Annotated in this window: 45 protein-coding genes and 1 tRNA gene; 19 read left to right on the top strand and 27 right to left on the bottom strand. The window is 68.7% G+C overall.

The features are described 5' to 3' along the window. The 5 genes from AB0F51_RS21640 to AB0F51_RS21620 form a co-directional block, all read right to left on the bottom strand. Nucleotides 1-3,158, bottom strand: a 3,158-nt coding sequence (locus tag AB0F51_RS21640; RefSeq protein ID WP_360282530.1) for an AMP-binding protein, incomplete at its 3' end; no start/stop codon positions are given. Nucleotides 3,159-3,606: 448 nt separating this feature from the next. Beyond that, complete coding sequence (locus tag AB0F51_RS21635) at nt 3,607-4,419, bottom strand: SGNH/GDSL hydrolase family protein (RefSeq protein ID WP_360282528.1); 813 nt, start codon at nt 4,417-4,419, stop codon at nt 3,607-3,609. A 92-nt stretch (nt 4,420-4,511) separates the two neighbouring features. Continuing rightward, nucleotides 4,512-4,583, bottom strand: a tRNA-Val gene (locus AB0F51_RS21630). A gap of 33 nt (nt 4,584-4,616) precedes the next feature. Further along, on the bottom strand, nt 4,617-5,093 hold the full coding sequence (locus tag AB0F51_RS21625) for a peroxiredoxin (RefSeq protein ID WP_360282526.1): 477 nt from the start codon (nt 5,091-5,093) through the stop codon (nt 4,617-4,619). Between the two features lie 7 nt (nt 5,094-5,100). Beyond that, nucleotides 5,101-5,547, bottom strand: a complete 447-nt coding sequence (locus AB0F51_RS21620) for a DUF3052 domain-containing protein (RefSeq protein ID WP_360282524.1) — start codon at nt 5,545-5,547, stop codon at nt 5,101-5,103. 300 nt (nt 5,548-5,847) lie between these two features. On the opposite strand from AB0F51_RS21620, the gene aceE reads away from it, so the two are divergent. The 5 genes from aceE to AB0F51_RS21595 all read left to right on the top strand — a co-directional run bounded on the left by aceE (nt 5,848) and on the right by AB0F51_RS21595 (nt 12,488). Next, the gene (gene aceE / locus AB0F51_RS21615) at nt 5,848-8,577 is read left to right on the top strand and encodes a pyruvate dehydrogenase (acetyl-transferring), homodimeric type (RefSeq protein WP_360282560.1); all 2,730 of its coding nucleotides are present in this window, start codon (nt 5,848-5,850) and stop codon (nt 8,575-8,577) included. Between the two features lie 139 nt (nt 8,578-8,716). Further along, nucleotides 8,717-9,016: a hypothetical protein gene (locus AB0F51_RS21610; protein WP_360282522.1), complete on the top strand. Its 300-nt coding sequence runs from the start codon at nt 8,717-8,719 to the stop codon at nt 9,014-9,016. Then, nucleotides 9,013-10,116 carry an NAD(P)-binding domain-containing protein gene (locus AB0F51_RS21605; RefSeq protein WP_360282520.1) on the top strand — a complete coding sequence of 368 codons (1,104 nt, stop codon included), beginning with the start codon at nt 9,013-9,015 and terminating at the stop codon, nt 10,114-10,116. The genes AB0F51_RS21610 and AB0F51_RS21605 overlap by 4 nt, the downstream gene beginning before the upstream one ends. Before the next feature lie 68 nt (nt 10,117-10,184). Continuing rightward, complete coding sequence (locus tag AB0F51_RS21600; protein ID WP_360282518.1) at nt 10,185-11,804, top strand: LuxR C-terminal-related transcriptional regulator; 1,620 nt, start codon at nt 10,185-10,187, stop codon at nt 11,802-11,804. 132 nt (nt 11,805-11,936) lie between these two features. After that, nucleotides 11,937-12,488, top strand: coding sequence for a hypothetical protein (locus AB0F51_RS21595; RefSeq protein ID WP_360282516.1), 552 nt, complete (start codon nt 11,937-11,939; stop codon nt 12,486-12,488). Here the strand turns inward: AB0F51_RS21595 and AB0F51_RS21590 are convergent. From AB0F51_RS21590 to AB0F51_RS21580, 3 genes are read right to left on the bottom strand one after another with little or no spacing between them, the layout of a single operon-like run. Further along, nucleotides 12,416-13,429 carry a pirin family protein gene (locus tag AB0F51_RS21590; protein ID WP_360282514.1) on the bottom strand — a complete coding sequence of 338 codons (1,014 nt, stop codon included), beginning with the start codon at nt 13,427-13,429 and terminating at the stop codon, nt 12,416-12,418. The genes AB0F51_RS21595 and AB0F51_RS21590 overlap by 73 nt on opposite strands. Beyond that, nucleotides 13,426-14,475 carry a PHP domain-containing protein gene (locus AB0F51_RS21585; RefSeq protein WP_360282512.1) on the bottom strand — a complete coding sequence of 350 codons (1,050 nt, stop codon included), beginning with the start codon at nt 14,473-14,475 and terminating at the stop codon, nt 13,426-13,428. Before AB0F51_RS21585 ends, AB0F51_RS21590 begins: the two co-directional genes overlap by 4 nt. A 39-nt stretch (nt 14,476-14,514) precedes the next feature. Further along, the gene (locus AB0F51_RS21580) at nt 14,515-15,069 is read right to left on the bottom strand and encodes a WHG domain-containing protein (protein ID WP_360282510.1); all 555 of its coding nucleotides are present in this window, start codon (nt 15,067-15,069) and stop codon (nt 14,515-14,517) included. A 61-nt stretch (nt 15,070-15,130) separates the two neighbouring features. On the opposite strand from AB0F51_RS21580, the gene AB0F51_RS21575 reads away from it, so the two are divergent. The 9 genes from AB0F51_RS21575 (at nt 15,131) to AB0F51_RS21535 (ending at nt 24,659) form a co-directional block, all read left to right on the top strand. Further along, nucleotides 15,131-16,267, top strand: a complete 1,137-nt coding sequence (locus tag AB0F51_RS21575; RefSeq protein WP_360282508.1) for an SGNH/GDSL hydrolase family protein — start codon at nt 15,131-15,133, stop codon at nt 16,265-16,267. 10 nt (nt 16,268-16,277) lie between these two features. After that, a complete protein-coding gene (locus tag AB0F51_RS21570; RefSeq protein WP_360282506.1) occupies nt 16,278-17,207 on the top strand; it encodes a LysR family transcriptional regulator in 930 nt (309 codons plus the stop codon). After that, nucleotides 17,176-18,390 (top strand): helix-turn-helix domain-containing protein, encoded by a 1,215-nt coding sequence (locus AB0F51_RS21565; RefSeq protein WP_360282504.1) that lies wholly within the window; start codon nt 17,176-17,178, stop codon nt 18,388-18,390. Before AB0F51_RS21570 ends, AB0F51_RS21565 begins: the two co-directional genes overlap by 32 nt. Before the next feature lie 78 nt (nt 18,391-18,468). Next, the gene (locus AB0F51_RS21560) at nt 18,469-19,659 is read left to right on the top strand and encodes an acyltransferase domain-containing protein (RefSeq protein ID WP_360282502.1); all 1,191 of its coding nucleotides are present in this window, start codon (nt 18,469-18,471) and stop codon (nt 19,657-19,659) included. A gap of 1 nt (nt 19,660) precedes the next feature. Then, nucleotides 19,661-20,659, top strand: coding sequence for a beta-ketoacyl-ACP synthase III (locus AB0F51_RS21555; RefSeq protein WP_360282500.1), 999 nt, complete (start codon nt 19,661-19,663; stop codon nt 20,657-20,659). 86 nt (nt 20,660-20,745) lie between these two features. After that, nucleotides 20,746-20,994 (top strand): acyl carrier protein, encoded by a 249-nt coding sequence (locus tag AB0F51_RS21550; protein ID WP_270131318.1) that lies wholly within the window; start codon nt 20,746-20,748, stop codon nt 20,992-20,994. A 148-nt stretch (nt 20,995-21,142) separates the two neighbouring features. Continuing rightward, a complete protein-coding gene (locus AB0F51_RS21545; protein ID WP_360282497.1) occupies nt 21,143-22,378 on the top strand; it encodes a beta-ketoacyl-ACP synthase II in 1,236 nt (411 codons plus the stop codon). 45 nt (nt 22,379-22,423) lie between these two features. Then, on the top strand, nt 22,424-23,848 hold the full coding sequence (locus AB0F51_RS21540; protein ID WP_360282495.1) for a carboxyl transferase domain-containing protein: 1,425 nt from the start codon (nt 22,424-22,426) through the stop codon (nt 23,846-23,848). A 424-nt stretch (nt 23,849-24,272) separates the two neighbouring features. Next, nucleotides 24,273-24,659 carry a hypothetical protein gene (locus AB0F51_RS21535; protein ID WP_360282493.1) on the top strand — a complete coding sequence of 129 codons (387 nt, stop codon included), beginning with the start codon at nt 24,273-24,275 and terminating at the stop codon, nt 24,657-24,659. 211 nt (nt 24,660-24,870) lie between these two features. Here the strand turns inward: AB0F51_RS21535 and AB0F51_RS21530 are convergent, their stop codons facing one another. The 3 genes from AB0F51_RS21530 to AB0F51_RS21520 form a co-directional block, all read right to left on the bottom strand. Continuing rightward, nucleotides 24,871-25,368, bottom strand: coding sequence for a DUF3145 domain-containing protein (locus AB0F51_RS21530; protein ID WP_132193951.1), 498 nt, complete (start codon nt 25,366-25,368; stop codon nt 24,871-24,873). Nucleotides 25,369-25,534: 166 nt separating this feature from the next. After that, entirely contained in the window at nt 25,535-26,596 is a 1,062-nt protein-coding gene (locus tag AB0F51_RS21525; RefSeq protein WP_360282491.1) for a LacI family DNA-binding transcriptional regulator, read from the bottom strand. Between the two features lie 16 nt (nt 26,597-26,612). Continuing rightward, nucleotides 26,613-26,843 (bottom strand): hypothetical protein, encoded by a 231-nt coding sequence (locus AB0F51_RS21520; RefSeq protein ID WP_360282489.1) that lies wholly within the window; start codon nt 26,841-26,843, stop codon nt 26,613-26,615. Nucleotides 26,844-27,149: 306 nt separating this feature from the next. On the opposite strand from AB0F51_RS21520, the gene AB0F51_RS21515 reads away from it, so the two are divergent. Further along, complete coding sequence (locus AB0F51_RS21515; protein WP_360282487.1) at nt 27,150-29,354, top strand: glycoside hydrolase family 9 protein; 2,205 nt, start codon at nt 27,150-27,152, stop codon at nt 29,352-29,354. A gap of 34 nt (nt 29,355-29,388) precedes the next feature. On the opposite strand, the gene AB0F51_RS21510 is transcribed toward AB0F51_RS21515, so the two are convergent. Genes AB0F51_RS21510 through AB0F51_RS21500 form a run of 3 tightly spaced genes read right to left on the bottom strand, consistent with a single transcriptional unit; the run spans nt 29,389 to nt 32,369 of the window. Further along, entirely contained in the window at nt 29,389-30,342 is a 954-nt protein-coding gene (locus AB0F51_RS21510; protein ID WP_360282485.1) for a VWA domain-containing protein, read from the bottom strand. Further along, on the bottom strand, nt 30,342-31,301 hold the full coding sequence (locus tag AB0F51_RS21505) for a DUF58 domain-containing protein (RefSeq protein WP_360282558.1): 960 nt from the start codon (nt 31,299-31,301) through the stop codon (nt 30,342-30,344). The genes AB0F51_RS21510 and AB0F51_RS21505 overlap by 1 nt, the downstream gene beginning before the upstream one ends. A gap of 33 nt (nt 31,302-31,334) precedes the next feature. Then, nucleotides 31,335-32,369, bottom strand: coding sequence for a MoxR family ATPase (locus AB0F51_RS21500; RefSeq protein ID WP_360282483.1), 1,035 nt, complete (start codon nt 32,367-32,369; stop codon nt 31,335-31,337). Between the two features lie 207 nt (nt 32,370-32,576). On the opposite strand from AB0F51_RS21500, the gene AB0F51_RS21495 reads away from it, so the two are divergent. Beyond that, nucleotides 32,577-33,437 (top strand): hypothetical protein, encoded by an 861-nt coding sequence (locus tag AB0F51_RS21495; protein WP_360282481.1) that lies wholly within the window; start codon nt 32,577-32,579, stop codon nt 33,435-33,437. Between the two features lie 78 nt (nt 33,438-33,515). On the opposite strand, the gene AB0F51_RS21490 is transcribed toward AB0F51_RS21495, so the two are convergent. The 5 genes from AB0F51_RS21490 to AB0F51_RS21470 all read right to left on the bottom strand — a co-directional run bounded on the left by AB0F51_RS21490 (nt 33,516) and on the right by AB0F51_RS21470 (nt 40,445). Next, nucleotides 33,516-35,795, bottom strand: coding sequence for a right-handed parallel beta-helix repeat-containing protein (locus AB0F51_RS21490; protein WP_360282479.1), 2,280 nt, complete (start codon nt 35,793-35,795; stop codon nt 33,516-33,518). 68 nt (nt 35,796-35,863) lie between these two features. Further along, nucleotides 35,864-36,754: an aldo/keto reductase gene (locus AB0F51_RS21485; protein WP_360282477.1), complete on the bottom strand. Its 891-nt coding sequence runs from the start codon at nt 36,752-36,754 to the stop codon at nt 35,864-35,866. Between the two features lie 76 nt (nt 36,755-36,830). Further along, nucleotides 36,831-37,934, bottom strand: a complete 1,104-nt coding sequence (locus tag AB0F51_RS21480) for a lactonase family protein (RefSeq protein ID WP_360282475.1) — start codon at nt 37,932-37,934, stop codon at nt 36,831-36,833. A 75-nt stretch (nt 37,935-38,009) separates the two neighbouring features. After that, complete coding sequence (locus AB0F51_RS21475; protein WP_360282473.1) at nt 38,010-38,921, bottom strand: oxidoreductase; 912 nt, start codon at nt 38,919-38,921, stop codon at nt 38,010-38,012. Between the two features lie 39 nt (nt 38,922-38,960). Then, entirely contained in the window at nt 38,961-40,445 is a 1,485-nt protein-coding gene (locus AB0F51_RS21470) for a M36 family metallopeptidase (RefSeq protein WP_360282471.1), read from the bottom strand. Between the two features lie 214 nt (nt 40,446-40,659). On the opposite strand from AB0F51_RS21470, the gene AB0F51_RS21465 reads away from it, so the two are divergent. Next, nucleotides 40,660-41,748 (top strand): winged helix DNA-binding domain-containing protein, encoded by a 1,089-nt coding sequence (locus AB0F51_RS21465; RefSeq protein ID WP_360282469.1) that lies wholly within the window; start codon nt 40,660-40,662, stop codon nt 41,746-41,748. 112 nt (nt 41,749-41,860) lie between these two features. Here AB0F51_RS21465 and AB0F51_RS21460 read toward each other — a convergent pair whose 3' ends face one another. From AB0F51_RS21460 to AB0F51_RS21425, 8 genes are all read right to left on the bottom strand, one after another. Continuing rightward, complete coding sequence (locus AB0F51_RS21460) at nt 41,861-42,694, bottom strand: M48 family metalloprotease (RefSeq protein WP_360282467.1); 834 nt, start codon at nt 42,692-42,694, stop codon at nt 41,861-41,863. A 335-nt stretch (nt 42,695-43,029) separates the two neighbouring features. After that, a complete protein-coding gene (locus tag AB0F51_RS21455; RefSeq protein ID WP_360282465.1) occupies nt 43,030-43,674 on the bottom strand; it encodes a hypothetical protein in 645 nt (214 codons plus the stop codon). Nucleotides 43,675-44,187: 513 nt separating this feature from the next. Further along, entirely contained in the window at nt 44,188-45,108 is a 921-nt protein-coding gene (locus AB0F51_RS21450) for a hypothetical protein (RefSeq protein WP_360282463.1), read from the bottom strand. Nucleotides 45,109-45,114: 6 nt separating this feature from the next. Next, entirely contained in the window at nt 45,115-46,956 is a 1,842-nt protein-coding gene (locus AB0F51_RS21445; RefSeq protein ID WP_360282461.1) for a hypothetical protein, read from the bottom strand. Nucleotides 46,957-47,141: 185 nt separating this feature from the next. Next, on the bottom strand, nt 47,142-50,102 hold the full coding sequence (locus tag AB0F51_RS21440; protein ID WP_360282459.1) for an ATP-binding protein: 2,961 nt from the start codon (nt 50,100-50,102) through the stop codon (nt 47,142-47,144). Further along, nucleotides 50,099-50,680 (bottom strand): hypothetical protein, encoded by a 582-nt coding sequence (locus AB0F51_RS21435; RefSeq protein WP_360282457.1) that lies wholly within the window; start codon nt 50,678-50,680, stop codon nt 50,099-50,101. Before AB0F51_RS21435 ends, AB0F51_RS21440 begins: the two co-directional genes overlap by 4 nt. Then, on the bottom strand, nt 50,680-50,967 hold the full coding sequence (locus tag AB0F51_RS21430; protein WP_360282455.1) for a hypothetical protein: 288 nt from the start codon (nt 50,965-50,967) through the stop codon (nt 50,680-50,682). Before AB0F51_RS21430 ends, AB0F51_RS21435 begins: the two co-directional genes overlap by 1 nt. Nucleotides 50,968-51,016: 49 nt before the next feature. Beyond that, the gene (locus AB0F51_RS21425; protein ID WP_360282453.1) at nt 51,017-52,144 is read right to left on the bottom strand and encodes a conjugal transfer protein; all 1,128 of its coding nucleotides are present in this window, start codon (nt 52,142-52,144) and stop codon (nt 51,017-51,019) included. A gap of 617 nt (nt 52,145-52,761) precedes the next feature. Between AB0F51_RS21425 and AB0F51_RS21420 the strand changes: the two genes are divergently transcribed. Next, the gene (locus AB0F51_RS21420; protein ID WP_360282451.1) at nt 52,762-53,637 is read left to right on the top strand and encodes an aldo/keto reductase; all 876 of its coding nucleotides are present in this window, start codon (nt 52,762-52,764) and stop codon (nt 53,635-53,637) included. Between the two features lie 90 nt (nt 53,638-53,727). Next, nucleotides 53,728-54,117, top strand: a complete 390-nt coding sequence (gene trxA / locus AB0F51_RS21415; RefSeq protein WP_360282449.1) for a thioredoxin — start codon at nt 53,728-53,730, stop codon at nt 54,115-54,117. Nucleotides 54,118-54,394: the final 277 nt, after the last annotated feature.

The following is a 54,394-nucleotide window of genomic DNA, read 5'->3' as shown; positions in this document are numbered from 1 at the left end:
TCGGCGTCAGCCGCCGGTACCTCGGCGCTCTCGGCGTCAGCAGCCGGTACCTCGGCACTCTCGGCGTCAGCAGCCGGTACCTCGGCACTCTCGGCGTCAGCAGCCGGTACCTCGGCACTCTCGGCATCAGCAGCCGGTACCTCGGCGCTCTCGGCGTCAGCAGCCGGTACCTCGGCACTCTCGGCGTCAGCAGCCGGTACCTCGGGGCTCTCGGCTGCAGCAGTCGGGGCGTCGGCCTCGGGAGCTTCAGTCGTCTGGGCGTCGGTGCTGGCGGGCTCGGGGGTGTTGGCTGCTGGGCGGATGGCGGGGAGGTGGGTGGTTTCGTCGTCGCGGTCCGGGGTGGGGGCGGCGGGTGCGGGGGTCGGGGCTTCGGCGGTTGGCTCGGACGGTGACGGCGCGGGCTGCTCGGGGGCCGTGGGGGTTGTTGTGCGGGTTGAGAAGGCGGCGCTGTTGAAGAAAGCGTCGGGATCGTCGTCGAGTTCCTCGGTGGCAGCTTCGGCGGGCTCGGCGGAGGCTTCTGGGGTGAGCGTCCGCGGGTCTGCGGCGGGAGGCTCGGTGGAGAGCGCGTCGGCAGGTGACGGGTCGTCGGTGCCCGGCAGCTCAGTCGAGGGTGTGCCAGTGGCGTCGGGCTCCGGAGTGCCGGTGGTGCGGAGGGCGGCCTCGGCGTCGGAGTCCGTGGTGCTGCTCGAGAGGGCGTCTGTGGCGGCAGGTGCCGGTGTGCCGGTGGAGGGCGCGTCGGCCGCGTCAGAGTCCGGAGTGCCGGTGGAGAGCGCGTCTGGGGCGGCGGGCGCCGGTGTGCCGGTGGAGGGCGCGGCTGGGGTGGCAGGTGATGGTGTGCCGGTGGAGAGGGCGTCGGCCGCGTCAGAGTCCGGAGTGCCGGTGGAGAGCGCGTCTGAGGCGGCGGGAGCGGCTGTGCCGGTGGAGAGGACGTCGGCCGCGTCAGAGTCCGGAGTACTGGCGGCAGACTCCGAAGTGCCGGTGGAGAGCGCGTCGGCGGCCTCCTGCAGATCAGTCGTGAGTGCGCCAGCCTCGTCGGACTCCGGAGTGCTGTTTGAGAGCGCGGCTGGGGCGGCAGGTGCCGGGGTGCCGGTGGAGAGGGCGTCGGCGGCGGCAGAGTCCGGAGTACTGGCGTCGGAGTTCGGGGGGCTGGGGGTGAGGGAGTCTGCGGGTGGGGGTGGGGGGTCTGTGGTTAGGCGGTTGGCGCCGAGGGTGGGGCGGGATGGGGGCGTGGGGATGGAGTCTTGGAGGGTGCGGTGCCAGGCTAGGCGGATTACTGGGAGTTCTGTGGTTTGTTCGCTGGCGTCCTCGTCGAAGTCCGCGCGCGCAGTGGGGACCGAGCCGACTCGGATGGGGTCGCCGTACGGGGAAGCGGTGGGCGGGGTCGCGTAGGGGCCCGGCGCCGTCTCCAGGGTGTTGTCCAGCCAGCGTTGCTTCAGCAAAGGGCGGAGGATCTTGCCGCCGGGGGTTGTCGGGAAGTGCCGGCGCGGTACGCCGACCACCCGTGCGTCCAGCCCGAGGCGCCCGCGGACCATCGAGCGGATCGCCTCGTCGACGCCTTCCGCCGACTCCGACGACAACGCGTAGAAGATCAGCAGCCGCTCAGTCCCGAGCGCCGCGTCAGCCACCCCGCACGCCGCCACCAAGCCGGTCTCAACGCCAGGAGCCGTCGCCGCGACCGCCTCGATCTCGTGTGCGTAGTACGTCTGCCCGTTGAGGATGATCCGCTCGCTGTCGCGACCCGTGATCACCACCTGCCCGCCGGACATGAAGCCCTGGTCACCCGTCGCCAGCCACTTGCGCGCCGGCCAGTTCCCCGCCGGGAATGCAGCCCTGTCCGCATCCGGATTACCCAGATACCCCGGCGTCACCCGAGCAGACGCGATCTGCAGCTGCCCAATCCGCCCCTCCGGCAGTACTGCGCCGTTGGGCCCCACAATCCGCACAGTCGCCCCAGGAGCCGGTGCACCCACCGACACCAGGCTCAGTACGCCGGGAGCGTCCGTGCGGCCCTTACCCGGCCGGGCAACAGCAACCTTGCCGGTAGTGGTCCGCTGGTCGACCCACTCGACGACACCCGCCTGCGAGATCCGCACGCGATGCACGTTCGGCGTGAGCCCCGGTCGCGCGAACGTGATGCCGGTGACCGTCTCGGTCATCCCCCAGGCCGCGACGAACGTCTCCGGTACGACGCCGAAGCGGTTCGTCAGCCGCAGGAACTCGCTCACCACCGGCACGGTGATCTGTTCGCCACCACTGACCAGGCTGCGCAGAGCCGACAGGTCCCAGTGCCGGTCGGGCTCTCCCGCGATCGCCGCGGCGGCCAGCCGGTACCCGAAGTTGGGCGACCAGGAGTGGTTCACCCGGTGCTGGTCCATCAGGTCGAGCCAGCGCAGCGGGTCCGCGAGAACCCAGTCGGTGGCGACGTGGATGTTGGTGCAGCCGGTGAATACCGGGAGCAGGTGGTAGAGCAGGAAGGCGCCACTGTGGTCCAGCGGCAGCCAGTTGAGCGTCGTCTGCCCGGGTCGCACCGGCAGCATCGCCGGCGTACCGGCCGCGAACTCGACCAGGCCGCGATGGGTGAGCTGGATGATCTTCGGCGTACCGGTGCTGCTGCCCGACGTCATCATCAGTACTGCGACGTCGTCCGCGGCCGGCCGGTGGAACTCCGAGGTCGGCTCGTGCCCGGCAAGCGCGTCGGGATCGAGCACCGGCAGCCCGAGGTCGTTCGGCAGGTCCGACGGGCGGCCGATGAGGACGGTCCAGCCGAGCAGGTCGGTGACCTTGCGGAGCCGCTCGCGGCCCTCTTCGGTCGTGTCACCCTCGGGCGACGGCGACATCAGCAGCGGCCGGATGCCGCCCAGCGTGCACGCCCAGAACGCGGCGAAGAACCCGACCGGCTCGGTGCAATGCACAACAGCTGGATCACCGGCCCGTACGCCGTTCGCGCGCAGGCCGGCCAGGATCCGGGCGGCCAGCTCGAGCAGCGTCGGGAAGTCGAGTCGCGTCTCGCGCCCGTCCGGGCCGATCTCGACGACCCCCGCGGTGGAGAAGTCGCGCGCGGCCCGGAGCAGGGCGCTCGGGAGGTCGCGCGGATACCCCGCCGGGATCATCAAAGCCGGGCCGGTGCTGATCGCCGGCCGGTCTGCCCCGCTCCTCATCGCATCCGCTCCCGCTGCGCGGGTTGCCGGCGGACCGCCAGGACGTCACTGCCGGTCGACGAGCCGGCCGTGGAGGCGGGACGGGTGCAGGAAGCGGGAGGGGTCCAGGAAGCGGAAGGGGTGCAGGCAGCCGGAGCTGCTGCGGCGGATGCCGGTCGGCGACCCACGGACACGCGCCTCCCCAACTGGACGGAGCCGGGCTCAGGGCATACCCGTCTCGCTGCAACGACAGAAAAGCCCCGTTGCCGGCCGCGCGGCGACGGTGACCGAGTGGTCCCGGTGCGTCATCGCGTGAGCCGACGAACGGGAACCTTACCAGCCGAAATGTGACCTGGCCGAAGCAGTTCCGGCAGCCGACTGTAAAGAATTTCCGAGCCTCACCCAGCGTGTCGAGGGCGGGCAGCGAACCGCCCGCCGAAGGGGATCAGCCGCGCAGCCATGTCGGTCCTCACCCCAGCACCCCCGCCTTCAGCAACGGGCTGTACAGAGTCGCCGCCCACGCCCGGGTCCCCCGCTCGTACTTCGGGTGCACCCCGTCCGCCAGGTAGTACGACAACCGCCACGGCGCACCCCAGAACAACTCGGCCCACCGCACCACCCGGGACGGATCGATCTCCATCCAGATCTGCTGGTTGACGGCCATCGAGTTCCGCTGGTCATTGATCTGCACGGTCTGCGTCTGCCGCCACACCTGCACCTGCACATCCACCCAGAACAACACCGTCCCCGCCGGAAGCGCCGCCTTCAGCCGGCGGATCTGAGCCGTCATCGCGGGCGGGCTGTAGATGTCGTTCGATCCCGTCGCCATCACGATGACCCGCGGGATCCGCTTCCCCGCGTCGATCCGCTGGATCAGCCAGTCGACAGCCGGAGCGGTCGGCCGGTTCCCCCAGTAGTTGACGGCCAGGTCCTGATTCCGGGTGGCGAGAAGAACCAGCAGATCACCCCAGCCCCGGCCTGTGATCGAATCCCCCATCAGCCCGACGTCGGCGGCGTCCCACGAGGTCGAGTACACGTAGCGCTTGGTGGCGTAGTCGACACCCCGGCAGTTGGTGTCGCAATGAGCGTAGGGACGGTAGTCCCCCAGCGCCCCGGACCCGAAGTCGACCGCCGCCAGGCCACGTGCGGCTCCGAGGTCGCGCACGGCTCCCAGGTCGCGTCCGTTCGCCGTGGTCGCACCACCCGCGGCGATCAGGACTACGGCGGTGGTCAGAAATACGGCGGTGGTCAGAAATACGGCAGTACGGCTGATGCACTTCACGATGTCTCCCCCGATTCCCCGAGCCCCCCTCGGGATTGAGTTCACCGTAACTCTGTGTGAGGGATCTGGGAAGGAGCGTGACCAAACCGAGGTGGGCGCTGAGGGGATCGAACCCCCGACATCTTCCTTGTAAGGGAAGCGCTCTACCGCTGAGCTAAGCGCCCTCGTTCCGCCGTCGAAACAGCGGAGCGCAGAGTCTATCCGAGACCGGGTCGAAGGCCGGCCAGGGCCTCCGCGTACGCGTCCGGGTCGCGCGCGTCGGGGATCGCGTTGACCACCGACCAGCGCACCACCCCGGCCTGGTCGATCACGAAACTCCCCCGGACCGCGCAACCACGCTCGGCGTCGAACACCCCGTACGCCGACGCGATCGCGCCGTGCGGCCAGAAGTCGGTGAGCAGCCCGAACTCGAGCCGCTCCGCCTCGGCGTACGCGCGCAGGGTGAACATCGGGTCGCACGAGATGGCCAGGAACTCGGCCTCCGCGAGCAGTTCCGGCCGGTCCCGGAGCGCGCCGAGCTCGCTCGTGCAGACCCGGCTGAAGGCATACGGGTAGAACACCAGGACCACGTCGCGCCGGCCGCGGTACTCCGAGAGCCGGACCTGCTCGCCGTGCTGGTTGCGTGCGGTGAAGTCCGGTGCCTGACTGCCGACCCTGGGGACGACAGCAGTCACCGGCGCATCACTTCCTGACCTTGGGTGACTTCGGCAGCACCAACTTCGTCGCCGACCAGTCCTCGGTGACGCTCAGGCTGCTGGTGGTCTGCATGCCGGCGGTCGGCGCCGCCTCGGCGATCTCGGCCGCGTCGACGTAGCCCTCCCGGCCGACCTTGGGGGTCATCAGCCAGACGGCCCCGCCGGCCTTCAGGTCGGTCAGCGTCTCGAACAGGGCGTCGACCAGATCCCCGTCGTCCTCGCGGAACCAGAGCAGGACGACATCGACCGCGTCGTCCGGGTCGTCGCCGGTGAACTCCTCACCGGTCAGTTCCACGATGGCGTCGCGGAAGGCGTCGTCACAGTCGTCGTCGTAACCGAGCTCCAGCACGACCGTGCCGCTCTCGAAGCCGAGCCGGCTGGCCATGTTCGGCCCGCCGCTCTTGCCGTCCGCGTGGTCCGCGGTCGCGCTCACGTGTCCTCCTCCGTCGTCCCCGGTGGCCGGGGGTAGGCGTCAGTAGCAGTAGTCCATCGTGGCCTACCGCGTCGCGCAAGTATGCACGAGGGTTCCGTGACGTGTCCGGTATGCGCCTGCCGGACACGGTGCGTGTCCGGTGGGAACCCACTGTTCGAGGCGAGATCGGCCCCGGTTGTGGATGCGAAGTAGAACGCATTCCGGTCAGGTGACAGGATTGCCAGCAGTTGGACCGACTAGACAGAACGGCAGGACACCGTGGCTTCCGGACACGAACCACCAGCCATCATCACCGAGGGGATGCCCACCCAGCTCCCCGACATCGACCCCGACGAGACCCGTGAATGGGTCGAGTCGCTCGACGCCGTGCTGGACGAACGCGGCAAGGGCCGTGCGCGTTACCTGATGCTCAAGCTGATCGAGCGGGCCCGGGAGCGCCAGGTGGGGGTGCCCGCGCTGCGCAGTACGGACTACATCAACTCCATCCCGCCCGAGCGTGAGCCGTGGTTCCCCGGCGACGAGCACATCGAGCGGCGGATCCGGGCCTTCATCCGGTGGAACGCCGCCGTGATGGTCAGCAAGGCCAACCGCAAGGGCCTGGAGGTCGGCGGCCACATCGCCACCTACCAGTCGGCGGCCAGCCTGTACGAGGTCGGCTTCAACCACTTCTTCCGGGGCAAGGACCACCCGGGCGGTGGCGACCAGGTCTTCATCCAGGGCCACGCCTCCCCCGGGATGTACGCCCGCGCCTTCCTCGAGGGCCGGCTGACCACCGACCAGCTGGACGGGTTCCGCCAGGAGGTCTCCCGCGGCCCGCACCAGGGCCTGTCGTCGTACCCGCACCCCCGGCTGATGCCGGACTTCTGGGAGTACCCGACGGTCTCCATGGGGCTGGCGGCGCTGGACTCGATCTACCAGGCGCGCTTCAACCGGTACCTGCACAACCGCGGCATCAAGGACACCAGCGACCAGCACGTCTGGACGTTCCTGGGTGACGGCGAGATGGGCGAGCCGGAGTCGCTCGGCGCGATCGGCCTGGCCGCCCGCGAGGAGCTCGACAACCTGACCTTCGTGGTCAACTGCAACCTGCAGCAGCTGGACGGCCCGGTCCGCGGCAACGGCAAGGTGATCCAGGAGCTGGAGGCCTTCTTCCGCGGTGCGGGCTGGAACGTCATCAAGGTGATCTGGGGCCGCGAGTGGGACGCGCTGCTCGCCCAGGACCACGACGGCGTGCTGGTGAACAAGATGAACACCACCCCGGACGGTCAGTTCCAGACCTACTCGGTCGAGTCCGGCGAGTACATCCGGAACAACTTCTTCGGCGGTGACCAGCGGCTGCAGGCGATGGTCCGCAACCTGTCCGACGAGGACCTGCGCAAGCTGCCCCGCGGCGGTCACGACTACCGCAAGGTGTACGCCGCGTTCAAGAGCGCCAAGGAGCACGTCGGCCAGCCGACCGTCATCCTGGCCCAGACCATCAAGGGCTGGACGATCGAGGCGCTGGAGGGCCGCAACGCGACCCACCAGATGAAGAAGCTCACCTCCGACGACCTGAAGACCTTCCGCGACCGGCTCTACCTGCCGATCGAGGACAAGGACCTCGAGGACGCCTACAACCCGCCGTACTTCCACCCCGGCACCGACTCGCCGGAGTACCAGTACATGATGGAGCGGCGCTCGCAGCTGGGTGGTTTCCTGCCCGAGCGCCGGGTGAAGCCGAAGACGCTGAAGCTGCCTGGTGACGACGTCTACAAGCCGCTCAGCAAGGGCAACGAGAAGACGCCGGTGGCCACCACGATGGCGCTGGTCCGGCTGTTCCGCGACCTGATGAAGGACCCGGAGATCGGGCACCGGATCGTGCCGATCGCGCCCGACGAGTACCGCACCTTCGGGATGGACTCGATGTTCCCGACGGCGAAGATCTACTCGCCGCACGGGCAGACCTACGAAGCGGTCGACCGCAACCTGCTCCTTGCCTACAAGGAGTCCGAGAAGGGTCAGCTGCTGCACGAGGGCATCAGCGAGGCCGGCGCGATGGGCTCGATGATCGCGGCCGGTACGGCGTACGCGACGCACGGCGAGCCGATGATCCCGTTCTACATCTTCTACTCGATGTTCGGGTTCCAGCGCACCGGCGACCAGCTCTGGGCGATGGGCGACCAGCTCGGCCGCGGCTTCTTGATCGGGGCCACCGCCGGCCGGACGACGCTGACCGGTGAGGGCCTGCAGCACGCGGACGGACACTCGCCGCTGCTGGCCTCGTCGAACCCGGCGGCCGTGCACTACGACCCGGCCTTCGCCTACGAGGTCGCGCACATCGTCAAGGACGGCCTGCGCCGGATGTACGGCTACGGGCTGGACAAGGACAAGCCGTACGGCGAGGACGTCTTCTACTACCTCACCGTCTACAACGAGCCGGTCGCGCAGCCGGCCGAGCCGGAGAACCTCGACGTGGCGGGCCTGCTCAAGGGCATGTACCGCTTCAACGAGTACGAGACGGCCTCGGGCGACGACGTACCGCGGGTCCAGCTGCTCGGCTCCGGGGTCGCGCTGCCGTGGATCCGCAAGGCCCAGCAGATCCTCGCCGAGGAGTACTCGGTCGCCGCCGACATCTGGTCGGTGACCAGCTGGAACGAGCTGCGCCGCGACGCGATCGCCGCGGAGGAGCACAACCTGCTGCACCCGGACGAGGACGAGCGCGTCCCGTTCATCACCGAGCAGCTGAAGGACACCAAGGGCCCGGTGGTCGCGGTCAGCGACTTCATGCGCGCGGTCCAGGACCAGATCTCCCGCTGGGTGCCGAACGACTACACGTCGCTGGGGACCGACGGCTGGGGCCTGGCCGACACCCGCGCCGCCGCCCGCCGGCACTTCCAGGTCGATGCCGAGTCCGTCGTCGTCGCCGCCCTGCAGATCCTCGCCAAGCGCGGCGAGGTGAAGCGTGAGGTCGCCGCGGAGGCGGCCCGGAAGTACCGGATCGACGACCCGACCGCGGTCGCCGGAGTGAAGCAGGAGGGCGCCGGCGCCTGACGTCAGCACCCTTGAAGGGCCGTCCACCGATCGCGGTGGGCGGCCCTTCGTCGTACGAGAAATGACGTAGTTCCCGGTCTGCGCGGTTGGGTATTGCGACCGACGCGGCAGGCCGTCCCCCGCTCCTACCGTCGGTGACATGACTGGCGCAGGCATTGCTCTTCTCGCGGGGACGGTATCGACCATCCTGTTCGCGTCGAGCACGCTGCCGATGGTGCTGAAGGCGATCCGGACCAAGGATCTCGCGTCGTACAGCCTCGCGAACCTCGTCCTCGCCAACATCGGCAACGCCGTCCACTGCATCTACGTGGTGCACCTGCCGGTGGGGCCGATCTGGGCCTTGCACGGCTTCTACGTCGTGACGACCGGGCTGATGCTGCTGTGGTGTCTGCGCTACCGGTCACAGGACGCGCTACGCGCTGAGCGGAGACTCGCATGATCACCGAAAGCATTGAGACCGTCATCATCGGGGCTGGGCAGGCCGGGCTGGCCACTGGCTACCACCTGCGGAAGCGGGGCCGGGAGTTCGTCATCCTGGACGGCAACGCCCGCGTGGGTGACAACTGGCGCGCCCAGTGGGACACCCTGCGCCTCTACACACCGGCCAAGTACGACGGGCTGCCATGCCTGCCTTTCCCGGCCGACAAGTGGTCGTACCCGACCAAGGACCAGGTCGCCGACTACCTGGAGTCGTACGCCGACCACTTCAACCTACCGGTTCGGATGCGGACCAGGGTCGAGAAGCTCGAACCACTCGACGACGGCCGGTACGCCGTGACGACGGGCGAGCACCACATCCTGGCCGACAACGTAGTGGTTGCCACCGGCACCTTCGGCCGTACGCCGTACCTGCCCGACTTCGCGGTGGACCTCGACCCGGCGATCCGGCAGCTCCACTCCAGCGAGTACCGGCGGCCCGATCAGCTCAAGGACGGGCCGGTTCTCGTGGTCGGCGGTTCGCACTCTGGGACCGACATCGCCTACGAACTCGCCCCGACGCATCCGACCGTGCTCTGCGGCCGGGACCCGGGCCAGATCCCGGTCCGGCTGGAGAAGAAGGGCGCCCGGGTCTTCTTCCCGGTCTTCCTCTTCCTCGGCAAGCACCTGATCACCCGGCGGACGCCGATGGGCCGCAAGGAACTGCACGAGATCCGGTACCACGGTGGTCCGATGCTCAGGGTCAAGCGCGAGGACCTGATCGCGCGCGGCGTCGAGCGGGTCCACGACCGGGTCACCGGCGTTCAGGACGGACGGCCCGTGCTCGGCGACGGCCGGGTGATGGACGTCGCGAACGTGGTCTGGTGCACCGGATTCCGGCAGGTGTTCGACTGGATCAAGGCGCCGGTGATCGCCGACGACGGCTGGCCGGTGGAGATGCGGGGGGTCGCCGATGGCGCGCCCGGGCTGTTCTTCTGCGGACTCTGCTTCCAGTTCGCCTTCGCCTCGATGACGCTGCCGGGCGTCGGCCGGGACGCGGAGTACGTTGCCAAGCGCATCGTCTCCCGCTCCAAAGCGCTGTCCACCGTGACTGCCGCCTGAGGCCGGGCGCGCGTATTCTCAGGGTCGAGGGGTGCCGCACCAAGGGCTCCGCTACAGGGGGGATGGCGATGGGCATCGTCGATGACCTCGAGCAGGCGCGCAAGGCCTTCGAACGGCGGGACTGGGCAGCCGTGTACGACCGGCTGTCGCAGGTCCCCGACCTGGGCACGGACGATCTGCTGAAGCTCGCCACCGCCGCGTTCCTGGCCGGTGATGACGACGCCTGCATCCGGGCCCTGCAGCGCGGCTACCAGGCCGAGGTCGAGGGCGGACAGACCCTCCGTGCCGTCCGCTTCGCCTTCTGGCTCGGTCTGGTGCTCAGTACTCGCGGCGAGGCGGCGATCGCAGCCGGCTGGGCTGCCCGGGCCCAGCGGCTGCTGGCGGACCAGCCGGCCGAGGTGGTGGAGCGCGGCTACCTCCTGATCCACGAGTTCTTCCGGCGGCTCGACCAGCAGGACTTCCCGGGCGCGCTGCGGGTCGGTACCGAGATGGCCGACCTCGGCCGCCGGTACGGCGAACCCGACCTGGTCGCCCAGGGCCTGGTCTGCCAGGGCCGGCTCCTGATGTACTCCGGCCAGGTCCCGGAAGGTCTCGCGCTCCTGGACGAGGCCATGGTCGGAGTCGCCGCCGGTGAACTGTCGCCCATCTTCGCGGGCAACGTGTACTGCGCGATGATCGAGGCCTGCCAGGAGGTGGCCGACTTCGGCCGGGCCTCGGCCTGGACAAGCGCGCTGACCCGCTGGTGCAACACCCAGCCCGACCTGGTGCCGTTCACAGGCCAGTGCGCGGTGCACCGCGGCCAGATCCTGCGGCTGCACGGGGCGTTCAGCGAGGCGCTCGATGAGTTCGAACTCGCCTGCCGCCGCTATGCCGCGTCTGGTTCGCAGGCGGCCGCTGGTCTCGCGCTGAGCGAGTGCGGGGACATCCAGCGGATCCGCGGCAACCTCGCCCTGGCCGAAGCCTGCTACGAGCAGGCCTCGGGTTTCGGGTACGAACCCCAGCCTGGTCTCGCCCTGCTGTGGCTGGCCCGCGGCCGCGGCCCGGCCGCTCTCGCCGCGATCCGCCGGCTGCTCACCGAAACCGGCGACCCCGTGCACCGCTCGCGGCTGCTCCCGGCGGCGATCGAGATCCTCGTCGCGTCCGACTGCGGTGACGAGGCCGCGGAGGCTTCAGCCGAGCTGACGAAGATCGCGGAGGCCTTCGGCTGCGCAGGCGTGCGGGCGATGGCGGCGCACTGCGCCGGGCTGGTCGCGCTGGCGGCGGACGACCTGAACCGCGCCCTGCCCGCGGCCAGGCAGGCCGCGCAACTCTGGACCAGCCTGCAAGCGCCGTACGAGGTCGCCCGCGCTCGGGTCCTGGTCGGGCGGGCCTTCCGGGATCTTGGAGACGAGGATTCGGCGACTGCCGAGCTGACCGCCGCGCTCCAGACGTTCACCGAGCTCGGTGCCGCCACCTGCCGGGAGGAGGTCGCGAAACTCCTGCAGCGGCCCACCTCGGGCGGCCTGACCCAGCGCGAACTCGAAGTACTGCGTCTGGTTGCCGCTGGCAACAGCAACGCGGAGATCGCGCGCCAACTCGTGCTCAGCGACAAGACGGTGGCCCGGCACCTGTCGAACATCTTCACCAAACTCGACGTACCGTCCCGCACCGCGGCCGTCGCCCACGCCCGCGAGCACGACCTGCTCTAGCCCGCACCCACCGCCTGGCGGTGCCCGCCGAGGTCGGCCCGCGGCCGGTCGCGACTGACCACTCCCGAGAGGGAGTCCGATCCCTTCGGCGGGTGAGGACGCGGTGCGGGGTACGGCGGGATGCTCGGTGGCATGACTGAGCAGCCGGTACCACGCTGGGCCAATCGCCTGGCACACGCGATCCCGTTCATGGTCATGCCCTCGGGACTCTGGCGACTCGGACTGGTCGCGGGATCGTCGATGGGGATGCTCGACGACTACGGCCGGCCGGCGCACCTGCAAGGTTTCGGCGAGTCGGTGTACGTCGTGTTCCTGACGGTGTTCTCCGAGGCAGTCGCGCTCACCGCCTTCGGGATGGTCAGGGCGTGGGGTGAGGTCGTGCCACGATGGATCCCGCTCATCGGCGGCCGCCGCGTCGCGCCGTACGCCGCGATCATCCCCGCGACGCTCGGCGGGCTCTCGCTGATCGCGCTCTGGACCTACGCCTTCCGGGATGTCTTCAGCGGCGACTTCCTGCCGTTCTCCAGCGACGCGGCCGCGGCCTTGATGCTGGCCTGCTACGCACCCCTCAACCTCTGGGGCCCAGCACTGCTGGTGCTCACCTGGGCCTACTACCGCCGTCGCGTGCGCGGTTTGAGCCGCGTCCCGGGAAGAGCCGGAGCGGGCAGCGCGTCGCCGTCATAGCCGGGAACGACCGGGAAGCGGCTGCTGCCGCCGGTCTCCAGCGAAGCCATCCAGTCGTTGCGCGCGGCAACAATCTCGTCGTGGCTGCGGCCGATGAAGTTCCACCACATCACGAGCTCTTCCTCGAACGGTTCGCCGCCTAAGAGCAGGAAGCGGGCCTCCTCGGGCGAGGTCAGGGTTATGGCTTCCCGGCCGGCACCGAGGTAGACCATCTCGCCGAACCCCGGCCTCAGGTCGCCTTCGCCGATGCTGAGCGATCCGTCGACCACCAGGACGGCGTACTCGCAGGCGGGGGTCAGCGGCAGGGTGATGGACCGGCCGTGGCCGACCTGCACGTCCGCGCCGACGAGTGGCGTGTACGCCGGAGCCGGGGACGTGACGCCGGCGACCGTGCCGATCATGACGGTGACCTTGGCACCGTCGAGCTCCACCGTGGGCAGGTCGGCGTACGCGTTGAAGTGGGGCGCCACCGTCGTGCGGCTGGAGTCGGGGAGCGCCACCCAGAGCTGAGCGCCATGCAGGGTCGGCGGGCCGTCCGGCAGCGAGATCTCGGAATGCGCGATGCCGTTGCCGGCGGTCATGATGTTCAGCTCGCCGGGCCGCACCATCGCGTGCGAACCGACGCTGTCGCGGTGCTCGATCTCGCCCTCGAACAACCAGCTCACCGTCTGCAGGCTGGTGTGCGGATGCGGCGGCACGAGCATGCCCCGCTCCCCCGGTCCGCCGTACGAGTCGACCCGCCCGCTCAGGTCGTCGGGTCCGTAGTGATCGACGAAACACCAGGCACCGACCATCCGGCGGTTCTTGTTCGGCAACAACCGCCGCACCTTTGTCGTGCGCCCGAGCACAACTTCCCGGGGCTCCAGCAACTCCAGCACCGGCCCGTCGGCCCCTTCGCCGCCACAGGCACCTTCCGCAGGGTGGTCTTCGAGGTTGCTCATGAAGCGGTCCAGGTCTGGAGGGTGTCGGCGTCCCAGGTGTTGATGACTCGGTCGGCGGGGACCTCGCAGTCTTCGGCGCGTTCGCAGCCGTAGATCTGCCAGTCGAGTTGGCCCGGGGCGTGCGCGTCGGTGTCGATCGAGAACAGGCAACCCGTCTCGACTGCGAGTGAGAGCAGGCGGCGGGGTGGGTCGAGGCGTTCGGGGCGGGAGTTGATCTCGACCGCGGTGCCGAACTGCTTGCAGGCCTCGAAAACCACCTCGGCGTCGAACTGCGACTCCGGCCGGGTGCCGCGTCCGCCGGTGATCAGCCGACCGGTGCAGTGACCCAGTACGTCGACGTGCGGGTTGGCGACCGCGCGCACCATCCGCTCGGTCATCGCCTCGGACTCCATCCGCAGCTTCGAGTGCACGCTCGCGACCACCAGGTCGAGCCGGGCCAGGATCTCGCTGTCACAGTCGAGCGAACCGTCGTCCAAGATGTCGACTTCGATGCCGTTGAGGATGGTGAACCCGTCGAGCTCGTCGCCGAGCTTCTTGTTCAGCTCAGCAACCACCTCGAGCTGCTGCAACCGCCGCTCCCGGGACAGGCCGTTGGCCACCGTCAGCCGGGGCGAATGGTCGGTCAGCGCGATGTACTTGTGGCCGAGCGCGGCTGCGGTACGGGCCATCTCCTCGATCGGGCTGCCGCCGTCCGACCAGTCCGAGTGCAGATGCAGGTCGGCCTGCAACTCCGCCCGCAACCCGACACCGGCGCCGGCCGCGGTCAGCTCCCCGGCCGCCTGCTCCAGCTTCACCAGGTACGACGGGACGGCGCCGTCCATCGCCTCGATGATCACGGCCTCGGTTTTCGGCCCGATCCCCGGCAACTCGGTCAGCGTGCCGGCCCGCCGCCGCGCCCGCACCTCGGCCGACGGCAACGCCGAGATCGTGTCCGCCGCCCGCCGGTACGCCTTCACCCGATGCGTGGGCTGCCGGTCGCGCTCGAGGAAGTACCCGATCTTCCTCAGCGCCTCCACCGCAGCCTCGACACCCGCCCGATCACTCATCCCCCCATCATGCCGCCTCCCACGGACAACCTGAGGCAATCAGCCGGGCGGCCAGTTGGTCAGGAGAGTGTGGAGTGCGGTGAGGGTGGTGCGCCAAGAAGCGGCGGTCGAGCGAGGAGTGTGACGAAAAGAGCCAGCCAGTTCGAGGGTGATGTAGCCGTGGAGGGTGGCGCCGAGGAGACGGATGGCGTCGGTCTGGGCATGGCCGGTGAGGTTGTATGCGTGCAGGATCGCGCGGGTCAGGTCCGCGTGCCGGCGGGCCGGGGCGCCTGCGGGGCCGTCCGCGTCGAGGTCCTGCTGCATAGCGGCGTACCGGCCGGGGTGCTGCTTGGCGTAGTCGCGATACGAATTGGCAAAGACGAAGAGCGCCTCCTTGCCCGCGCGTCCGGCCATCGCGGCCGCGACGCGGTCGGCCAGTTCGGTCAGTGCCAGTGCGGCGACTCTGACGCGCAGGTCGTGGGCGTTCTTCACGTGCGAATAGAGGCTCGCGTCTTTCACTCCGAAGTGCCGGGCCAGCGCCGAGACCGTGACGTTGGCGAAGCCGATCTCGTCGGCCAGTTCGGCCGCCGCCGCGGTCAGGCGCTCGGTGGTCATCCCCACTCGCGGCATACCGGCCCCCTCTAGTCATTTGCCTAGGACTATTAGGATAGTACCTATGAGCACAACCCCGATCGACGAGCGACTGGTCCGAGGTGCCGTGGAGTTGGAGACCACGCAGTACGGCGTGCTGCCGCATCGCCTGCCCGCCTGGGCCCGCGCCCAGACCAACGACGGGCAGCTCGCGATGGCCGAGGCCCAGCCGTCCGGCGTACGGATCGTCTTCCGCACCACCGCGACCGAGATCGAGCTGGACGTCCTCCCGACCAAGGTCGCGTACGCCGGTGCGCCTGCCATGCCCGACGGCCTTTACGACCTCGTCGTCGACGGCCGCCTCACGGCACAGGCCAGCGCGTCGGGCGGCAACGTCCTCACCATCGACCTCGCCACAGGATCCGCCGAGCTCGCACCAGGCTCCCCCACGACGGTCGCCTTCACGGAACTCACCGACGGCGACAAGAACGTGGAGATCTGGCTCCCGCACCGCGAACGCACCGAACTGGTTGCCCTGCGCACCAATGCACCCGTCGAACCCCAACCCGACCAGGGCAAGAAGATCTGGCTGCATCACGGCAGCTCGATCAGCCACGGCTCCAACGCGGACAGCCCGACGGCAACCTGGCCCGCGCTGGCCGCGGCCCGCGGCAACGTTGAGCTGGTCAACCTCGGCTTCGGCGGCGGCGCCCTGCTCGACCCGTTCACCGCGCGCACGATGCGCGACCTGCCCGCCGACCTGATCAGCGTGAAGATCGGCATCAACCTGGTCAACAGCGACCTGATGCGGCAGCGCGCGTTCGGTCCGGCGGTCCACGGCTTCCTCGACACGATCCGCGACGGCCACCCGGACACGCCCCTCCTCGTGGTCTCGGCGATCTACTGCCCGATCCACGAAGACACCCCCGGACCGGGCGCACCGGACTTCACCAACGGCAAGGTCAGCTTCCGCGCAACCGGCGACCCAGCGAACCCGGCAAACTCACCCTCACCTACATCCGCCAAGCGCTGGCAGAGATCACCGCCACGCGAGCAAAGACCGACCCCAACCTCAGCTACCTCGATGGCCGAGACCTGTACGGCGAGGCGGACTTCGCAGTACACCCCCTCCCCGACCAGCTCCACCCCGACGCAGCCACCCACCGGCTCGTTGCAGACCGCTTCGCCAACCACCCGTTCCTCGCCCTGTAGGACCCTGTAGAACTGACTCCGTGGATCTCGAGGCTGTTCGGACCTTCGTCGCGGCGGCCACCGCGGGCAAGTTCCAGGACGCCGCCGACGACCTGCGAATCAGCCAGCAGGCAGTCTCCAAACGCATCGCCGCGCTGGAGCGCCACCTCGACACAACCCTCTTCACCCGTACCGCGCGTGGCGCCCAGCTCACCCTCGACGGCCAGACCTTCCTCCCCCACGCCCAAGCGCTTCTCGAAGCCGCGCAGCGTGCCCTGGCCTCAGTCAGACCCGGAAGCCGGCCTCTCCGCGTCGACGTGATCGCCGGCTTCCTCGCCCCGGCCGGTCTGCTGCGCGACTTCCACCGCGCCCACCCCGACGTCGACCTCGACATCGCCACCCTGCCGGACGGGGCAGCGGCCATCGCCGCAGTACGGGAAGGCAAGGTCGACGCGGCTTTCCGGGCACTCCGCGGTCCACTCGGCACCGACCTCATCGCGACCCGCGTCTTCGACGAGCCGCTCCAACTGCTCACCGGACCCGCACACCCACTCGCCGGCGCCGACACCCTCACCCTCGCCGAGCTGGAAGGCCGGGAGATCTGGATGCCCGGCAACCTCGCCGGCACCGAGTGGTCCGCGTACTACGACGAGCTCGCCGCCGCGTTCGGCTTCAGCATCGACACGACCGGCCCCAACTTCGGCCTCGACGTCATGCTCGACGGGCTCGCGGAGGACCCCACCCGCGCCACCTTCGTCGGCGAGCAGACGCGGTTCCGCTGGCCGGAGAGCTACCGGTTGCGGCGGATCGACTTCCGCGATCCGACGCCGGTCTATCCACACTCGCTGATCCGGCGGGCCGACAACCGGCATCCGGCGCTCGCCGCGCTCGGCGACCACTTCGCCGTCCCGGTGGCGACGACGTCTGTATGGTCGGGACGTGGCGACCAAGCGGGCGACCAAGGCGCATGACGCGCGGGCGGAACGGTTGCAGGGAGCAACCGGCGCCCTGGCGACCGCTGCGATGACCGCCATGGACGAGAAACTGCCGTGGTTCGGTCAGCTCTCGGCACAGGACCGCTCCTGGATCGGGCTGGTCGCGCAGTCCGGCATCACCGCGTTCGTCGACTGGTTCCGCGACCCGGAGGCGCACTCGTCGATGCCGACCCGGATGTTCGGCTCGGCGCCGCGGGAGTTCACCCGGGTCATCTCGCTGCACCAGACGGTCGACCTGGTCCGCACCACCATCGAGGTGATCGAGAACAGGATCGGTGACCTGCTCCCACCGGACGACGTACCGATCGTGCGGGAGTCGATGCAGCGCTACGCCCGCGAAGTGGCCTTCGCCGCCGCGACCGTCTACGCCCAGGCCGCCGAGATGCGCGGCGCGTGGGACGCCCGGCTGGAAGCGCTCGTGGTCGATTCGGTGATCCGCGGCGAGGCGGACGAGTCGGTCCGATCCCGCGCCTCGGCCCTCGGCTGGACCGGCACCAGTACGACGGGCGGCACGTCGTCGGAGGTCGCCGTGGTCGTCGGGCGCGCCCTGGAGACCGAGTCCGGCAGCGCGAACGTGGCGGACGCAGTACGGCATGCTGCCCGTGAGGCCGGGGCCGACGCGCTCTGCGCGATGCAGGGCGACCGGCTGGTGGTGGTACTCGGTGGTACGAGTAAACCTGTCGAGATCGTACAAAAGCTGATCGGCTGGTTCGGGCCCGGTCCGATCGTCGTCGGGCCGGTCGTGAAAGACCTGATGTCGGCCGTCACGAGCGCCCGGGCCGCGGTCGCCGGACTCCGCGCGGCCCCCGCCTGGCCGGGCGCTCCGAGGCCGGTCCAGGCCGACGAGCTGCTGCCCGAGAGGTCACTGTCCGGAGACGGTCACGCACGCAGGCAGCTCGCTTCGGACGTCTATGGCCCGCTCACCATGGGCGACGGAGTACTCCTCGACACCGTCGCGGCGTACCTGGACTCGGGTGGTTCGATCGAGGCGACAGCCCGGGCGATGTTCATCCACGCGAATACCGTCCGGTACAGATTGAAGCGTGTGGGGGATCTCACGGGCTACTCGCCGTCGAATCCCCGAGACGCTTTCACGTTACGTGTCGCACTGGCCCTCGGGCGCCTGCTCAACCCGGACCCCGGTGCGTCCGTTTTGTAGGATTCCTACAAAGTCGTACCGGTAGAATTCGTGCCGCTTCGTGCACCGCGAAGGGCCCGGCTCAGGGAGAGTTGTCACGTGCTCGTCATCGTCGCGCCCGGACAGGGCGCCCAGACCCCAGGATTCCTCGAGCCGTGGCTGGCCGACCCCGTCTTCGAGAACCGGCTGAACTGGCTGTCCGCGGTCGCCGGTCTCGACCTCGCCCACTACGGCACCAAGGCCGACGCCGAGACCATCCGCGACACCGCGATCGCGCAGCCGTTGCTGGTCGCGTCGAGCATGTTGTCCGCGCTGGCGCTGTTCCCGCACCCCGGGGACGCGTTCCAGAAGATGGGCGCGCTGGCCGGCCACAGCGTCGGTGAGCTCGCCGCCGCCGTCGGCGCCGGGGTGATCAGCGCCGAGCAGGCGATGGTGCTGGTCCGCGAGCGGGGCAAGGCGATGGCCGCCGCGTCCGCGCTGACCCCGACCTCGATGACCGCCGTGCTCGGCGGAGACCGCGAGGAGATCCTGGCCAAGCTGGCGCAGTACGGGCTGACCGCCGCCAACGACAACGGTCCCGGCCAGATCGTCGCCGCCGGCACCGTCGAGGAGCTGGCCGCCCTGCAGGCCGACCCGCCGGCCAAGACGCGGCTCATCCCGCTGTCGGTCGCGGGCGCCTTCCACACCAAGCACATGGAGCCGGCCGTCCAGACCCTGGCCGGGTACGCCCGCTCCATCACCACCCACGATCCCCGCACCCGGCTGATCTCGAACCGGGACGGCCAGATCGTGCACGACGGCCGCGAGGTGCTGAGCCGGCTCGTGCAGCAGGTCAACGCGCCGGTCCGCTGGGACCTGTGCATGCAGACGATGGCCGACCTGCAGGTCACCGGCATCCTGGAGATGACCCCGGCCGGCACGTTGACCGGGATCGCCCGGCGCGCGCTCAAGGGAGTCGAGACGTTCGCGCTGAAGACGCCGGACCAGCTCGACGACGCCCGCGCCTTCGTGGACAAGCACGGCAGCCCGTCGGAGCTCGACGCGTCGCCGACCTGGCGGCTGCTGGTGGCACCGATGAAGGGCACCTTCACGCGGGACGGGCAGATCGCCCGCGAGGCCGGTGACACGGTCGAGGCCGGCGAGGTGGTGGCGATCGTGAAGAGCCTGCGGGACGAGGTCGAGGTCCGCGCGCCGCACGGCGGCAGCGTGGTCGAGTGGTTGGTGGAAGAGGGCGACCCCGTCGCCCCAGGACAGCCGCTGGTCCGGCTGCACCCGAGTGGAGTGAACTGACATGGGCGGACAGATCGCGGAAACGACCGGCGCCGCGCACGCCGCCGTACTGGGCCTCGGCTCGTACCGGCCGCGCCGGGTCGTGCCGAACTCGGAGATCCTGGAGCACATCGACTCCAGTGACGAGTGGATCCAGACCCGGTCCGGGATCAAGGAGCGCCGCTGGGCCTCCGCGGACGAGACCGTGCTGATGATGTCGACGAACGCCGCCAAGGAGGCGCTGGAAGACTCCGGCATCGACCCGGCCCAGATCGGCTGTGTGGTCGTCGCGACCGTCACGCACCTCTACCAGACGCCCGCGATCGCGACCCAGATCGCCGTCGCGGTCGGTGCGCCGACCGCCGCGGCCTTCGACATCTCGGCGGCCTGCGCCGGCTTCTGCTACGGCATCGCGCTGGCCAACGACCTGGTCCGCGGCGGCAGCGCGAAGTACGTGCTGGTGATCGGGGTGGAGCGGCTCAGCGACATCACCGACCGGACCGACCGCGGGACGGCGTTCATCTTCGCCGACGGCGCCGGCGCGGCCGTGGTCGGGCCGGGCGAGCAGGCGGGTATCGGCCCGGTGGTCTGGGGCTCCGACGGCACCCAGCACCAGGTGATCAGCCAGAAGGAGTCCTGGCAGGAGGCGCACGGCAACTCCCAGTGGCCGCACCTCACGATGGACGGCAACCCGGTGTTCCGGTGGGCCTCGTTCGAGATGGCCAAGACCGCGCAGCAGGCGCTGGACGTGGCCGGGGTCAAGGCCGAGGACCTCGACCTGTTCATCCCGCACCAGGCCAACATGCGGATCACCGACGCGATGCGCCGTACCCTGAAGCTGCCCGAGCACGTCAAGGTGGCCCGCGACATCGAGCGGCAGGGCAACACCTCGGCCGCGTCCGTCCCGCTCGCCATCGCCACGATGCGCGAGAACGGCGAGGCCAAGAGCGGGGATCTCGCCCTCATCCTCGGCTTCGGCGCGGGCCTGACCTTCGCCGCCCAGGTGATCCGCCTCCCATAGTTGTCCGGTTCGGCTCAAGTGGCCGGCCCGGCTAGCACCACCGCAGTACCTACTGCTCACACAGCATTCGAAGGGGAAACACAAAGATGGCCAGCACCGAAGAGATCCGCTCCGACCTCGCCGAGATCGTCAACGAGATCGCCGGCATCCCGGTCGAGGACGTCCAGCTGGACAAGTCCTTCACCGACGACCTCGACGTCGACTCGCTTTCCATGGTCGAGGTGGTCGTGGCCGCCGAGGAGAAGTTCAGCGTCAAGATCCCCGACGACGAGGTCAAGAACCTGAAGACCGTCGGCGACGCCGTCGCGTTCATCGAGCGCGCCCAGAACGGCTGATCGAGTCCCTCGACTCGATCTTTGCTGGCCGTGGTGCTCACCGGATCTCGCGGTCCGGTGAGCCACCGCTCCGGCAGCACCGGCCGGTACGCCGTACCGGACTCCCCTGGCTCAACCACTCGCTGCTACGCCGAAGGATGAGGTAACCATGTCGAAGACCCGAGTCGTGATCACCGGGCTCGGAGCGACGACCCCGGTCGGGGGCGACGTCGCCAGCACCTGGGACGCGTTGCTGGCCGGCAAGTCCGGCGCGAAGCTGCTCACCGCCGACTGGGTCGAGGAGCTGCCGGTCAAGATCGCCGCGCCCGCCGCCGTCGAGCCGACCGAGATCATCGAGCGGGTGAAGGCGCGCCGGCTGGACCGCAACGCGCAGTTCGCCGTCGTCGCCGCCCGGGAGGCCTGGGCCGACTCCGGTCTGGCCGACGTCGAGCTGGACAAGACCCGCCTTGGCGTGGCGATCGCCACCGGCATCGGTGGCCTGCTCACCACCCTGGCCAACTACGACGCGCTGCAGAAGGGCCCGCGCCGGGTCTCGCCGCTGGCGATCCCGATGCTGATGCCGAACTCGGCCGCCGCCAACGTCGGCCTCGAGCTCGGTGCGCTGGCCGGCGTCCAGACCCCGGTCTCCGCCTGCGCGTCGAGCAACGAGGCCATCTCGCTGGCCGCCGACCAGATCCGCCTCGGCCGCGCCGACATCGTGGTGGCCGGTGGCGCCGAGGGTTCGATCGCCGGCCTGCCGCTGGCCGCGTTCGGCCAGATGATGGCGCTGAGCAAGCGCAACGACGACCCCGAGCGCGCCTCGCGTCCGTGGGACGTGGACCGCGACGGCTTCCTGCTCGGTGAGGGCGCCGGCGTCCTGGTGCTGGAGAACTACGACCACGCGGTCGCCCGCGGCGCGAAGATCTACGCCGAGTTCGCCGGCTCCGGGATCACCGCCGACGGTCACGACATCGTGCAGCCGGACCCGACCGGTTCGGGCGCCGAGCGCGCGATGCTGCAGGCGCTGCGCGAGGGCGACCTGGCCACCGGCGACATCGTGCACATCAACGCGCACGCCACCTCGACCCCGGCCGGTGACGTCGCCGAGTCGGTGGCGATCCGCAAGGCGCTCGGCAAGGCCACCGACAACGCCGTGGCGACCGCGCCGAAGTCGATGATCGGTCACCTGCTCGGCGCGGCCGGTGCGGTCGAGTCGATCGCGACCGTGCTCGCCCTGCACCACCGGGTGGTGCCGCCGACCATCAACCTGGACAAGGTGGACGACGGCGTCGAGCTCGACATCGCGACCGAGCCGCGCAAGCTCGGTGACGGGGACATCGCGGCCCTGAACAACTCGTTCGGCTTCGGTGGCCACAACGTCGCCTTGGCCTTCAAATCAATCTGATGCCGTCAGTCCATCTGATGTAGTTCGTCGAGCCGGGAGACCGCTATGACCACCGCCCCTGTGAAGCCGGCCAAGCTGCCGCGCGAAGAGGATCCCCGCAATCCGGTCTCCCGGCTCACCGCCTTGTTCGATCCGGGCACTCTCGAGCTGATCACCCCGGACGACCTGTCCGGCATGCTCGCGGCCCGCGGCCGGATCGCGGGAGCGCCGGTGATCGCGTTCTGCTCCGACGCCACCGTGATGGGCGGTGCGATGGGCGACCAGGGCTGCGAGGTCGTCGTCGAGGCCTACCGGGTGGCGCGGGCCGAGGAGCTGCCGATCATCGGTCTGTGGCACTCCGGTGGCGCGCGGCTGGCCGAGGGCGTGCTGAGCCTGCACGCAGTCGGCAAGATCTTCTTCGAGATGACCCAGGCCTCGGGCAAGATCCCGCAGATCTCGGTCGTGCTCGGGCCGGCCGCCGGCGGCGCGGCGTACGGGCCGGCGTTGACCGACATCGTCGTCCTCGGCCCGGAAGGGCGCATCTTCGTCACCGGTCCGGACGTCGTCCGCTCGGTCACCGGTGAGGACGTCGACATGTTGCGGCTCGGCGGTCCCGAGCCGCACGGCCGGCGGTCCGGGGTCGTGCACATCACCACCGACTCCGAGGCGGCCGCGATCGAGAAGGCCCGCCGCCTCGCGGACCTGTTCGCCAATCCCGGCGAGGTGTCCGGCGACGTGTCCGACACCGACCTGTCGGGTCTGCTGCCGGAGTCGGCCAAGCGCGCGTACGACGTCCACCCGCTGGTCGGTGGGGTGCTCGACGAGGACTCCGGCGTCGAGCTGCACCAACGGTGGGCACCGAACATCGTCACTACTCTCGGCCGGCTCGGTGGCCGGACCGTCGGGGTGATCGCGAACAACCCGCTGCGACTGGGTGGCTGCCTGGACGCGTTGTCGGCGGAGAAGGCCGCGCGGTTCGTGCGGATGTGCGACGCGTTCGGCGTACCGATGGTGGTGCTGGTCGACGTACCGGGCTACTTGCCGGGTGTCGGTCAGGAGTGGGACGGCGTCGTACGGCGGGGCGCCAAGCTGCTGCACGCTTTCGCGGAGTCCGTCGTACCGCGGGTCACGCTGGTGACCCGCAAGACCTACGGTGGCGCCTACATCGCGATGAACGCGCGCTCGCTCGGTGCGACCCGGGTGTTCGCCTGGCCGCGGGCCGAGGTGGCCGTGATGGGTGCGATCGCCGCGATCCGCGTGCTGCATCGCCGCCGGCTGGCCGACGTCGAGCCGGAACTGCGTTCGCAGGTCGAGGCAGAGCTGGCCGCGGAACACGAGAAGATCGCGGGCGGGATCGAGCGCGCCCGCGAGATCGGCGTCGTCGACGAGATCGTCGAGCCCGCGAAGACCCGCTCGGCGCTGGCCGCCGCGATCGCCACCGCCGAGTCCACCGGCCGGATCCGCGGCCGGCACGGGAACATCCCGCTCTAGTACGCCGAGCACGTCTCCTTCGAGGGAACCGTCTGTGCCGTCGCGTGCGCGACGGCCTACCGCTCGGACGGCCAGCGGCTTGCCTATGGCTACAACGCTCGCAGGACCAGGGTCACGGCGTACCCGGGCGACAAGCTGACCTGGGTACCGTCCGCGTGGCAGCAGTGGGGCGCGGCCGGTGACACGAACCTGTTCATCAGCAGCGAACTGGCCACCCATCCGACCAACGGCTACCTCTACGACCTCGAACGCCGGGGCGAGCGGACCAACGGCGTCTGGAAGATGACCAGGAACACCTCCAGCCGGATCGCCTCCGGATTCGCCGGCACCCGGATCCTGGCCAACGGCAGCACCTACCTTTACCGCGTCGCGGGCACCTCGCTCTATCGGTACAAGCTGACCTACACCAAGCACCACACCGGCCGTGTCCGCACCGGTGCGGCTGCGGGCGACCGGCTGGAACGCGGTCAAGACGCTGACCTTCGAGCGCACCGAAGGGACCGGCACCGCGAAGGTCGACGTACTGATCGGCACCAAGACCAGCGGTGAGCTGGTGGAGTGGCGGATCAACGTGGCCAAGCCCACGACGATCAGCTCCACGGTGCTGAAGTCGACAGGCTGGGGCGGGTTCACCAGCCTCAGCAGCGGCTACTGCGGATCGCATCCCAGCGGCCGGTCGCTACTCGGCATCACCGCGGCCGGGGCGGCGGCGGTGTACTTCGACGCCAACCGGACCGACCGGCGCGGCACCGACATCAAGGGCGGGTCGCTCGGATCGCTTGGCTGGACCGCGAAGGGCTACGGCCAGTAGGACAACGGAAAAGGAAAGGGCGCGGACCGTGAGGTCCGCGCCCTTTCACGTGGTGCGGCCGCTGTTTGCGACAACCGGGGGTGTCCCGACACCCGGTGGCCCAGCGGCCACGGCTCCTCCACCCTGGTGGAACGTCTGACTCACAGCATGGTCGAAAAGTTCGAGGAAGTCTTGCGGTTCTTGGCTTTCTTCTGAAGTTCTCAGGTTCAGCTCAGACGACCTGGTGGAGCCAGCGGACCGGCGCGCCGTCACCGGCGTACCGGAACGGTTCGAGCTCGTCGTCCCAGGGACGGCCGAGCAAACGCTCGACCTCCTCGGTCAGATCCGCCTCGCCACTGGCGGCTTTCAGCATCGCGGCCTTCAACCGTTCCTCGGGCACCATGATGTCGCCGTGCACGCCGGTGGTCGCGTGGAAGACGCCGAGCGTGGGCGTGAAGGAGTAGCGCTCCCCCTCGACCCCGTTGCTCGGTTCCTCGGTGACCTCGAAGCGCAGCTTCTGCCAGCCGCGCAACGCGGACGCCAGCTTGGCCGCCGTGCCGGCCTCGGCCTGCCACGACAGCTCCGCCCGGTAGGTTCCCTGCGCCGCGGGCTGCGGTGTCCAGTCGAGTTTCACGGGCACACCAAGGATGCCGCCCGCCGCCCACTCGACATGCGGGCACAACGCTGACGGCACTGTGTGGACGTAAAGAACGCCACGAGTCGTCGCCACCGGGACCTCCTGTGTGCTCGAGGGGCGCCTTCCCCAGCGTTCTCGATCACTTGCCGTCGATCCCGGACAGCGAGGTCCATACTGCACCACCAACGGGTCGGACACCAGCAGCCTCGCCGTGTCAACTACATCACCGTCGTGTCGCGATTCCTCCTCGACGCCGTTCTCACGCCGAGGAGCGGGTCACCAGGCGGGTGGGCAGGATGAGGGGGCTGGGTTGGTCGCCGGCCATGACGGCAAGGAGCATGCGGGCCATCTCGCGCCCTAGGGCGTGGATGGGTTGGTTGACCGTGGTGAGCGGTGGGGTGGTGTGCCGCGCGGCGGGGATGTCATTGAAGCCGACGATGGCGACATCGGCCGGTACTGCGCGGCCGGCTCGGGCCAGCACGCGAAGGGCGCCGACAGCCATCTGGTCGGAGGCGATGAAGACTGCGTCGAGATCGGGGGCGCGTTCGAGTAACCGGGCCATCGCCAGGCTGCCGCCGTCCTCGCTGAACTCGCCGTTGTCCACCAGGCTGTTGTCCAGCCCCGCTACAGCGAGCGCGTCGCGGAAGCCTTGTAGCCGGGCCATCCCGGCTCCCTCGTCCGGGCGACCGGTGATGGTGGCGATCTTGCGACGGCCGGCCGCGACCAAGTGCTCGGTCGCGAGTCGCGCTCCCCCGCGGTTGTCCGCATCCACGTAGTACCGGGGTTCGAAGTTCAGTGGCCGGCCGCCGAAGACGACCGGTACCGAGGCGTTGGCGGCGACCGCTGCCAACGGATCGTCACCATGCAAGGACATCAGCATGACGCCGTCGGCTTGCCTGGTTCGTAGTACTTGCTCCAGTCGTGCCTGGCCGCGTGTCGAGGTGGCGAGCGAGAGCATCAGTTCGAGTTCGGTTTCTTCCAGCACGGAGTTGATGCCGACCACCACCTCGGCGAAGAACGGGTCGGTGAACATCGCCGGATCGTCGCCCGAGATGGCCAGCACCACCGCGCCGGCCTGCTGGGTGGCGAGTGCGCGAGCCGTTGCGTTGGGCACGTATCCGAGATCGTCGACGGCCCGCTGGACCGCCTCGCGTTTGGCCCGGCTCACGTGCGGCGCGTTGTTGATCACCCGCGACGCCGCGGACCGCGATACCCCGGCCCGCTCGGCAACCTCGTCGAGCGTGGGTTGCCGCCTCGGCGTCTCGATCGCCACCTTCGTCTTCTCCTTCGCCTTGCCTGGCGGAAACTGTATATCGGTCACGACCGGCCAGCCGGCCTCACGGACAGCCCGAGAGGGTTGCCCATCGCAGATACGGCGCCCGCTCCACATCCAGCCAACTCCGCCACGCCAACCCCACCGACGTAGGCGCCGTAGCCGGGTCAGCCGGTTGCTGTGGTTGCTTGGGCGCTGCCTGGGTCGGCTCTTGCTGTACTGCGATGCGCCCGGCCTGCGCCTCGCCTTCCGTGCTTTCGTCCGCGTTGAGGGCGATCCCTCTCCCACCCCGCATGACTAGTCCTTCCGATCGCGGCCGAGCAATTGCTGGAAGCGCTCCCAGTACTGCGGGCGCCGAGGCCACGGTGACGCCGCTGAGTCAGCGCCGGCCAGAACCCGATGCTGCTGAGGGGCGGGTTCAGAACTGGGAGCGCTTCCGGTCGACGATAGGGCAGCCGGGCCCGGTTGTGAAGAGCGAAAATCACGCTCAGTTCAGCCCTTGACACGCTCAGAAGTGGTCGGCACCATGCACAGGGACGCCGCTGACTCGTAGGCCAAAGTGAAAGCGCTCCCAGCGCTCTTTCCCACCGGAGGCAGCAGCATGTCCAGATTCCGAAGGCGCTCGGCGACCGGCCTGATCGCCTTCCTCCTCATCCCCGCCTCGGCCGTGATCCCGACGGCCTCCCAGCCCGCCGCAGCGGCCGACGGCCCGCAGTACGAGCGGGTGTTGAACGGGACCTTCGACGATGGCAGCAAGAGCCCGTGGTGGAGCAGCGGCAACACACCGACCACCGTCGACGCCGGACGACTGTGCGCCGAGATTCCAGGCGGCACGGTGAACGTCTGGGACTCGATGATCGGCCAGGACGACGTACCGGTGGAGAGCGGCCAGCCTTACACGCTGCGGTTCGATGCCTCGGCGAGCCGGCCGAGCAGCTTCCGGGCGGTCGTGCAGACCGCGTCCACACCCCGGGCGACGGTGATCAACCAGGGCATCGAGGTCACCACCACCCCGCAGACCTTCGTCTTCACCGAGACCTCACCGACCACCTCCGAGCACACCCAGGTCACCTTCCAGGCCGGCGGCGGCGCGGAGCCGTACACGCTCTGCCTCGACAACATCTCGTTCATCGGCGGAGTCGTGCCACCTGGTGGTGTACGGGACTTCGGGTCGCCGGTGCGGGTGAACCAGCTCGGCTACCTGCCGAGCGGACCCAAGCGCGCCACCTACGTCACCGACGAGACCACGCCACAGCCGTGGCGACTGCTCGCCGCAAACGGCAGCGTCGCGACCAGCGGCCGCACCAGCCCCTTCGGCGCGGATGCAATGTCCGGCACCAAGGTCCAGCTGATCGACTTCGGGACGTACCGCGGCACCGGCGACGGCTACCGTCTCGCGGTCGGTGACCAGCTCAGCGAACCATTTGCCATCGGCAACCACATCTACCGCTCGCTGCGACAGGACGCGCTCGCGTACTTCTACCACAACCGCAGCGGCATCCCAATCGAACCCGCGTACGCCGGTCCGGAGCGCGCCCGCGCCGCCGGCCATCTCGGTGTCGCGCCGAACCAGGGCGACACCTCGGTCCCCTGCTTCCCCGGGACGTGCACGTACAGCCTCGACGTACGGGGTGGCTGGTACGACGCCGGCGACCACGGCAAGTACGTCGTCAACGGAGCCTTGGCCGCGTGGCAACTCCTCGACCTCTACGAGCAGTCCGGCGACCAGGCGTTGCGGATTCCTGAAGCAGGCAACGAGATTCCCGATGTTCTGGACGAAGCGAAGTGGGAGCTCGACTTCCTGCTGCGCATGCAGTCGCCGTCCGGCATGGTCCATCACAAGATCCACGACGAGAAGTGGACCGGTCTGCCGCTCAAGCCTGCCGACGACCCGCAGCCGCGCTACCTCTATCCCCCGTCGACTGCCGCCACTCTGAACGTCGCGGCCGTTGGGGCCCGCTGTGCCCGGGTCTACGCGCGCTGGGACAAGGCGCTGGCCGCTCGATGCCTCACGGCAGCGGACAAGGCCTGGAAGGCAGCACTCGCGAACCCAGCGGTCTACGCGCCCCCGGGCGGCGAAGGCGGCGGTGCGTACGAGGATGCCAAGGTGACCGACGAGTTCTCCTGGGCAGCCGCCGAGCTCTTCGCGACGACCGGCAAGCAGTCCTACAAGAAGGCGATCACCACCCAACTGAAGGCGGCTGACGGCTTCTCCTGGCAGGAAACCGGCGGTTTGGCCGACCTCGCCCTTGCCCGCATCGCGTGGCGGTTGCCGTTGCTCGAGCGCTGGCGGCTGACGCAAAGGATCAGCAAGGTCGCCGACCAGTACGTCGCCGATCTGCGCTCGCAGGGGTATGCCAACCCCTATCTCCCGGCGGACGGCAAGTACGTCTGGGGATCGAACAGCGCCGTCGCCAACAACTCGATGATCATGGCAACGGCCTACAACCTGACCCACAACGGCAAGTACCGCGGCGCGGCGCTGGAGTCACTCGACTACCTGCTCGGCCGGAACGCCATCAACCAGTCCTACGTGACCGGGTACGGCGAACGGGACAGTCACAACCAGCATCACCGCTTCTGGGCGAACGCCCTGGACCCGGCGCTGCCGACGCCGGCGCCCGGATCGCTGGCGGGTGGACCGAACTCCGGCCTGCAGGACCCCGTTGCCCAACGCAAGCTCCAGGGCTGCGCACCGGCCACCTGCTACGTCGACGACATCGGCTCCTACTCCACCAACGAAGTCGCGGTGAACTGGAACTCCGCCCTGGCCTGGTTGACCGCCTTCGCCGACACCAAGCGCTGATCATTCCGTAACAGGCCCGCCAGCGGTGGGCCTGTTACGGAAAGCGGGAGGCCAAAGCGATACAGGCGCCGGCCGTCGCGAGGGTCAGCAGCATGGCGATCCCGGCGAAGCGCGAGGTGACTTCCTTGTCGACCTGGTCGTAGCCGACGGAGGAACCGATGTCCTTGTAGACGTCTTCGAGCTCGCCGGCGGACTCGGCCGTGTAGGCCTCTCCGTCGGTGATCTCGGCGACGCTGCGCAGCTCGGCGCGGTCCGGGGGAACGCGCTGACGGATGCCGTCCATCTCGATGAAGCCCGAGTCGGTACCGAAGGTGATCGTGTAGACGGGCGTGTTCTTCGCCTTCGCCGCCTGCGCGCCCTCCTGCGCGGTCCGGCCGACCGTGCGCTTGCCGTCCGACAGCAGCACGATCCGCGCCGGGGCCGGGTCGTTCGGGTGGTCGGGGTCCGGCGGGACCTGGGTCAGCGCCTGCAGGGAGGTGAAGATGCCCTCGCCGGTCGCGGTGGACTCGGCCAGCTCGAGCCCGTCGATCGACCGCTGCACGGTGGCCCGGTCGGTGGTCGGCGGCACGATGATGGACGCCGTACCGGCGAAGTTCACCAGCGCCACGTTGAACTTGGCCGGCAGCTGGCTGACGAAGTTCTTCGCCGACTTCTTCGCCGCCTCCAGCCGGTTCGGGTCGACATCGGTGGCCATCATCGACAGCGAGACGTCGATCGCGACCACGATGGTGGCCCGCTCCCGCGGCACCTTCACCTCGTCCTTGGGCTGGGCGAACGCGACAATGCACGAGCCCGTGGCCAACAGCGCCAGCACGACGGCCAGGTGCCGGCGCCACTGCGGGCGGCGCGGCGCGACCCGATCGAGCAGCGCGATGTTGGTGAACCGCAGCGCGTACTGCGCGCGCCGGTGCTGCAGGACGAGGTAGGCGCCCACGACGACCGGGATGATCAGCAGGAACCACAGTCTGGCCGGAGACAGGAACTCCATCAGCGAGCCACTCCCTTCGGCGGTTGGTGCAGGCGGGGTGCCATCCGCCGGTAGGCGAGGACGAACCGCACGGTGTCGGCGACCCAGTCGCGGTCGGTCCGCAGGACCAGATGTCCGGCTCCTACCCTACGCAGGGCGGTTCTGGTTCGTTCCCGCTGCGCCAGCGCGGCCGCGGTGTACTGCTCGCGGATCCTGCGCTTGCGGGTGTCGATCTCCCGGATCGCTCCGGTCTCCGGGTCGCCGATCATGACGACGCCGATGTTGGGCAGCTCCAGCTCGCGCGGGTCGATGATCTCGACCGCGAGCACCTGGTGCTGAGCGGTCAGCTTGCGCATCGCGCGCTCCCAGGACGGCTCCATCCGGCTGTCGATCTCGCCGTCCTCGGGGGTCAGGAAGTCGGACACGATCACTCGCAGACCACGCTTGCGCTGGGTCCTGGCCATCGAGTCCAGCGCGCCGGCCAGGTCGCTGCGGGCCTGGTGCTCACCGTGGTCGGTCTCGGCCAGCAGCGCCCGGAGCAGGCCGTAGAGCGCCAGCCGCCCGGACCTGGCCGGCCAGCGGCGCAGCGACGAGTCACGGAGCATCAGGCCGCCGAAGCGGTCGCCGAGCCGGTGGGTCAGGAAGCCGACGGTCGCGACCGCCGCGACGGCCAGCTCGCGCTTCTCGAGCTGGGAGGTGCCGAAGTCCATCGACGCGGACAGGTCGACCAGCGCCCACGTCTCCAGCTCGCGGTCCGCGATGAGGTCGCGGACGTGCGGGACCGTAGTACGGGCTGTTACTGCCCAGTCCATCCGGCGGACGTCGTCACCGACCTGGTACTCGCGGGCCTCGGCGAGCTCGGTGCCCGGGCCGGGCAGCAGGCCGAGGTGCTCCCCGTGCAGCATGCCCTCCAACCGGCGGACGACCGTGAGCTCCAGCCGTCGCAGGGCACGCTCGGGAGCGAGTTGCGAGATCGTCATCGCAACCCGCGGATCTGGTCGGTTCGCCATAGGTCAGACGAATTCCGGTCGGCCACTGCCGTCGGTGCCGTCGCGCCAGACGGGCTGCGGCGGCGGGACGGTGGCCAGGATCCGCTCGACCACGGCGCGCGGGTCGATGTTGTCGGCGACCGCGTCGAAGGTCAGCCCGAGCCGGTGGCCCATCACGTCGAGGGCGACCGTCTGGACGTCGCTGGGCAGCAGGTAGTCGCGGCCGTGGATCAGCGCCAGCGCGCGGCCGGCCGCGACCAGGCCGAGGGTGGCCCGCGGGCTGACCCCGAGCTCGATGATCGGCTCGAGGTCGGGCAGGTGGAAGTCGGACGGGGTCCGGGTCGCCATCACCAGACGGACCGCGTACTCCGCGACCAGGTTGTGCACGAAAACCTGCTCGGCCGAGCGCTGCAGCTCCATGATCGTCTCGGGCTTCAGCACCTGGCGCGGCTGCGGCGGGTCCACGCTCATCCGGCGGAGGATCTCGAACTCCTCGTGGCCGCGCGGATGCGGTACGTCGATCTTGACCAGGAACCGGTCCCGCTGCGCCTCGGGCAACGGGTAGACACCCTCGGACTCGATCGGGTTCTGGGTGGCGATCACGATGAACGGCTTGGGCATCGGGAAGGTCTGGCCGCCGATCGACACCTGCCGCTCGGCCATCAGCTCCAGCATCGCCGACTGCACCTTGGCCGGGGCCCGGTTCACCTCGTCGGCCAGCACGAAGTTGACGAAGGTCGGCCCGAGCTCGATGTCGAACGCCTCGCGGGTCTGCCGGTAGATCCGGGTGCCGACGATGTCGGAGGGCACCAGGTCGGGGGTGAACTGGATCCGGGCGAACGAGCCACCGACCACCGAGGCGAAGGTCCGCACGGCCAGCGTCTTGGCGACGCCGGGCACACCTTCGAGCAGGCAGTGTCCCTTGGCCAGCAGCGACACCATCAGCGTCTCGACCATGTGCTCCTGGCCGACGATCACCCGCTTGACCTCGCTGATCGCCTCGCTGACCAAATGGGACTGCTGGGCCACTGACCCTGCCGGCACAGTGGTTTCGGTCATGCCTGTCCTTCCGGGGTCCCACACGGGACCTTGTTCTGCGCTCGGGAACTGCCGCCATTCCATCAGATCGCCGGGTCCGGACACGAGCGCGCCCCGCCCGGCTCCCCTCCTATCCTCCCCACCCGCCCAAATCCGAACACACCGGTACGCCGTACTTGGGCTGGCCTGGGCGACACTGCTACCAGGGATGTGGTGGGATTGGTACTGATGACCGCGACCGACTCCCACACCGAAACGGCGGCGCCGTCGGAGCCCAAGGCTCCGGCCGAGGCGCCCGCGCGGGTGCTGCCGGACGCGTTGCCGCTGCTGCCGGAGGACCCGCCGCGGGTCGGCGACTTCTGGCTGCGCGCCCGGCTCGGCGCGAACGCGGCCGGCTACCTGTACTCGGCCAGTGACGAGACCGGCCGCGACGCCGTGGTCGCGCTGATGACCGAGGGCGCGGCCGACGACGCGGCGGCCCGGGACCGGTTCGTGACCGCGGTCGACGAGTTGCCGCCCGGAGTCGTGCTCGCCCACAACGACGCGGACGACGACGATCTGGCGCTCTGGGTCGCGCTCGGGCCGATCCGGACCGATGACGGATCGAGCGCCGCCGCCGACGAGCGAGAGATCGCCGAGCGGCGGGGCGAGGACGTGCTGTCGGCAGTCCTGATGGACCGGATCCCGCCGATGGGCGGCCGCGTCCGCGGGCCGGATTTCCGGCACTACTGGGAGCACCGCCGTCGCCCGGGCCTGTTCCGGATCTGGCCGTTGCCGTGGCCGTCGGCGCTGCGGCCGGCTTCCTGGTTCGCGATCACGATGTCGCTGATCACGATGGCGATCATCATGGTGCTCGCGATCCTGATCGCCTGGCTGCTGTTCCGCAACGCCCCCGAGGTGGAACCGGAACCGGTCATCCCGTCACCGAGCGACACCGTCACGGTCACCGTCACCCCGACGACCCCGCCGCCGAACTCCGAGAGCCCGGGTACTACTCCGACGTCACCGAGCGTCAGTCCCAGCCCGACCAGCGGCGGCACCCCAGGCACCGGCAGCCCAGGCACCCCGGACCCCGGCGACCGCTTCTGATCACCGGGCCGGCGCCAGGGATCCCGGGCACCGCCCACCTGGCCGGCCGGCCCTCCGAAAAGGACCGGCCGGTGACCGTTACAGGGAGTTTCTGATCGCGGTGGCCTTCGCTACCAGCTGGGTCGCGGCGGCGGCCGGGATCTTCTTGCCGGACTGCGACTTCACCTCGAGGATGAACGCGTTCAGCAGCACCTTCGCGGCCGGCTTCTGGTTCGCCTTGATCGCGACCCGGGCCAGTTCGAGCTTGAGCACCAGCGACTTCTCGAGCGGCTTGTACAGGTGCAGGGCCTTGACCTCGGCGATCAGGTCCTTCAGCGCCTGGTCCGGATCGGCCGGCGCGACCGTCTCGACGAACTCGACCGACCCGGCGTCACAGTTCGCGCCGAGCGGCCGGGCCTGCAACCGCTGGTCGTCCTCGATCGTGCAGTTCGCCACCGGCACCCGGCCGCCGAGCGGACTGGTTGCTGCCGGCAACCGCCCGGACGGGTAGCCGTTCGACAACGGGCCGAGCTGCGGATCGGCGGCCGTCACCAGGTCCGAGGCGATCGAGCCGCAGGTGGCGTCCCGTAGTACGGAGAAACCACCCGAGACGCTGTTGAACGCGCCGCCCACGCCCGCGCACGCAGTACCGGTGATCGGCAGGACCAGGGCGCTGCGATTGATGTGGACCGTGGCCGCCGGGACCGCAGCGACGTGTGCACCGGTGGTCGCTGTGTCATCGGCCATCGTCACGTGGGACAGCGTGACGTGGGTGGCGGTGGTGATGTTGAGGCCACCACCGATCGCAGCGGTGTTGCCGTTGATGGTTGAGTTCAGGAAGCTGGCCCCGAACCCGGAGATCCGTGCGCCACCACCGGTACCAGTGGCCGGTACGACGGAGTTGGCGTTGATCGTCGACTTGTCGAAAATGATCGACTCGGCGGCCAGGTCCAGCCCGGCGCCGTTCGCGGCCTTGTTGTCGTGGATCTTGGCACCGTCGAAGTCGGCTTGGTAGGCGAAGCCAACCTTGACGCCGCCGCCGTTACCGGTCGCGGTGTTGCCGGCGATGATCGGCTGGAAGCCGCTGACCGCGCCCGGGCTGTTGCTGTAGATCCCGCCGCCGTCGGTCCCGGCGGTGTTGTTCAGGATCTCGGTCGAGTCCACCGACACCGAGGTGGGCGGGCCAGGCGTGGTGTAAGCGAGACCGCCACCGCGCTGGGCGGCAGTGTTGCCGATCAGGCTGCCCTTGTAGAAGCTGAGGTTGCCGACCCCGACCGCGACGCCACCGCCGTCACCGGCCGAGATGTTGTTGTCGATCGGCGTCCGGTCGAGGTACGTCGACGCGGTGTTCCCGCCGTCCTCGACCAGCACCGGCGTGACCGACAGGCCGCCACCCGCGACGGTGCTCTTGTTGCCGGTGATGCCCGACAGCATGATGTTGATCCCCGACGCCGGCGTACCGCTGCGTTCCGACATCGAGAAGGAGATGCCGCCGAGCGCGTCGGCCGCGGTGAGCCCGTTGTTGGCAACGCCGCTCGAGTACATCGCCAGCAGGCCGCAGTTCACGCAGCGGATGCCGACCCGGCCGTTGTTCTGGATCTGGCTGAAGTTGATCGCGGTCTTGTTGGCCGGGAAACCCTGGCCGGTGTTGCTGATCCCGGCGCGGGTGTTGTTCGAGATGGTCGAGTTGTCGATCTGCAGCGGGTAGCCGTCGACCAGCGAGATGCCCGAGCCGGTGTTGTCCGAGATCGTCGTGCCGTCCAGCTTCGCCGAACAGTTGTCACAGCTGACGATGCTGCCGGTGTTGTGGTGCAGGTTGCTGCCGTTCAGCGTCAGCCGGTACGGCGTGGTGCCGTGGTCGAAGCTGGACCAGACGACCGAGCCGCCCGGCGACAGGACGTTGCGGATCTCGACGTTTGCCAGCAGCAACTCGCTGTCCGAGCGAACGGCGGCGCCCTCCAGCGCGGTCGCCGCGGTGTTCGGACCACCGTCGATGATCAGGTCCTGCAGCTCCAGCCGGCCGGCGTGGTCGGTGCTGTCGATGATGCCGACCGCGTCGCAGCTCTGCTCGATCGTCGAACCGTTGCCTTGGACAACGAGTTCGTGGCCCTCGGCATGGGTCAGCGGACCGGTGCAGCTGGTCAGCGAGTAGGTCTGCGCGGCGCCGAGCGCGATGACGTCGTCGACGCCGTTCGAGCCGGCGGTCGCGAACGCTTCCCGCAACGAGGTCTGTCCATCACCTCCGTCGACCGTGTCGGCCGTCGTGGTGACGGTGATGGTGGCGGCCGAGGCGGCCGGCGCGACGACCGCGACCAGGCCGGAGCCGAGTAGTCCGGCCAGCGCGGCGGCGCGCAGGCAGGACCCAGTGATTCTGGACATTGACATCCCCCCACAGGAATCGAAGGCACCAGAATCGCCCAGTCCCGCGGTGGCTGACAAGAGGGCGGCTAGGCGAGAAGTCTCAGGAGCTCCTCGTCACGCCACAGCTCGGCTGGAACCGATTGCCGGACCAGTACCGCGTCGGCCCGGATCTCGGCCCGGCTGGCCGCGCCGATCAGGACGGACGCGACCGCGGAATGCCTGCCAGGGAAGGCCAACGCGGCCTGCGGCAGCGATACGCCGTACCGTTCGCAGACGGCCGCGAGTCGCCGGGCCAGGATCATGCCGGGGTCAGTCGTTTGTTTGGATCGGTCGGTCCACAGCACCTGCTTGGTCAGTACTCCGGACGCGATCGCGCGCACTCCCCTGGCCTGGCACCGATCGAGCAGTGGGGTCGCGGACCGGTCGAGCAGCGAGTACTGGCCGGCGAGCAGCACCGCATCGAGTTCGGTGTCACGAACCATCCGATCGAGGAGTCGCCAGTCAGCAGCGGCCGCGCCGATCGCGGCCACCCCCCGCTCCTCGCGCAACTCATGGAGAACCGGGTAGGCCTCCTCGATGGCCTGCTGCCAGTGCGCTCCCGGGTCGTGCAGCATGACCAGATCCACTTGCAGGCCGAGCCGTTTGCGACTCTCGGCCAGCGACCTGCGAATGCCGTCGGCGGAGAAGTCTGGGCTGCCGTCCACCGATCGGCCGACCTTCGTGGACAGCAGGAACTCCTCCCGCGGCCAGCGCGCGAGCGCAGTACCGAAGCGTTGTTCGGACCGTCCGGCGCCGTAACTGGGCGCCGTGTCGAAGTACCGGATCCCGGCCTGGTACGCCGCGTCGATGGTGGCCGTCGCGATCGCGTCGCCGTCCGGGTCCGGCAGGTCGCCGATCGGAGAACCGCCGAGCCCGAACCGGGGCAGCCGGAACCTGAGCGCGGTCAACGGACTGAGAACGTGGCTGGGAGCGGTCATCGCAGTGGTCCTCCCTGTCGGCACCACTACCAAGCATGGGTGCTTTGCGACCGCCTCGCACCTCGAAACGTCCAGGTCAGCCCGGGAGGGCGCAGACCGGAATCGGGGTGGTGAACGAGCTTTTCGGCGTCAGGCCGCCCGTTTTGGGGTCCACCTGGAACGTCGCGACGTTGTTCGACCTCTGGTTGGAGACGAAGATGAGTCGCCCGGTGGGGTCCAGCGTCACATGCCGAGGCCAGTTGCCGCCGCAGGACGGCGTACCGATCAGACGCAGGGACGCGCCGCCTTCGTCGACGGCGAAGATCGCGATGCTGTTGTGCCCGCGATTGGTGAGGTAGACGAAGCGGCCGTCCGGCGACGCGATCACCTCGGCGGGATAGTTCGCCGGCGAACCGGCCGGGACCGTGCTCTGGGTCGCGCCCGGCGTGACCTTGCCGGTCGTTGCGTCGTACCGGCAGACGGTGATCGTGCTGTCCAGTTCACCGGCGACGTAGGCGTAGCGGCCGTTCGGGTGGAACGCGAGGTGGCGCGGACCGGAGCCGGTCTTCAGCTTCGCCTGGCTCCGCAAGGCGAGCTTGCCGTTGGCAATCGTGTACGTGTAGACCGAATCGGTGCCCAGGTCAACGGCCAGCACGTAGTTGCCGGTGGCATCCTGCAGGACCTGGTGGGCGTGCGGCGCTGCTCCGGCGTGCTTGACGAGATCGGTTCGTTGCCCAAGGCTCCCGTCCTGGTTGACCGGATGGACCGAGAGGTCACCGGAGCTGTAGTTGGCGCTGACCAGATACTTGCTATTGGCAACCAAGGCGAGGTGACAGGGCGCGGCTCCACCGTTGGGTTGACGATTGAGGACCCGCAGCTTGCCCGGTGAGTCCACCGCGATCGCGGTGACGCCGCCCGACGACTGCTCGTTGACGGCGTACAGGTTGCGGCCCGAAGGCGACATGATCAGGAACGACGGGTCTTGCACTCCGGTCAGTACGCCGGTCGAGGTGAGCTCGCCGGTCGCCGCGTCGTACGACGCGATCCCGATGCCGGTGCCGCCGCCCGACGGGGAGGTGTAGGTGCCGAGATAGAGGGTCGAGCCCGCTCGGCAGGACGCAGTTGCCGGCCTGGCTCCAACCGTGGCGCTGCCGAGGGCGACTGCGGTGAGTCCGAGGAAACGGCGGCGGCTCGTACCCATGACACATCCTCCGAGCTTCAGGTGATCATCCGACCACACAGAGTGGCCTACCTGAACTGGGTGTGGCAAGGGCTTTCAGAACGCGTCGACTCCGGTTGCCTCGGCCGACCAGGTCCACAGGCGCTTGGCGAGTTCCGGGTCCTGGGCTGCTTTGCTCGGCTGGACCAGCTTGGGCCTTCCGCGGTACTCGAAGAACGACGGGCCGACGTACGAGCCGGGGCGGACGTCGGGCAGCGTCGCGGCGTACAGGCTCGGCCAGGCGCCGGCGGCTGCGGACTGGGCGACGATCTTGGTGCCGAAGCCCATGACGCGCGCCTCGAGGCTGACACCGCCCATTTGCGGGCCTGACGTCTGCAAGTGGGTGCGCGCGAAACCGGGATGCGCGCCGACGCTCAGCAGCGGCGTACCGGCTGCCCGGGCGCGGCGGTCCAGCTCGAGCATGAAGAGCAGGTTGGCGAGCTTGGACTTGCCGTAGGCGTCCCACTTCGCGTAGCCGTTCTCGGCGCGGAAGTCGCTCTGGTCGATGCGCCGGACGGTCTTGTGCATGAAGGAGGAGACGGTCACCACCCGCGGGCTGCTCGCGTTGAGGAGCAGCGGTAGCAGCCGGGCGGTGAGCGCGAAGTGACCGAGGTGATTAGTGCCGACCTGCAGCTCGAACCCGTCAACGGTCTGCCGGTACGGCGTCGCCATCACGCCGGCGTTGTTGATCAGGACGTCGAGGCGATCGGGTTTGTACTGCTCGGCGGCGGCCTTCACGCTGGTCAGATCGGCGAGGTCGAGTTCGAGGATCTCTGGCCGGCGACCGGTAGCGGCGGCGAGGCCGGCCGCGGCCTGCGCGGACTTCTCCGGGTTGCGCGCCGCGATCGTCACCTCGGCACCGTGCCGGAGGAGTTCGAGCGCGGTCTCGTAGCCGAGCCCACTGGTCGCGCCGGTGACGAGGACGGCGCGGCCGGTCAGGTCAGGGATGTCCTTGGTGCTCCAGCTCATGCGCCCACAGTAGTAGTGGGCGCATGAGCCGGCGGGTTGCTAGAGGATCTTGCGCGCCTTGAAGGCGGCAGTGACCTGCTCGGCGGCCGCCTTGCCGTAGAGCAGGCGGGCCGACTGCACGGTGACCCGTGCGGCGTCGGCGAACGAGGTGTCCGGCGCGTAGAAGAACGTGCCCTGCAGGATCACCTTGGCGGCCTTGTTCCGGCCGAGCGCCTTGTGGATGTCCCAGAGCGCGTTCGACCAGATCTCACCGTCGTCGTGCACCTCGCCGACGATGTCGTCGGTGGTCTTGCCGGTGTCGGTCCGCCGCAGGCAGTGCTTCGGGCCCGCGGTGTACGAGGTGGCGTCCCAGTCCATCACGCACGGCAGGTCGTAGCCCTTGCTGACCGGGATGGACTGCTGGACGGCCCAGTAGTCACCGAAGCCCTCGCCGATCGAGCCGGCTTCCAGCGACTCGCCGAAGCCCGGAACGATGTCGTCCTGGATCGCGTGACCGTACTCGTGCCAGATCACCTCGGCGTCCTCGGCGTCGTCGACACCACCCTCGCCCATCGTGATCATGTCGATCGACGGGTCGTAGAACGAGTTGTCGCCGGCGAAGGTGTTGATCGAGAAGTCCTGCGACTCGTTGTTCACGTCGGTGAAGCCGAGCGAGTGGATGTACTCCTGGGTCTGGTTGACCTGGTAGTACGCCATCACCTGCTCGAACTTGTTGCTCGCCCGCTGGAAGACGAAGCTGTTGTTCGCGTTGTAGGCGAGGCCACCCTTGGCTTCCTTGATGTTGACGTACGGGCCGTTCAGGTAGCCCGAACCGTCCAGGTTGCGCAGGATGACGTTCTTCTGCGCCAGGAACAACTCGTTGGAGTTCTTGTCGTTGTTGTCCAGCAGGTCCTCGTTCTTCAGCGTCACGACCGGGTTGGGGTCGAACACCGCGCCGCGGCCGTCGGCGTGGTCGCTGATCACCTCGGACTTGACCAGCTTGCCGTCCTTGGCATCGACAAGCGAGCGAGTGACGCCCTCGGTCGAGCGCGAGGTGACGTTCCAGACCAGCCGCGCGTCCGGCCCGCCGACGACGGCGAGCTGGGCTGTTCCCTGGGTCGCGGTCGGCGTCGGGACGACACCCTTCCCGCCGGTACTGCGACTCCTGGCGGCGCGGTTCGCCACCGCGGCGTTCGCCGACTTGGTGGCGGTTGCCGACGGCACCTTCGCACTCACGTCCAGGTTCGCCGGTACGGCGTCGCGGCCGTCGGAGACCTGGACGACCTTGCCCGACTTGTCGACGTGCTTCGCGTAGTACCCGTTGAGCACCGGCAGGCCCTTGAAGGTCTGCTGGTACCAGTAGTGCTTGCCGAGCAGTGAGGTCTTGGTCTTGATCAACTTCAGGTTGCCCGGCACCGCGGTGGCGGCCGAAGCGTCCGTCGGCGCTGCCCCCGCGGCGCTGGTGAACGACAACCCGAGTGCCAGCACCGCACCGGCGGCGGTGACAGCGGCGATCGCCTTCCGGCGACGCACGTGTTTGGTCATACTTTCCCTCCCAGGTGAACGACCGTGGTGGTACGACTACGATCCGTGGCGACCCTAGTTCGCCCGGCACCACCCTGGGAAGCAAAACTTTCCGTGACCACGGCTCGGCAAGGGAAATCATCTGGTCCTCGCTGGGTCTCAGCTCCGTCGAAGCGGACAGGAACTGGCCTCTTCCCCTCGTAGGGTTTTTCCCGAACCCAGGAGAGGATCAGCCATGACGAAGTTGAGTCTGCAAGCCCAGAACCGCGCCACGCTGGAGCGCCAGTGGCTGCTCGAACGCCGGTCCGCGACCGCCCTCGAAGCGATCGAGCACTTGGTCGGCATGCAGGCCCAGGTCCCCCTCGCGCCGTACGTCGGCCTGTGGACGCGGCTCGTCGACTTCGATCCCGCGGAACTGGCCGGCCTCCTGGAGAACCGGCAGGCCGTCCGCGGTTCCTTGATGCGGGCAACGATCCACCTGATGTCCAGCCGCGACTTCCTCGCCGTACGGGGAATGATCCAGCCCCGGCTCGAACGCGAGGTCTACTCCAACACGACGTACGGCGGCAAGCGCCTCCACGGCCTCGACATGGACGCCGTACTCCAAGCCGGCATCGACCGCTTCACCACCTCACCGGCCACCGCGGTGCAACTCCGCGAACACCTCGGCCCGATGTGGCCCGACCGCGACGCCCCATCCCTGGCCCACGCGGTCCGCTGCCTGCTCCCCACCGTTCAGATCCCACCCCGAGGCATCTGGGGCAAGGGCGGCAACCCCACCATGACCACCGCCGACCTCTGGCTGGGCTCCCCCATCAACCCCAAACCAGACATCGACCAACTGGTACTCCGCTACCTGGCGGCGTACGGCCCCGCCACCGTCGCCGACGCCCAATCCTGGTCCGGCCTGACCCGCCTGTCCGAAGTCTTCGACCGCCTGGACCTGCGCACCTACACAGACGCCGACACCGGCAACACCCTCTACGACCTCCCCACCATCACCCTCCCCGACGAGGACACCCCAGCCCCCGTCCGCTTCCTCCCCGAATTCGACAACCTCCTCCTCTCCCACGCCAACCGCTCCCGCTTCTACCCCACTCCCACCCCACCAGCCCCCCTAAGCCAAGGCACCATCCTCCACAACGGCCACCTAACCGCCCTCTGGAAACGCCCCACCCCCACCAAATCCACCGCAACCCTAGAAATCCACCCCCTAATCCCCATCTCCCGCACCACCCGCAACGCTCTCGAAGCCGAGGCCCAGAACCTCCTCAACTTCACCTCGCCGACGGCCACCAACACCGACATCCGCTTCCTCGCCTAACACGACCCCCATGCGGCAAGCCTGTGGCGAGCACGCACCGGCGGGACGCAACTTCGTTGCATCGACATCGTTCGCGCCGGCAAGTCCTCGCGGAGACCAGCGCTCGGTACGGTCAGAGACTCTGTGGTGACTCGAGAACGTGAATCCGGTCGACCACTGCGGGTCGGCTCGACATGAACTCAGCACGGCGACTTCCAAGCTGCCCGAGCGTCTTCTGATGCTGCATCTGCCAGCCATGCAATACCTGCACCAATGACGGACCATAGCCAAGCTGTGCAGCCTTGCGGTCCGCTTGTTTGACTTGCCGACGACTGAGCCACGCGAGTATCGGCGGCGCGATGAGGGGTGTCAGGAACAGGAACGGCCAGAGATAGCCGTTGCCGAAGATCAGTACCGCGGCCAAGATTCCCGCATAAGCCAGAGCGAGAAAGGCGATGACTGCGCATCCCAGGGCAGGAATCTTTCGCATCAACCGTCCGAGCGCGCGGACCCCTATCAGCGTGACCCGCGCAGGGATCGAGTACCAGAAACTCAGAAGGCTCAACCGGGCGCGGCCACCCAGGTGATGACTTAGTTCATGGGCCAGAACTGCTTCCAGGTGCTGTCCGGGGACCGTGTAGAGCGCCCAGCGGGTCACTGCAATCGTATGCCCAGGGGTCGGGGTCGCGTTCGCATCATCTGACTCCTGGATCCAGATGGTGTATCGGTCGGGATTGACTCCAGCCGCCCGCGCCACCTGATGCCACGCCGGTCCGAGCCTCTGCTGCTCGATCAGCGTCGGCAGTCGAAGTCGAAGCACGTGTCGAGCGATCACCTCCTCCGTCGGACTGAGGAGAGTGACTGCACCCGAGATGACCCAAACGGCCACAATGATCCAGCCGATGGTGAACCCGAAGAACCCTCCGAGCCAGGCAACGACACACAGGCTCCAGAAGAACCATGGCACGGCTACCGCAAGTGCGGCTCCGATGCCTGAGTCGATCTGAACAGGTCCGCGTCGTCCGCTGTCCCCACCAGGCAGCTGTTTTGGAGGCTGTCCCGCTGGAAGCTGTTCCCAACCTTGGCTGGGCGGCCGCTGCTCCCATTGCTGGTCAGGCGGGAACTGATTGCCCGCCGGTGGCCACTGAGAGTTCTGAGGTCCGTAGGGCGATGGCGGACCCCCAAAAGACTGGTCACCGCCACTTGGACCCTGGGGGTCAAACGGTCCAGGCGGGCCGCTCATGAGGCGCTCTCCTTGTCGGGGCGAATTTGAACTCAGAGGTGTCCACCATAGAACCCATCTCAGTACAGCGACACGTGGACGTGGTCGAAGTGGCCGCCGGTGGCGTCGGTGGGGACGTAGACTCCGCCGCCGTTGTAGGGGATCCAGGTGCCGCGTCTGGCGGACCAGATCTTCCCGTACCAGATGACGTAGCGGACTCCCGTCTTCGGCGCTGTTTGGACAGCCCAGTTGGCTATCCGGTCCCCCGCGGCCTTGGTGGGCGCTGATCGGCGGGCGTCGCCGCCGACCATGAGGTCGCAGGCTTTTCCTCGCGGATGGTCACTGGTGGGGTTCCACAGGTGGGCATCCCAGCAACTCATGCTGAGCTGACCGAGCGAGGAGCGGGCCAGGGCGACCCAGGCTGCAGTTCGCGGTGTCACCATCCCGCCTGTGCCCGTCGGGTCGGTGATCGTCTGCTCCTCCGGCGGCCAGACGCCGTTGACCGGCTGGCCTCCGGCGACCAACCCTCCCCCGCATTCTTCATGGTCGAAACCGTCGTCGACCGTCAGCGGCGGCGTACCCGCGCGTCCGGCATAAGGATCGCCAGGTCGGTTCAGATCGATACCGGCCGCCGCCGCAATTTCTCGCGCCTCCTGCTCACGCGTCGCGTAGCGATCGGGGAAGGCCGACACTTGGACAGCCTGAGCGGCCTCCCCGTAAGGCATTGACGGCCATCCTTCGATGTCGACCAAACCTGGCGGGTCGGGCGCTGCCACGCCTCCGAAGAACGCGGCCGCGGCGTACCGAGGCTTCATGATCTGAGCCACTGTGCCCCAGCCTGCCGCAGGCCTCTGCTGAAACAGGCCGACTGAGTCGGCGTGCCCGTAGGTCAGATTCTGAAGTTCCGACTCCACCAGCGCGGTCATCAGAGCGATCAAAGTGGCTTGGCCCGGGAGTCCGCGCTCGATCGCCACTTGGTCGATGACCTTGGCGAATCTTTCCTGGTCTTGTCGGACTGGCCCTCCCGATCCTGGAGCGTCTGCCTGGCCGGGTGCCAGCGGCACGCAAGCGGCCTGTGGCTTCCCCGATGCGCCGAACGGCGCAAGCATGAGAAGCCCGACGACACCGACCATCGCCATCGCCGCGAGAGCCTTCAGCAGCACACCGCGGCCCATCAAGCCGCTGCCGCGTCCCAGGGCGCTATTGCCACTGAACATGTCGACACCCGCTTCCGCCGGTCATGGCCCGGTACCGCCGGAAACGTCGCTGATCAGCCAGCGGTCGTCTTGAAGGCTCACGGTCACCAGCAGCGGTACCTCGAAGCGCTGTGGCTTGGTACCGGTGGTCGCGATGGTGACCTTGAGCAGACGGGTGATCCGGTTCGGGGTATCGACGGGTGCGGCGTCCTCCCGGGGAGCGCCGGCCACGGCAGAAACTACTGATGACTTGCCATTGCTGGCCTTGAGAGCGTCATACGTCGAGTCGCCCGCTGAAGCAAAGCTAGCCGCGACGCCAGGAGTCACGTACTGGGCGCACTTGTTGATGAGCTGGGAATAGCTCTCGGACGCCGGATCGCGGGTGTAGAAAGCTCGAGCCCATGTCTCGACCAGTCTGGTCGCATCGGCCGTTGTTGCTGCCGGAGGGCGCCGGCTTTCCGGAGGTGGGACCGACAGGGTCGGGGACGTGCTCGGGGACTCTGAGGTGGTGGTACCGGCGGGAGGGGTCGGCAGAGCAACAGACCGCGCGGGGGTCAGCAAACCGATGGGCTGCTTGTCGCCGTCATCGCCACCGAGGATTCGCGGAAGGCCTCCGCCCAATCCCAGGATGACGATCATCACCAGAACAACCAGTACGACGATCGCGGCCGGCGACACCGGTTCAGCTTGGCGCTGATTGCGTAGCCAGGCGATCCGCGCAGCATGGTCGTCACGCCGCCAGTTCTTCTTGGCCTGACGACGCTCACGCCGACTCAGCTCGTCGAGTTCCTCGGGGTACTCGTAGTCGCTGTTGATAACCGAGCGCCACCCGTTCGGCTCTGGTGGCCGCGGCCGCTGACCTGTCGGCCGAGCCCCGGGATCGTCCTCAAGACGCTCAGGCTCACGAGCGTGATGCCCTCGTGAGCCCTTACCGCGAGATGAGTCGCGCTCCTTACGCGCCATGATCCATCACCGGCGCCTTGGCACATGAACGGTCACACCGTCTTTCGTGACCTTCGAATACTCCCTGAACCGACGCTGCGTCGGCGCAGTGGACCGCCGGCGCGTGGGCGCCTTCGGAGGACCTTCGCGCAGACTCGCGGACTGCACATAGGCACGCGGCTCGTAGCGCGGTTCGCTGACCGCCGGAGCCTGGATCCGCTTGGAATGCCGAGCACTCTTCGCCTCAGCAGACTTGGCACGCGCCTGCCTGCTCCCTGAACCCGGACCTGTCCCCGAACTCGCACCAGCCGAGCTCACCACGGCCGCACCCGTACTGACAGACAAGGTGCGACGGCTGTCGCCACGCCCCTGGCTTCTCGCGCGCGACAGGCTCAAGGCGGGAGAGTTACGCGTCGTCCCGGTGCCGGTAGGCCTGCCAGTCTCGGATGATGCAGGCGCTGCACCGCCACCAGTCCCGGTGGCCGCGGATGTACCGACCGACTCCGTCCTCTTGCGCTCTGCCCCTGTCGTCAACTCGTAGGTGCTTCGTCCTGGCGTCGCCCGCCCAAGCGAACCAGCCGCAGGCGCCTGGCGGAAGACTCGAACAGCGGTGACCCGTTGAGAGCTGGCGCCGGGCTGAGTCGCTCTCTCACGGCTTCGTTCCGAAGGTGCCGGAGACGCACCTCGCCCACCGATCGCATTCACCAAACGTTGCATGGCACCCGTCGCGCCCCTGCGAGCGAGGTTGCCGAGCATGATGCTTCCGGTCCCTGGTCGCATCATCGTCGTCAGGCTGTCCAGAAGCCGCCGCACCCTGACACCGACGATCAAGACGCAGATCGCGAGGCCTGTCACCGGCAGCCAGCCCAGGCTGCCGCTCAGACTGAAAACAGCGGTGAGCAAGGTCAGCGCCGTACCGAAGATCAACATCGCCAGGAAGGATTGCAGCACAAGGCCTATCAAGGCTTCGAACCAGTTGAGACCCCATTGGCGCGGCCTGCCGGGGATGATCCAGAGGCAGGCAAAGAAGACCCCCACGACCAGGAGCAGCAGACAGCCGATGAAGGCCATCAATGCTGTGAAAGCCAACGCGATGTTGAGGAAAGCGAACAACGTGGCGGCTATGCCGGCGATCATCACCACGCTCACCCGGCCGAACGGATTGTCTCCCTTCAGCCATCTGACCGTCGGTGCATCTCCGCCGCCCTCCGCGGGCGCAACCACATCGTCGATGTACTTGCTTCTCGCTTCCGCGTCGGTGCCGACTTCCAGCAGTCCCCTGCCGTATCGCTGACAGGCCTCGATCGAACCGAACTCAGCGATACACCACGGGGTCACGACAAAGCCGCGCCAGCTCGCGTCGGCCGATTTGCGCAACAGCGTCTCTTTGGGTGTTCCAGTGAAGCCGGGCTCGGGCCACGGAACCGGCGTCTGCATCGTCGAGCCCATCGCGTCCGACGAGGCAGTCATCACTGCTCCCGCGCCGAGCTGGCGGGCGCCGTCAACCCCACGGATCCACGTTGCGGGCGCTAGAGCGAAACTGAGGCTGAGCAGCCCTGCGACAAAAACCCACATCAGCTGACCGAGCGCGCTCCCAGACGTCTTCCGCTGCGTGTAGGCGGCGACAGCACCGAACGCCAGAGCCGAAGGCAGTAGCCACCCTGCCAACTGAGTACCCGTCGCACCAACCGTCGTGGACGTGGCTTCTGTCAACGAAGAGACGTCAGTGAACGAGAACAGCCACCATCCCACCGAGATCGCCGCACGAGTGATGGCGGTGACATAGCCCATCACGATCAACGCGTACCCGTTGAAGATCATGTTGAAGGTGTCACTGATGCCCTTGTCGAAGTCCAGCGTGAACAGCATGGGGCTGTAGGACTCGAAGAGGGTTCTGCCGTCGCCGTGGGTTAGGTCTGGGGTGGGGAGTAGGTCGCCGAAGCCGGTGGGGTTGGTGGGGCCGGTGTTGGGGTCGGCGGCTAGGGCTAGTTGGGCTGAGACTATGAAGGAGATCGCTAGTGTGGTCAGCGCCGTGCGGAGACGGCGGGACCATCTCATGCGACGTGCTCCTTTTTGTTGGGGGAGGTGCCGTTTGAGGGTGGGGGGGTGGGGTCGGCCGGGTACATGGCTTCGTTGTAGGCGGCTTCGTCTGCTTCTTGGTCGTAGACCTCGTCGGGGCCGATCGGCTCGTCGTAGCGAGGGGGGTGGTGGTGGTCATGGCCCCCGATGCCGGCTGCGGAAGGCGCTGCCGAGCTGCCGTTCGACGGGGCTGTTGCGGGTGGTGGCGCGGGGTGAGTCGGCGCTGTTGGGGCGTAGGTCGGCGCAGGTGGTGGGGCGTGGGTCGGCGCGGGTGGGGGTGGTGGGGCGTGGTGGGTGGCGGTTTCTACCACCGGGACTGACGGGAGGGGCTCGTCGTTGACGGGTTCCTGGGTGTGGGCCTCGGCTTGGGCGTGGGCTGCCGCGGCCGGTTCGAGGCGGTCGTCCAGGTCTTCTTCGTCGTCGGCGAACGGGTCCGGGTCCTCGTACGGAGCGAGGATCGGCTGGGTCGGTTCGAGGTCGTGTTCGGACTCCGGGGTGGTGCGGAGGAGTTCGGCGACGCGCTGGCTGGGGATGTCGATCTGGACGGTGGCGACCTCGTCCCAGCGGTCTCGCATGATGCAGTGGCCGTGGCGGATGCTCTTGCCGTTGGCCGCGGTGTTGATGCCGCGGACGAGGGTCTGGTACGGCGCTGTCTGTGGCCGGCCCAGGAGCTCGAGCAGGGAGTCGACCTGCTCGCGCGACCGCAGGCTGAAGGCGAACAGAGTGGTGATCTGCTCGACCAGACCGGGCAGCTTCAGGATCGACGCCGGGTCCTGTGTGTCGAGGACCAGCGAGGCGCCCAGAGCACGACCGACACGGGCGATGTAGTCGAGGAATGACGCGCCATCGGGCGTCTTCGTGAGCAGGTGGACCTCGGGCACGATCACGACCTTGGAGCGGCCGCGGAACTCGCGCCGGCCCGTAGTGCGGACCATCCAGGCGAGGCAGCCGCGGAGGCAGGCCATGCCGACGCGTTCGATCGGGGACCACGATTCGGGCGCGGACTCCGGTGAAGGCAGGGTCAGGCCGGGCATCTGCACGACCCACAAGCCAGGGTTGGTCGTCAGCGACGACAGACCCGACGGCGGGCCGGCAACGACCGAACCAAGGCCGGTCTCGACCAGGTCACGCAAAGCAAAACCAACAGTCCGGGTGGTTTCGGACTCAGCCGCGCAGAGCCGCTGAATCACGCCCCACGACGACGGGTCGGGCGACTGGATCTCCGCACGCGTCGCGGCCATGACTGGCGCTTCCGCCGCGCCACGCAGGTGTGGAGGAAGCAGCAACATCAGCTGCGAAGGCGCCTGCAGCAACGCGTCATCCACAGGCAGGACGCGCAGCAGGTCGGCAGCACCCGAGAACTGGGCCGTGATCTCGATGACAGCAGTCGGTACGCCGTACTCCGCGGCTACCGCCGAAACTCCTGCCGCATCACCCTTGAGGTCCAGCAGCGGGACCCAGGCGCCGGCAAAAGCCGAGTCGAGGCCGCCCAGCATCGCGGCGGTCGTCTTGCCTCGACCCGATCGGCCGAGGAACAGCGTCGTCGTCGCGTCGCCCAGGGCCGAACCCGCCGCAGCGTCGAAGCGCACCAGACCAGGTGTCGACCCGGTCAGGTAGCCGATGGCGGGACCGGTCGCGTCACCGATCGACGCGCCACCCCAGAACCACGAGCCGAAGAACGCGGTCGACTCACGCACGTGGCCGAGATCGGGCACCCGCAGCTGGTCACCCGGCAGCGATTCCAGCCAAAGGTCCCGCTGCTCGTCCGCGCCCGCGGCCACGGTGATACCGCGGTCGGCGTAGTGGGCGATGACGGCGTCGACGTACGCCTCCAGATCCTCGCGGGTGTCCGCGCTGACCAGCAGGCGTGGGTGGTCCTCGACCAGGGTGAGGCCGCTGCGGTTGATGTCCCGCTTGACCTCGCGCATGATCCGCTCGGTCTCGACGATCTCGTCGGCGGTCTCCTCGGCGGTGCCCTTCGCGGCGGAGCGGCGCTGTTCCTTGGCGCTCTTGCGGGTCTCGTCGACCAGGTGCCGCGCGGTCTTCTTGGTCAGCACCCGGAACCGCACCGACGCCTCGACGGTGACGTCGATCTCGTCGCCGTCATCGTCGATCGCCTTGATCTCGGACAGGGTCCGCAGCCACTCCCCCGCGCCCGGTGTCTCGAGCTCTTCGGGGAAGTCCGTCATCGCCAGCACGGACGTGTACGCCGCGATCTGGCCGCGGGTGTCGTAGATGCGCAGGTGGTCGGTGTACGGGACGACTCGACCGGCCGTGAGGCGGGCCAGCGAGGCGCCGGTGATCAGGCCACGGCGGGGAGCCGCGACGGCACCGCGGTGCATCTCACGGCTGATCAGCCAGGAGATCACCTCGGCGGGAGCGGTGTGCGCGCGCCAGACGGTCGAACCGAGCTGTCGGGCCAGCTTGCGGACCCGCTCGTCCAGGTGAGCCAGCTCGCGCGCGCTCACCCGCCACGACGTCGTACCGAGTGCGTCGCTGATGGAGCCACGGACCTGCGCCGTCGCGCGGGGGTCGCGGTCGCTGAGGTGGACGCCGAGGGCGACGTAGCGCTCCGGCATCCGCATCTCGTCGATCCGGTCGGCGCGGGTCTGGGCCCAGGCCTCGTGGTCGCCCAGCCGGTAGTGGCCCGTCACGCTGTCGATGTAGTCCTGGCCGGTCGAGCGGCCCCAGACCACCTTCAGGTGGCTGAGCCGGTCGCCGAGGATCGTCGCGGCCGCGCTGACCGCGGCGTCGAGCGCGGCGTCCTGCTCGCCCTCGGTCGCCAGGTCGGTGTTCGCCACCGAGATCAGGAACCACGCCTCGGCGCTGCGTTCGGTCACCAGCAGGCCGTCGGCGATGGCGACCAGGCGGGGCGGTGGCAGACCGCGTTCGCGGCCGATGCCGACCAGGTTCAGGAGCTTGTCAGCGATCTTCATTCGTGCCCCTTATTATCCAATCGGCTGAGCCCAGACGACGTCCTGCGACTGACCCTCTGCACATGGTCCGCGCCGAGCAGGCGGGCCCGTTGGTTCACGGTGATGTCCGCGCCGGCGCGGACCTGCGGGTCGAGCTCCACCACGTCCTCGCGGTCCCACTCCGGCGTCACTCTGGCCCGCGCCAGGTTGGCCATCTTCTGGGTCGCGATGCGCTCCCGCCAGGGCAGGTACTCCGTCTTGTCGGCGGCCCGCGCACCGAGCCCGATGATCGGGCGGTGGGACCGCAACGCGTAGCGGACGGCCAGCGCCCATTCGGTCACCCGGCGACGACGCTCATGGTGCTTGCCGGCCCGCCAGCCGAACGCGGTGATCACGAACGGCGGTACGACGTACAGGCTGACGGTGGGCTTCTTGGGTACGCCGATGAACGGTACGAGCAGAGCGATCCAGACGAGGATGATCACCGCACCGAAGATGATCATCCGCCGGCGGGCGCCTTCTCCCAGGTCGATGCCGAGCAGGTCGTACTGCCGGGTCTCGATCTCGAAGTGGTGGGTCAGGGTCCGGCCGACGCGCATCAGCTACCCCCGGACAGCAATCCCCAGAACCCCTTGAGCACGTTGATGGTCTGGTTGTTGGCATAGATCAGCCCACCGACCAGTACTCCGGCCGCGATGTGGCCGAACAGCTCGCCCCACTCGCGCTTGAAGTAGTGCCCGATCGCCCGGAGGACGAGGATCGCGATGAAGATGTTGCCCGCGATGACCAGGACCCAGTCCTTGAAATCCGCGCCGGTCGGGACATTGGGGCCGGCGAGCGGCGCGGTGAGCTCCACCACGCTCGCGACTAGTTGGTGCGTCATCATTGCGGTATCTCCCTTGGTGCTCTGGTCATCCGATGGCTGTCTGCTGTGGTCATCCGACGGCAGCTACTTGCCATCGCTGTGCTCCGTCCGCGGCGACAGTACGCCGCAGAGTGAGCGAATAGGTCTGGTCGAGAGTGGTCTCCCCCGCACCGTCCCAGGTAACGGCGGCGGTGGCCCGGCGCTCGTTATCGTCTCCCGCGTAGACCTGCCAGGACTTCAGGTCGCCCAGTTTGACGACACCGTTGAGGCTGTGGATCACGGCCCGGGGTGCCGCCACCGCCTCCACCTTGGCGTCGGACTCGGCGTAGGCACTGAAGAACGCCTCGGCGTCCTTCAGGGTCGCCGCGGTCAGGTCGTCGTCCGGCACCCGCGCTTCGGGCATGTTCTCGGGCAGCGCTGCCCGCTCGTCGGCGACGAAGGTGGGCGGACCGCTGGCGACGACCCGCGAGGCCGTTCGCGCCACCGGCACCGACACCCGTTGCCAGGTGTACGGACCGGGCACGAAGTTGCGGCCCGACTTGGTGAACGACCGGACCTGTACCCGGACGTCGACGACCGCGACCACGCCACCGGAGTCGACCTTGACCTCACCCGGGTACGCCTTGTCGGCGGTCTGCTTGCCGCGACCGTTCCAGCCGGCCCGGGCGTCCAGGCCGGCCGCCAGGTCGAGGCCGATCTGGGCCGGCCGCGCGTCGGGGTTGCTCTCGTCCCAGTTCAGGTAGGAGACCGCGTACCGCGTCGCGACGGCGCGCGCCTCGTCCGACGGGAAGCCCGTCTGGGTGGTCTGGCCGGTGGTCGAGCCGGTGTTGTTCGGCCGGATCCAGGACCGTACGCCGCTGATGGCGGCGAGCAGCAGGACGGCCACCACCAGGCCGCGGAAGAACCGCCGCGCCCAGGTGGAGAAGGAGGACTCGGGCTCGGTCGACCAAGGTGTCTGGCCGGGCTCGATGATCGGTTCGCGCACTGGGCCGGGCGCCGCGTGGGCACCGTGCGGTGACCGCTGCCGGAGTCGCTCGGGCGGCCTCGTCCCGGCCGCGGGCGGCTGACCCGTAGTACGGGCCGGCGGCTGACCCGTAGTACGGGCTGCCGGTGGTTGACCTGGAGGTGCCTGGCCCGGGGGTGCTTGGCCGGGTGGCGGCTGGGTGCCGGGCGGCTGGGGGCGACGCGGCGGTGCCATCACGCCACCGGTCGGCGGCAATTGGGGTTGGCTGTACTGCGCCGCAACCCCCTGCGCCTGGCGAGGCGTAGGTGACACCGGGCCATCGGGGTGTGACCACCACTCCGGTGGGGTGCTCTGTGGACGTTGCCGCCCGGGCTTCTTCGTTCGCCGCTGGTCCGCCCAGTGCTCACCCTTTGGCGGCAGATTCAGCAACGCTCGCCACCAACTCATCGCTACCCGCCCCTCAGACAGCAGTTACGCGGACAGTAGCCGGGAGGATACGGCAAGCAACTGTCCACCGGGAGACCCCAGAGGGGAATCCAGGAGCATCATCGCTCCCCGCAGCCATACTGTTACCCGCTTCTGCGCTCCCTGCACATCCGCGGGTGAAGCGTGACACCTTCGGTACCGTCGCCATAACTCCTCTCCCATGCCCGACCACGTCGATCAGGCAGCGCACACCATGCCACACGGAACCGACGTTCGAATATCCGTGCGAAGACCATGGTAAACAGAACGATCCAACTGATCACAGATAGTAACCGATCCGGTGAGACGCCCTGTGGAAAACTCTCCCGTGGCGCGGGGTCAAAGTACTAGGGTTTGGGGTACTCGCGGACTTTGAGAGGACAAGCATGGAGACTCGTCGGCTCGGACGGCTGGAGCACCGGAGTTCGGTCCTGATCTACGGCGCCGCATCGCTGGGTGCCGTCGACCAGGATCGGGCCGACGCCTCGATCCAGGAGGCGCTCGACGCCGGGATCAACCACTTCGACGTGGCGGCCGACTACGGTGACGCCGAGTTGCGGCTCGGCCCGCGGATGCCGGAGATCCGCGACCGGATCTTCCTCGCCACCAAGACCGGGCGGCGCACGTACGACGAGGCGTGGTCGGAGATCAATCGTTCGCTGGAACGGTTGCAGACCGATCGGCTCGACCTGATCCAGATGCACGCGGTCTGCGATCTGGAGAACCTCGACCTGGTCACCGGCAAGGGCGGCTCGCTCGAGGCCGCGATCCGGGCCAAGGAAGAGGGCATGGTGTCGGCGATCGGCATCACCGGGCACACCGACGAGGCGCCGTCGGTGCATCGCGAGGCGTTGCGGCGGTTCGACTTCGACAGCGTGCTGACGCCGCTGAACTACAAGCTGTCCACCGATCCGAAGTACGCCGCCGACTATGCCGAACTGGTCGAGGCGGTGCAGGCGAGCGACGCGGCGCTGATGACGATCAAGATGATCTCTCGGCGGAACTGGCGGGACGGCGAGAAGAAGACCTACGACACCTGGTACCAGCCGTTCGACGAACAGCGCTACATCACGGCGGCCACGGCCTGGTTGCTGAACGGGCATCCGGAGATCACCGGGCTGGCCACGGCCGGCGAGACCAGACTGCTGCGGCAGATGGTCCAGGCGGAGAAGGAGCGGGCGGGGCTGAGCCCGGAAGACGCGGCTGCCATCCTGGACGAGGTGCAGGACTACCAGTCGCCGTTCGTGGACATGCCCTTCTGACCCCCCCGTACTGCGCTGCGCGGGGCCGGGGAACACTGACGGCTCCCGCGCTGTTGTACAGGACGTATTCGTCTAACTTCGGAGGTCGTAGTGGCAACGGTCGAGCTGTCCCAGGAGAACTTCGACAAGGTCGTCGGTTCCGACGGGCTCGTCCTGGTGGACTTCTGGGCCGAGTGGTGTGGTCCGTGTAAGGCTTTCGGGCCGGTGTTCGAGAAGTCGTCCGAGACGCACGAGGACATCACGTTCGGCAAGGTGGACACCGAGGATCAGGTCGAGCTCGCCCAGGCCTTCCAGATCCGTTCCATACCGACGCTGATGGCGGTCCGGGACGGTGTCGTCCTGTACTCGCAGCCGGGCGCCCTGCCGGCGGCGGCGCTGGAAGACCTGATCAGCCAGCTGCGCGCGGTCGACATGGAAGAGGTCCGCGCCCAGATCGCGGCCCACGAAGCCGAGCACGGCACCGAGCCGCACACGCACTGAGCCCTCGCCTATATATACAGAAAGCGGTCCAGACCCAATCCCGGCCTGGACCGCTTCCCGTTTTCCGCCAGCACGACGCCCCGTCGCCGCCTGAACCGCTGCCGTGGGGCGCCGCTACTGCGCCGTGGGGCTGCCCGGGCCCTGCTCGTACTGCGCGATTGAGGGCTGCCCCGGCCTTGCCCGCACTGCGCCGTCGAGGGCTACCCGGGCCTTGCCCGCCCTCCGACGTTGAGGACTCCCGGGCCAGGCGCGTACTGCGCTGCCTCTCCGGTACTCC

This window comes from Kribbella sp. NPDC023855 (assembly GCF_040639475.1).
Classification (GTDB): Bacteria; Actinomycetota; Actinomycetes; order Propionibacteriales; family Kribbellaceae; genus Kribbella.
Note: the sequence above shows the minus strand (reverse complement) of the source record. Positions and strands in the feature narration are given on the sequence as shown.

What these genes read in the sequence shown, in the direction of transcription:
- aceE (WP_360282560.1), top strand. Translation starts at nt 5,848, where the DNA reads ATGCCCACCCAGCTCCCCGACATCGACCCCGACGAGACCCGTGAATGG.
- AB0F51_RS21610 (WP_360282522.1), top strand. Translation starts at nt 8,717, where the DNA reads ATGACTGGCGCAGGCATTGCTCTTCTCGCGGGGACGGTATCGACCATC.
- AB0F51_RS21605 (WP_360282520.1), top strand. Translation starts at nt 9,013, where the DNA reads ATGATCACCGAAAGCATTGAGACCGTCATCATCGGGGCTGGGCAGGCC.
- AB0F51_RS21600 (WP_360282518.1), top strand. Translation starts at nt 10,185, where the DNA reads ATGGGCATCGTCGATGACCTCGAGCAGGCGCGCAAGGCCTTCGAACGG.
- AB0F51_RS21595 (WP_360282516.1), top strand. Translation starts at nt 11,937, where the DNA reads ATGACTGAGCAGCCGGTACCACGCTGGGCCAATCGCCTGGCACACGCG.
- AB0F51_RS21590 (WP_360282514.1), bottom strand. Translation starts at nt 13,429, where the DNA reads ATGAGCAACCTCGAAGACCACCCTGCGGAAGGTGCCTGTGGCGGCGAA.
- AB0F51_RS21585 (WP_360282512.1), bottom strand. Translation starts at nt 14,475, where the DNA reads ATGAGTGATCGGGCGGGTGTCGAGGCTGCGGTGGAGGCGCTGAGGAAG.
- AB0F51_RS21580 (WP_360282510.1), bottom strand. Translation starts at nt 15,069, where the DNA reads ATGACCACCGAGCGCCTGACCGCGGCGGCGGCCGAACTGGCCGACGAG.
- AB0F51_RS21575 (WP_360282508.1), top strand. Translation starts at nt 15,131, where the DNA reads ATGAGCACAACCCCGATCGACGAGCGACTGGTCCGAGGTGCCGTGGAG.
- AB0F51_RS21555 (WP_360282500.1), top strand. Translation starts at nt 19,661, where the DNA reads ATGGGCGGACAGATCGCGGAAACGACCGGCGCCGCGCACGCCGCCGTA.
- AB0F51_RS21550 (WP_270131318.1), top strand. Translation starts at nt 20,746, where the DNA reads ATGGCCAGCACCGAAGAGATCCGCTCCGACCTCGCCGAGATCGTCAAC.
- AB0F51_RS21545 (WP_360282497.1), top strand. Translation starts at nt 21,143, where the DNA reads ATGTCGAAGACCCGAGTCGTGATCACCGGGCTCGGAGCGACGACCCCG.
- AB0F51_RS21540 (WP_360282495.1), top strand. Translation starts at nt 22,424, where the DNA reads ATGACCACCGCCCCTGTGAAGCCGGCCAAGCTGCCGCGCGAAGAGGAT.
- AB0F51_RS21520 (WP_360282489.1), bottom strand. Translation starts at nt 26,843, where the DNA reads ATGCGGGGTGGGAGAGGGATCGCCCTCAACGCGGACGAAAGCACGGAA.
- AB0F51_RS21515 (WP_360282487.1), top strand. Translation starts at nt 27,150, where the DNA reads ATGTCCAGATTCCGAAGGCGCTCGGCGACCGGCCTGATCGCCTTCCTC.
- AB0F51_RS21510 (WP_360282485.1), bottom strand. Translation starts at nt 30,342, where the DNA reads ATGGAGTTCCTGTCTCCGGCCAGACTGTGGTTCCTGCTGATCATCCCG.
- AB0F51_RS21505 (WP_360282558.1), bottom strand. Translation starts at nt 31,301, where the DNA reads ATGACGATCTCGCAACTCGCTCCCGAGCGTGCCCTGCGACGGCTGGAG.
- AB0F51_RS21500 (WP_360282483.1), bottom strand. Translation starts at nt 32,369, where the DNA reads ATGACCGAAACCACTGTGCCGGCAGGGTCAGTGGCCCAGCAGTCCCAT.
- AB0F51_RS21495 (WP_360282481.1), top strand. Translation starts at nt 32,577, where the DNA reads ATGACCGCGACCGACTCCCACACCGAAACGGCGGCGCCGTCGGAGCCC.
- AB0F51_RS21490 (WP_360282479.1), bottom strand. Translation starts at nt 35,795, where the DNA reads ATGTCCAGAATCACTGGGTCCTGCCTGCGCGCCGCCGCGCTGGCCGGA.
- AB0F51_RS21485 (WP_360282477.1), bottom strand. Translation starts at nt 36,754, where the DNA reads ATGACCGCTCCCAGCCACGTTCTCAGTCCGTTGACCGCGCTCAGGTTC.
- AB0F51_RS21480 (WP_360282475.1), bottom strand. Translation starts at nt 37,934, where the DNA reads ATGGGTACGAGCCGCCGCCGTTTCCTCGGACTCACCGCAGTCGCCCTC.
- AB0F51_RS21475 (WP_360282473.1), bottom strand. Translation starts at nt 38,921, where the DNA reads ATGAGCTGGAGCACCAAGGACATCCCTGACCTGACCGGCCGCGCCGTC.
- AB0F51_RS21470 (WP_360282471.1), bottom strand. Translation starts at nt 40,445, where the DNA reads ATGACCAAACACGTGCGTCGCCGGAAGGCGATCGCCGCTGTCACCGCC.
- AB0F51_RS21465 (WP_360282469.1), top strand. Translation starts at nt 40,660, where the DNA reads ATGACGAAGTTGAGTCTGCAAGCCCAGAACCGCGCCACGCTGGAGCGC.
- AB0F51_RS21455 (WP_360282465.1), bottom strand. Translation starts at nt 43,674, where the DNA reads ATGCCTTACGGGGAGGCCGCTCAGGCTGTCCAAGTGTCGGCCTTCCCC.
- AB0F51_RS21450 (WP_360282463.1), bottom strand. Translation starts at nt 45,108, where the DNA reads ATGGCGCGTAAGGAGCGCGACTCATCTCGCGGTAAGGGCTCACGAGGG.
- AB0F51_RS21445 (WP_360282461.1), bottom strand. Translation starts at nt 46,956, where the DNA reads ATGCTGTTCACGCTGGACTTCGACAAGGGCATCAGTGACACCTTCAAC.
- AB0F51_RS21440 (WP_360282459.1), bottom strand. Translation starts at nt 50,102, where the DNA reads ATGAAGATCGCTGACAAGCTCCTGAACCTGGTCGGCATCGGCCGCGAA.
- AB0F51_RS21435 (WP_360282457.1), bottom strand. Translation starts at nt 50,680, where the DNA reads ATGCGCGTCGGCCGGACCCTGACCCACCACTTCGAGATCGAGACCCGG.
- AB0F51_RS21430 (WP_360282455.1), bottom strand. Translation starts at nt 50,967, where the DNA reads ATGATGACGCACCAACTAGTCGCGAGCGTGGTGGAGCTCACCGCGCCG.
- AB0F51_RS21425 (WP_360282453.1), bottom strand. Translation starts at nt 52,144, where the DNA reads ATGGCACCGCCGCGTCGCCCCCAGCCGCCCGGCACCCAGCCGCCACCC.
- AB0F51_RS21420 (WP_360282451.1), top strand. Translation starts at nt 52,762, where the DNA reads ATGGAGACTCGTCGGCTCGGACGGCTGGAGCACCGGAGTTCGGTCCTG.